Source organism: Rhodanobacter denitrificans (assembly GCF_003335105.1).
In the GTDB taxonomy this organism is placed as follows: domain Bacteria; phylum Pseudomonadota; class Gammaproteobacteria; order Xanthomonadales; family Rhodanobacteraceae; genus Rhodanobacter; species Rhodanobacter denitrificans_A.
In genome coordinates this window covers 1-57,671 of the sequence record NZ_QFWQ01000003.1, presented here as the reverse complement: position 1 = coordinate 57,671, position 57,671 = coordinate 1, and the positions used below count along the sequence as shown (strand labels likewise).

At 63.8% G+C, this 57,671-nt stretch carries 52 protein-coding genes and 1 pseudogene (1 of these 53 running past the window's edge); 28 read left to right on the top strand and 25 right to left on the bottom strand.

All coding sequences use genetic code 11. From position 1 onward, the window contains the following. From DEO45_RS02525 to DEO45_RS02500, 6 genes are all read left to right on the top strand, one after another. On the top strand, positions 1-129 hold the final stretch of the coding sequence (locus DEO45_RS02525) for an FAD-dependent oxidoreductase (protein WP_114340751.1). Its footprint begins 2,013 nt before the window's first position; only the last 129 of its 2,142 coding nucleotides appear in the window; its start codon lies off the left edge, out of view; the stop codon is at positions 127-129. Between the two features lie 174 nt (positions 130-303). Continuing rightward, positions 304-1,284, top strand: coding sequence for an arsenosugar biosynthesis radical SAM (seleno)protein ArsS (gene arsS / locus DEO45_RS02520; protein ID WP_114340750.1), 981 nt, complete (start codon positions 304-306; stop codon positions 1,282-1,284). After that, a complete protein-coding gene (locus DEO45_RS02515; RefSeq protein ID WP_114340749.1) occupies positions 1,281-2,348 on the top strand; it encodes a methyltransferase domain-containing protein in 1,068 nt (355 codons plus the stop codon). The genes arsS and DEO45_RS02515 overlap by 4 nt, the downstream gene beginning before the upstream one ends. 1 nt (position 2,349) lies before the next feature. After that, positions 2,350-3,042, top strand: a complete 693-nt coding sequence (locus tag DEO45_RS02510) for a TIGR04283 family arsenosugar biosynthesis glycosyltransferase (protein ID WP_114340748.1) — start codon at positions 2,350-2,352, stop codon at positions 3,040-3,042. Further along, positions 3,039-3,719 (top strand): TIGR04282 family arsenosugar biosynthesis glycosyltransferase, encoded by a 681-nt coding sequence (locus tag DEO45_RS02505; RefSeq protein WP_223250759.1) that lies wholly within the window; start codon positions 3,039-3,041, stop codon positions 3,717-3,719. The genes DEO45_RS02510 and DEO45_RS02505 overlap by 4 nt, the downstream gene beginning before the upstream one ends. A gap of 85 nt (positions 3,720-3,804) precedes the next feature. Next, positions 3,805-4,896, top strand: coding sequence for an inorganic phosphate transporter (locus DEO45_RS02500; protein ID WP_114340747.1), 1,092 nt, complete (start codon positions 3,805-3,807; stop codon positions 4,894-4,896). A gap of 147 nt (positions 4,897-5,043) precedes the next feature. On the opposite strand, the gene DEO45_RS02495 is transcribed toward DEO45_RS02500, so the two are convergent. Genes DEO45_RS02495 through DEO45_RS02475 form a run of 5 tightly spaced genes read right to left on the bottom strand, consistent with a single transcriptional unit; the run spans position 5,044 to position 12,578 of the window. Further along, entirely contained in the window at positions 5,044-5,907 is an 864-nt protein-coding gene (locus DEO45_RS02495; RefSeq protein WP_114340746.1) for a MurR/RpiR family transcriptional regulator, read from the bottom strand. 13 nt (positions 5,908-5,920) lie between these two features. Continuing rightward, a complete protein-coding gene (locus tag DEO45_RS02490; protein WP_114340745.1) occupies positions 5,921-7,240 on the bottom strand; it encodes a peptide MFS transporter in 1,320 nt (439 codons plus the stop codon). Between the two features lie 22 nt (positions 7,241-7,262). After that, positions 7,263-8,285 carry a dipeptide epimerase gene (locus DEO45_RS02485; protein WP_114340744.1) on the bottom strand — a complete coding sequence of 341 codons (1,023 nt, stop codon included), beginning with the start codon at positions 8,283-8,285 and terminating at the stop codon, positions 7,263-7,265. A 12-nt stretch (positions 8,286-8,297) separates the two neighbouring features. Next, entirely contained in the window at positions 8,298-10,298 is a 2,001-nt protein-coding gene (locus DEO45_RS02480; protein WP_114340743.1) for a serine hydrolase domain-containing protein, read from the bottom strand. A gap of 36 nt (positions 10,299-10,334) precedes the next feature. Then, complete coding sequence (locus tag DEO45_RS02475; protein WP_223250758.1) at positions 10,335-12,578, bottom strand: TonB-dependent receptor; 2,244 nt, start codon at positions 12,576-12,578, stop codon at positions 10,335-10,337. Positions 12,579-13,195: 617 nt separating this feature from the next. Between DEO45_RS02475 and lexA the strand changes: the two genes are divergently transcribed. Genes lexA through DEO45_RS02455 form a run of 4 tightly spaced genes read left to right on the top strand, consistent with a single transcriptional unit; the run spans position 13,196 to position 18,946 of the window. Further along, on the top strand, positions 13,196-13,816 hold the full coding sequence (gene lexA / locus DEO45_RS02470) for a transcriptional repressor LexA (protein ID WP_114341287.1): 621 nt from the start codon (positions 13,196-13,198) through the stop codon (positions 13,814-13,816). Further along, on the top strand, positions 13,816-14,439 hold the full coding sequence (gene imuA / locus DEO45_RS02465) for a translesion DNA synthesis-associated protein ImuA (protein WP_114340741.1): 624 nt from the start codon (positions 13,816-13,818) through the stop codon (positions 14,437-14,439). Before lexA ends, imuA begins: the two co-directional genes overlap by 1 nt. 12 nt (positions 14,440-14,451) lie before the next feature. Then, positions 14,452-15,855, top strand: a complete 1,404-nt coding sequence (locus tag DEO45_RS02460; protein ID WP_114340740.1) for a Y-family DNA polymerase — start codon at positions 14,452-14,454, stop codon at positions 15,853-15,855. Beyond that, on the top strand, positions 15,737-18,946 hold the full coding sequence (locus DEO45_RS02455; RefSeq protein ID WP_428992418.1) for an error-prone DNA polymerase: 3,210 nt from the start codon (positions 15,737-15,739) through the stop codon (positions 18,944-18,946). Before DEO45_RS02460 ends, DEO45_RS02455 begins: the two co-directional genes overlap by 119 nt. A gap of 324 nt (positions 18,947-19,270) precedes the next feature. Here DEO45_RS02455 and DEO45_RS02450 read toward each other — a convergent pair whose 3' ends face one another. Continuing rightward, positions 19,271-20,395 (bottom strand): serine hydrolase domain-containing protein, encoded by a 1,125-nt coding sequence (locus tag DEO45_RS02450; protein WP_189339663.1) that lies wholly within the window; start codon positions 20,393-20,395, stop codon positions 19,271-19,273. Positions 20,396-20,668: 273 nt separating this feature from the next. On the opposite strand from DEO45_RS02450, the gene DEO45_RS02445 reads away from it, so the two are divergent. The 4 genes from DEO45_RS02445 to DEO45_RS02430 all read left to right on the top strand — a co-directional run bounded on the left by DEO45_RS02445 (position 20,669) and on the right by DEO45_RS02430 (position 25,003). Beyond that, positions 20,669-21,046, top strand: coding sequence for a BlaI/MecI/CopY family transcriptional regulator (locus tag DEO45_RS02445; protein WP_114340737.1), 378 nt, complete (start codon positions 20,669-20,671; stop codon positions 21,044-21,046). Further along, positions 21,043-22,602 (top strand): M56 family metallopeptidase, encoded by a 1,560-nt coding sequence (locus tag DEO45_RS02440; protein ID WP_114340736.1) that lies wholly within the window; start codon positions 21,043-21,045, stop codon positions 22,600-22,602. The genes DEO45_RS02445 and DEO45_RS02440 overlap by 4 nt, the downstream gene beginning before the upstream one ends. 148 nt (positions 22,603-22,750) lie before the next feature. Continuing rightward, a complete protein-coding gene (locus DEO45_RS02435) occupies positions 22,751-23,230 on the top strand; it encodes a nuclear transport factor 2 family protein (RefSeq protein WP_114340735.1) in 480 nt (159 codons plus the stop codon). Positions 23,231-23,551: 321 nt separating this feature from the next. Further along, positions 23,552-25,003: a hypothetical protein gene (locus DEO45_RS02430; RefSeq protein WP_147269674.1), complete on the top strand. Its 1,452-nt coding sequence runs from the start codon at positions 23,552-23,554 to the stop codon at positions 25,001-25,003. A gap of 142 nt (positions 25,004-25,145) precedes the next feature. On the opposite strand, the gene DEO45_RS02425 is transcribed toward DEO45_RS02430, so the two are convergent. Continuing rightward, the gene (locus DEO45_RS02425) at positions 25,146-25,853 is read right to left on the bottom strand and encodes an alpha/beta fold hydrolase (RefSeq protein ID WP_262982182.1); all 708 of its coding nucleotides are present in this window, start codon (positions 25,851-25,853) and stop codon (positions 25,146-25,148) included. A 1,037-nt stretch (positions 25,854-26,890) separates the two neighbouring features. On the opposite strand from DEO45_RS02425, the gene DEO45_RS02420 reads away from it, so the two are divergent. From DEO45_RS02420 to DEO45_RS02395, 6 genes and pseudogenes are all read left to right on the top strand, one after another. Next, positions 26,891-28,357: a DUF4331 domain-containing protein gene (locus tag DEO45_RS02420; RefSeq protein WP_223250756.1), complete on the top strand. Its 1,467-nt coding sequence runs from the start codon at positions 26,891-26,893 to the stop codon at positions 28,355-28,357. Between the two features lie 33 nt (positions 28,358-28,390). Continuing rightward, positions 28,391-29,674, top strand: a complete 1,284-nt coding sequence (locus DEO45_RS02415; RefSeq protein WP_114340733.1) for a tetratricopeptide repeat protein — start codon at positions 28,391-28,393, stop codon at positions 29,672-29,674. Further along, on the top strand, positions 29,671-30,930 hold the full coding sequence (locus tag DEO45_RS02410) for a HupE/UreJ family protein (RefSeq protein ID WP_223250755.1): 1,260 nt from the start codon (positions 29,671-29,673) through the stop codon (positions 30,928-30,930). The genes DEO45_RS02415 and DEO45_RS02410 overlap by 4 nt, the downstream gene beginning before the upstream one ends. 12 nt (positions 30,931-30,942) lie before the next feature. Continuing rightward, on the top strand, positions 30,943-33,210 hold the full coding sequence (locus DEO45_RS02405; RefSeq protein ID WP_114340732.1) for a TonB-dependent receptor: 2,268 nt from the start codon (positions 30,943-30,945) through the stop codon (positions 33,208-33,210). 2 nt (positions 33,211-33,212) lie between these two features. Continuing rightward, positions 33,213-33,356, top strand: a pseudogene (locus DEO45_RS02400) (transposase); the annotation flags it as partial. Beyond that, the gene (locus DEO45_RS02395) at positions 33,316-33,684 is read left to right on the top strand and encodes an aldehyde dehydrogenase family protein (RefSeq protein ID WP_114340731.1); all 369 of its coding nucleotides are present in this window, start codon (positions 33,316-33,318) and stop codon (positions 33,682-33,684) included. The pseudogene DEO45_RS02400 and the gene DEO45_RS02395, both read left to right, overlap by 41 nt. Before the next feature lie 313 nt (positions 33,685-33,997). Here DEO45_RS02395 and DEO45_RS02390 read toward each other — a convergent pair whose 3' ends face one another. The 3 genes from DEO45_RS02390 to DEO45_RS02380 all read right to left on the bottom strand — a co-directional run bounded on the left by DEO45_RS02390 (position 33,998) and on the right by DEO45_RS02380 (position 36,378). Then, entirely contained in the window at positions 33,998-35,020 is a 1,023-nt protein-coding gene (locus DEO45_RS02390) for an RNA polymerase subunit sigma-70 (protein ID WP_114340730.1), read from the bottom strand. A 36-nt stretch (positions 35,021-35,056) separates the two neighbouring features. Next, positions 35,057-35,818, bottom strand: a complete 762-nt coding sequence (locus DEO45_RS02385; protein ID WP_114340729.1) for an SDR family NAD(P)-dependent oxidoreductase — start codon at positions 35,816-35,818, stop codon at positions 35,057-35,059. 119 nt (positions 35,819-35,937) lie between these two features. Beyond that, on the bottom strand, positions 35,938-36,378 hold the full coding sequence (locus DEO45_RS02380) for a DUF3237 family protein (protein WP_147269673.1): 441 nt from the start codon (positions 36,376-36,378) through the stop codon (positions 35,938-35,940). Between the two features lie 329 nt (positions 36,379-36,707). Here DEO45_RS02380 and DEO45_RS16445 point away from each other — a divergent pair, with 329 nt between their 5' ends. Beyond that, entirely contained in the window at positions 36,708-37,292 is a 585-nt protein-coding gene (locus DEO45_RS16445) for a hypothetical protein (protein WP_147269672.1), read from the top strand. A gap of 109 nt (positions 37,293-37,401) precedes the next feature. Here DEO45_RS16445 and DEO45_RS02375 read toward each other — a convergent pair whose 3' ends face one another. The 3 genes from DEO45_RS02375 to DEO45_RS02365 are packed head-to-tail and all read right to left on the bottom strand — an operon-like array spanning position 37,402 to position 39,304. Then, positions 37,402-38,322, bottom strand: a complete 921-nt coding sequence (locus DEO45_RS02375; protein WP_114340727.1) for an alpha/beta hydrolase — start codon at positions 38,320-38,322, stop codon at positions 37,402-37,404. Between the two features lie 37 nt (positions 38,323-38,359). Then, positions 38,360-38,986, bottom strand: coding sequence for an SDR family oxidoreductase (locus tag DEO45_RS02370; protein WP_262982181.1), 627 nt, complete (start codon positions 38,984-38,986; stop codon positions 38,360-38,362). Between the two features lie 36 nt (positions 38,987-39,022). Next, positions 39,023-39,304, bottom strand: a complete 282-nt coding sequence (locus DEO45_RS02365) for an alpha/beta hydrolase (RefSeq protein WP_223250753.1) — start codon at positions 39,302-39,304, stop codon at positions 39,023-39,025. A gap of 176 nt (positions 39,305-39,480) precedes the next feature. Here DEO45_RS02365 and DEO45_RS02360 point away from each other — a divergent pair, with 176 nt between their 5' ends. Next, the gene (locus DEO45_RS02360) at positions 39,481-42,501 is read left to right on the top strand and encodes a Tn3 family transposase (RefSeq protein ID WP_063107840.1); all 3,021 of its coding nucleotides are present in this window, start codon (positions 39,481-39,483) and stop codon (positions 42,499-42,501) included. Further along, positions 42,482-42,850 carry a Tn3 family transposase post-transcriptional regulator TnpC gene (gene tnpC / locus DEO45_RS02355; protein WP_068205447.1) on the top strand — a complete coding sequence of 123 codons (369 nt, stop codon included), beginning with the start codon at positions 42,482-42,484 and terminating at the stop codon, positions 42,848-42,850. Before DEO45_RS02360 ends, tnpC begins: the two co-directional genes overlap by 20 nt. A gap of 18 nt (positions 42,851-42,868) precedes the next feature. On the opposite strand, the gene DEO45_RS02350 is transcribed toward tnpC, so the two are convergent. Beyond that, on the bottom strand, positions 42,869-43,255 hold the full coding sequence (locus tag DEO45_RS02350) for a MerR family transcriptional regulator (RefSeq protein WP_027485211.1): 387 nt from the start codon (positions 43,253-43,255) through the stop codon (positions 42,869-42,871). Between the two features lie 65 nt (positions 43,256-43,320). Between DEO45_RS02350 and DEO45_RS02345 the strand changes: the two genes are divergently transcribed. From DEO45_RS02345 to DEO45_RS02330, 4 genes are all read left to right on the top strand, one after another. After that, complete coding sequence (locus DEO45_RS02345; RefSeq protein WP_027485210.1) at positions 43,321-43,950, top strand: cation transporter; 630 nt, start codon at positions 43,321-43,323, stop codon at positions 43,948-43,950. Positions 43,951-44,020: 70 nt separating this feature from the next. Continuing rightward, positions 44,021-45,979: a cytochrome c/FTR1 family iron permease gene (locus tag DEO45_RS02340; RefSeq protein WP_343123777.1), complete on the top strand. Its 1,959-nt coding sequence runs from the start codon at positions 44,021-44,023 to the stop codon at positions 45,977-45,979. Positions 45,980-45,991: 12 nt separating this feature from the next. Then, positions 45,992-46,615 carry a cation transporter gene (locus tag DEO45_RS02335; protein WP_027485208.1) on the top strand — a complete coding sequence of 208 codons (624 nt, stop codon included), beginning with the start codon at positions 45,992-45,994 and terminating at the stop codon, positions 46,613-46,615. Next, a complete protein-coding gene (locus DEO45_RS02330; protein ID WP_027485207.1) occupies positions 46,612-47,181 on the top strand; it encodes a phosphatase PAP2 family protein in 570 nt (189 codons plus the stop codon). The genes DEO45_RS02335 and DEO45_RS02330 overlap by 4 nt, the downstream gene beginning before the upstream one ends. A gap of 211 nt (positions 47,182-47,392) precedes the next feature. Here DEO45_RS02330 and DEO45_RS02325 read toward each other — a convergent pair whose 3' ends face one another. The 10 genes from DEO45_RS02325 to DEO45_RS02280 form a co-directional block, all read right to left on the bottom strand. Next, positions 47,393-48,298: a cation diffusion facilitator family transporter gene (locus DEO45_RS02325; protein ID WP_043795557.1), complete on the bottom strand. Its 906-nt coding sequence runs from the start codon at positions 48,296-48,298 to the stop codon at positions 47,393-47,395. Then, positions 48,298-48,918, bottom strand: a complete 621-nt coding sequence (locus DEO45_RS02320; RefSeq protein WP_027485206.1) for a cation transporter — start codon at positions 48,916-48,918, stop codon at positions 48,298-48,300. Before DEO45_RS02320 ends, DEO45_RS02325 begins: the two co-directional genes overlap by 1 nt. Positions 48,919-49,051: 133 nt before the next feature. Then, entirely contained in the window at positions 49,052-49,381 is a 330-nt protein-coding gene (locus DEO45_RS02315; protein WP_027485205.1) for a P-II family nitrogen regulator, read from the bottom strand. Next, positions 49,378-52,512, bottom strand: coding sequence for an efflux RND transporter permease subunit (locus DEO45_RS02310; RefSeq protein ID WP_063107839.1), 3,135 nt, complete (start codon positions 52,510-52,512; stop codon positions 49,378-49,380). Before DEO45_RS02310 ends, DEO45_RS02315 begins: the two co-directional genes overlap by 4 nt. After that, positions 52,512-53,609 (bottom strand): efflux RND transporter periplasmic adaptor subunit, encoded by a 1,098-nt coding sequence (locus DEO45_RS02305; RefSeq protein ID WP_027485203.1) that lies wholly within the window; start codon positions 53,607-53,609, stop codon positions 52,512-52,514. The genes DEO45_RS02310 and DEO45_RS02305 overlap by 1 nt, the downstream gene beginning before the upstream one ends. Further along, on the bottom strand, positions 53,606-54,784 hold the full coding sequence (locus DEO45_RS02300) for a TolC family protein (protein ID WP_043795569.1): 1,179 nt from the start codon (positions 54,782-54,784) through the stop codon (positions 53,606-53,608). The genes DEO45_RS02305 and DEO45_RS02300 overlap by 4 nt, the downstream gene beginning before the upstream one ends. Before the next feature lie 212 nt (positions 54,785-54,996). Further along, the gene (locus DEO45_RS02295; RefSeq protein WP_223250752.1) at positions 54,997-55,320 is read right to left on the bottom strand and encodes a hypothetical protein; all 324 of its coding nucleotides are present in this window, start codon (positions 55,318-55,320) and stop codon (positions 54,997-54,999) included. Positions 55,321-55,496: 176 nt separating this feature from the next. Continuing rightward, on the bottom strand, positions 55,497-55,712 hold the full coding sequence (locus DEO45_RS02290) for a GDCCVxC domain-containing (seleno)protein (RefSeq protein ID WP_027485201.1): 216 nt from the start codon (positions 55,710-55,712) through the stop codon (positions 55,497-55,499). Beyond that, positions 55,702-55,989, bottom strand: coding sequence for a heavy-metal-associated domain-containing protein (locus DEO45_RS02285; RefSeq protein ID WP_027485200.1), 288 nt, complete (start codon positions 55,987-55,989; stop codon positions 55,702-55,704). The genes DEO45_RS02290 and DEO45_RS02285 overlap by 11 nt, the downstream gene beginning before the upstream one ends. A 10-nt stretch (positions 55,990-55,999) precedes the next feature. After that, positions 56,000-56,356 (bottom strand): mercuric transporter MerT family protein, encoded by a 357-nt coding sequence (locus DEO45_RS02280; protein WP_027485199.1) that lies wholly within the window; start codon positions 56,354-56,356, stop codon positions 56,000-56,002. Positions 56,357-56,396: 40 nt separating this feature from the next. Here DEO45_RS02280 and DEO45_RS02275 point away from each other — a divergent pair, with 40 nt between their 5' ends. Further along, positions 56,397-56,795 (top strand): MerR family DNA-binding protein, encoded by a 399-nt coding sequence (locus DEO45_RS02275; RefSeq protein WP_027485198.1) that lies wholly within the window; start codon positions 56,397-56,399, stop codon positions 56,793-56,795. Between the two features lie 265 nt (positions 56,796-57,060). Here DEO45_RS02275 and DEO45_RS02270 read toward each other — a convergent pair. Continuing rightward, positions 57,061-57,671 (bottom strand): MFS transporter (locus tag DEO45_RS02270; RefSeq protein WP_147269671.1); only part of this gene is annotated, 611 nt, incomplete at its 5' end.

The following is a 57,671-nucleotide window of genomic DNA, read 5'->3' as shown; positions in this document are numbered from 1 at the left end:
GGCACCATCCACGCGTATCCGACCTGGGCCGAAGCCAACAAGTACGCGGCGGGAAACTGGAAGAAGGCCCATGCGCCCGAACGAGTGCTGCACTGGCTGGCCCGCTATCACGCATGGCGGCGGAAGTGAGGGCGGCATGAGGAATCACGATTTCATGCCAGGACAGAGGGCCGGGTGCTGCATGCCTGCCGTGCGATCGGCGTGCGAAGGATCACGGCGTACTGTGGAGGCCCTGCTGCCGGGGCGCCCGGACCGGTCCGCACAGGTGCGCCAGCGCCGCCAACATCGCCAGGACATGCTGCCATGAACGCCGTTCCATCTTTCGCCGCACCATCGTTCGCCCGCTCCCTGCGCGAGCATGGGCTCGCCTTGCCGCGCATGCCGACGGAGATCCTGCAGGTCAACGTCGGCAAGCTGTGCGACCTGGCCTGCCAGCATTGCCACGTGGAAGCCGGGCCCGGGCGCACCGAGATCATGCAGGCGGCCACGGTGGAACGCATCCTGGAACTGCTGGCGAAGGCCCCGGGCGTGCATACGGTGGACCTGACCGGCGGCGCGCCGGAACTCAACCCACATTTCCGCACCCTGGTGCAGGGATCGCGTGCGTTGGGCAAGACCGTCATCGACCGCTGCAACCTGACCGTGCTGTTCCGTCCCGGACAGGAGGACACCGCGGAGTTCCTGGCCGAACAGGGCGTCAAGGTGGTCGCCTCGCTGCCTTGCTACAGCAAGGCCAACGTGGAGAAGCAGCGCGGGCGGCACGTTTTCGATCCCAGCCTGCGCGCCCTTCATCGGCTCAATGCGCTCGGCTACGGGCGCGCCGGCTCCGGGCTGGAACTGGATCTGGTCTACAACCCGCTGGGCGCCACGCTGCCGCCCGCCCAGGCGACGCTGGAGGCGACCTACCGGCACGAGCTGGCCGAACACTTCGGCATCGTGTTCAACCACCTGTTCACCATCACCAACATGCCGATCAAGCGCTTCCTGCACCTGCTCGAGCGCGAGGGTCGCTACGAGCGCTACATGCAGACCCTGCTCGATGCATTCAATCCGCGCGCGGCGCTGGGCGTGATGTGCCGCAACCTGCTGTCGGTGAGCTGGGATGGCGAACTCTTCGACTGCGATTTCAACCAGGCGCTGGGGCTGCCGCTGGGCGGCCGCCGACGAACCTTGTGGGAAATCGACGCGCTGGCGGACGTCGGGCACGGCCCGATTGCGTTCGCCAATCATTGCTATGGCTGTACCGCCGGGGCGGGCAGCTCCTGTGGAGGATCGTTGACATGAGCATGAACCTGGAACAAGACGTCGTCGCCGGTGCGGAAGAGCAGCAATCCGCCGTGCGCAGCTACTACGGCGAAACCCTGCAGTCGAGCCGCGACCTGCGCACCACGGCATGCTGCAGCCTGGAAGCGATGCCGGAAAACCTGCGTTCGATCCTTGTCCAGTTGCACCCGGAGGTGCGCGAGCGCTTCTACGGCTGCGGCTCGCCGCTGCCGCCGGCGGTGGACGGCGCCATCGTGCTCGACCTCGGCTGCGGCAGCGGACGGGACGTCTATCTGCTGTCGAAGCTGGTGGGCGAGCAGGGGCGGGTGATCGGCGTCGACATGACCGAGCGGCAGCTGGCGGTGGCCGAGCGCCATCGCGAATGGCATGCGCAGGCCTTCGGCCATGCGCGCAGCAATGTCACCCTGCAGCTGGGCGATCTCGCGGACCTGGCGGCGCTGGGCATCGCCGATGGCTCCGTCGACGTCGTGGTGTCCAACTGCGTGCTCAACCTGGTGCCGGACAAGCGCCGCGCGTTCGCCGAAATATGCCGCGTGCTCAAGCCCGGTGGCGAGCTGTACTTCTCCGACGTGTTCAGCGACCGTCGGTTGCCGCGCGAGCTGTTGGCCGACCCGGTGCTGCTGGGCGAGTGCCTGGCCGGCGCGTTGTACGTGGAGGATTTCCGGCGGTTGCTCGGTGAGCTTGGCGTGGCCGATGCGCGCGTGTGCGCACGCAGCCCGATCGCGCTGACCGATGCGGCGATCGAGCAACGTATCGGTTTTGCGAACTTCGAATCGATTACCTGGCGCGCATTCAAGCTGCCGCTGGAGGATCGCTGCGAGGACTACGGCCAGGTCGCGACCTACCTGGGCAGCCTGCCCGGGCACCCGCACCGCTTCGCGCTGGACGACCATCACCTGTTCGAGAGCGGCCGCCCGGTGCGGGTCTGCGGCAACACCGCCGACATGCTGGCGGGCAGCCGCTATGTCGCGCATTTCCGCATCGACGGCGACAAGCGGAAGCATTTCGGCCTGTTCGATTGCGCGCCCGCCGCGCCGGCCAGCGTCGCGGCCAGCTGTTGCTGACATGTCGACGAGCTCGTTGTCGGTGATCGTGCCGCTGGCGCCCGGCGAAACCGAATGGCCCGAGCTGCTGCGGCAACTGTCCGCCCTGCCGGACGGCAGCGAAGTCATCATGGCGTGTGCGGACGATGAGCCGCGGCCATCGCCGGCGACGTGGCCCACATATCTGCGCTATCGGCAGTGCCGCAGCGAGGCCGGCCGTGCCTGCCAGCAGAATCTCGGCGCCGGCCTGGCCACGGGCGAGTGGTTGTGGTTCCTGCATGCCGACTCGCGCTTGCGTCCCGGCACCCTGCAGGAACTGCAGCGCTTCATCGGGCAGGGCGGCGAGGCGCTGGGATGGTTCACGCTCGCCTTTCGTGGCGACGGCCCGCGCTGGACGGCGTTGAACGCGGCCGGCGCCAACTGGCGCGCGCGCTGGCTGGGGTTGCCGTTCGGCGATCAGGGACTGCTGTTGCCGAGGCATTGCTTCGAGGCGCTGCACGGCTTCGACGAGCAGGCGCGTTACGGCGAGGACCACCTGCTGGTATGGGCCGCGAGACAGGCCGGCCTGCCGCTGCGGCGCATTCCCGCCGTGCTGGAGACCAGCGCGCGCAAATATGCGCGACACGGCTGGTTGAGTACCACGCTCAGGCACTGGCGACTGACCGCGGCCCAGGCGTGGCCGGCATGGCGCGCCACGCGGCGGACGAGGACATGACGACCGCGCTGGCCATTTTCGTCAAGACCCCGGGCCATTCGCCGTTGAAGACACGGCTGGCAACCGTTATTGGCGAAGACGCCGCGCTCACCTTCCACCGGCTGGCCAGCGCTGCCGTGGCGGGGGTGGCCAGGGCGGCCCAGCCGCTCATCACGCCTTACTGGGCGGTGGCCGAGGCCGACGACGCTGCGCATGCAGCGTGGCCGGACTTTCCCACGATCTGGCAGGGGGAGGGCGGCCTGGGCACGCGCATGCATCATGTCCTCGAGACCCTGCTGAGCCGGCACGGCAGCGTGCTGCTGGTGGGCGCGGACGTGCCGCAGCTCACGTCAGGGCAACTGACCCGGGCCGCGCAGGCACTGGCCGAGCCCCCGGTTGCGTTCGTGTTCGGTCCCTCCACCGATGGCGGCTTCTGGCTGTTCGGCAGCAACACGCCTGTGCAACTGGCGATCTGGCAGTCGGTGCGCTATTCGCAGGGCGACACCTGCCTGGCGCTGCGCAGGGCATTGCCAGGGACGGGACGCATCCTCGAGCTGCCCGTGCTCACCGATGTCGACAACGCCGACGATCTGCCGCGGGTGCTGGGCGCGCTTGGCCGGCTGCCGGAGGCGTTGCCGGCGCAGTGTGCGCTGGCGGAATGGATGAAGCTGCAACTTGCAGGATCTCCGACGGCCTGAATCGTTTTGCCACCCGGATGACTCCATGACATGTGGCCATGTGCCTCGCCGCTTCGTCTTCGCGTGACGCTACCCGGGATACCCGATGGAAACCCTGCTTGTACTGACCGTGCTATTCCTCGCCGCCACCAACGGCGCCAACGACAATTTCAAGGGCGTGGCCGCCCTGTACGGCAGTCGCCGCGCCGGTTACTGGACCAGCCTGGGCTGGGCGAGCATTACCACCCTGGCCGGGTCGTTGTCCTCGGTGTTCCTCGCACGTGCGCTGCTGAAGGCGTTCACGGGCGCCGGCCTGGTGCCAGCCGATGTCGCGGCAAAGCTTCCGTTTGCGCTGGCGGTCGCTGGTGGCGCCGGCATCACCGTCGCGCTGGCCGCCTGGCGCGGGCGGCCGATCTCGACCACCCACGCGCTGGTCGGTGCGATGAGCGGTGTCGGCCTGGTGGCCGTCGGCTCGGCGGTGAAGTTCGGCACGCTGGGACAGAGCTTCCTGCTGCCGCTGCTGGCGACCCCCGTCATTGCGGTCCTGCCGGCCTGGCTGCTGGCACCGTGGCTGCGCAGGCTGAGCACGCGTGCGGACCATGAATCGGAGTGCGAGTGCACGGTGAATGCGGTACAGGTCTCCGCGGAAGGCCTGCTGTTGCGTACGGGCATGCCGATGGCCCTCGCCGGTACCGTGGCCGAGTGCGAAAGCCTAGGGGCCCGGCGCGCGTGGCAGCTCGATGCCCGTGGCCTGGTGGATGGCCTGCTGTATCTCTCCGGCGGGGCGGTCAGCTTCGCGAGGGGCTTGAACGACACGCCCAAGATCGCGGCGCTGCTGCTGCCGGTCGCTGCGCTGGACGGTAACGCCTCGGCGCTGGCGGTCGGCCTGGCGATGTTCGTGGGCGGCCTGTTGGGGGCAGCGCGTGTCGCCCGGACCATGAGCGACAGGATCACGCGGCTCGATCCTGGCGGAGCGCTGGCCGCCGGCCTGACCACCAGTCTGCTGGTCGGCACGGCATCATTCAGCGGACTGCCGGTGTCCACGACCCATGTGTCGGTCGGTGCGCTCGCCGGCAGCGGCATCCGTAGCGGTGCAGGCGTGGATCGCTCCGTGATGACCGCCATCGTCCTTTCGTGGGTGATCACCGTGCCCGTCGGCGCGATGTTCGGCGCGTTGCTGTATCTGTGGCTGGGTTGACCGCTGCTCAAAACCGGGGGCGTCATTCCTGCGGAAGCGCTTCGTGCAGACGCCCAAGTTCTGCCTATGCTCAGCCGTGTCCCGCCATGCTTGTGCTATACGGGGAGACCATCGAGCGGGCCGGCCGGCGGGGTTCCGCACTGCCCATTAGCGGCCTGGCTTTCTCTGCGCCTTGCCGCGCGGCGGATCGATGTAGCAGCCCTGTTCCTGGCGAAGCTCGTTGATCTCGCTGAGCCGCTCCATCACGCCGTCGCTGTTCTCGATCACCGCGGCCACGATCAGGCTGAACAGGCTCGACATTGCGCAGTAGCTGTGCCAAACCTCGCTGGCCGGTATCAGCAGCGCATGCGGGGTGAGCTCGCGCGCCCAGTAGCATTCGATGTCGGCGATCAGCACCAGCGGGATGCCTCGTCCTGCCACGTGTTCGGCGACTTCGCGGAATTGCCTGAAGTAGCGGCGCTGGTCGATCAACACCACGCAGCTGTTTTTGTTCGAGTCCAGCAGCATGTCGACGCAGGCGCTGTCGGCGCCGTCGTTGAAGGCGACGCGCGGGCGCACCTGCTGCAGCAGGTTGGCGAGGCCGAGGCCGAGGAAGGTGCTGTGCTGGAAGCTGGCTACCGAGACGCGGTCGGCCGAAACCAGCTGACGGATCGCCGACTTCCATTCCCTGGTGCGGACGACCTCATGCACGCCGGCCAGTGCGCGAGTCTCCGCCAGCAGGTGCATGGCGATCGCGTCGCCGTCCTGGGGCGGTTCCGGCGGCTTGTAGAGATGTCGCCAGGTGCCGTCGCCGCGGAATTCCTCCTTCATCTCGCCTAGGCCTTCGTAGCCCAAGGTGCGCAGGAAGCGTCCCACCGTCATCGGGCTTACGCCCACGCGCTTGCCCAGCGACGCCGCCGTCTCGAACGGCAGATCGCGGATGTTGTGCATCAGGTAATTGGCAATCTTTCGCTCGGAGGCCGTGAAGCCTTCCCAGTGGTCCTTGAGCTTCTGCTTCAGGTCCTTGGTCATCAGGAGGGCCTCGTCATGAGATCGTGGCGGTCAGGCCCGGATTATCCCGTTTTTCCGTGCGACCGACGCGCAGGCCCAAGGCGAGCAGCAGGACCGCCGAGGCGCCGGCGACGACGCCGATCAGCAGGAAGAAGCCGCCGTGCGGCAGCCGGCTCCAGAGCATACCCAGTGCGCCGGCGAGCAGGTTGCCGAAGAAACCGGCAAAGAACCACAGCGCGATGCAGGTGGCGCCGAAACCTTCCGGCGCCAGATGGCCGAACAGGCCCAGGCCCACTGGCAGGATGTACAACTCGCCCAGCGTCATCAGCACGAACCAGCCTGCCAGCCAGAGCCAGTTTGCACGGATGCCGCGTGCCTCGCTCCACGCGGCCACCGCGGCCAGCAATACATACGACAGTCCGACCACGGCCGCGCCGAAGGCCATCCTGTGCAGCGATGGCGTGTCGATACCGCGCTTTGCCAGACGTGCCCAGCGCGCCACCAGCAGGGGCGTGGCGATGAACACCATCAGCGGATCCAGCGCCTGGAACCAGGCCATCGGAATGCTCCAGCCGGCAGTCACCTGGCGGTCCACGCCCATCTCCGCCCACAGCGCGATGGTGTTGCCGACCTGTTCGTAGGCGCCGCGGAACAGCACCACGATCGCGGCGATCCCACCGAGGAAGGCGAGACGGCTCAGCACGGCGCGGTCCAGCGGCTTGCGTGGGGTCGGCAATGCTGCGATGCGTGCGGCTTCCGGCGGCAAATGGCGGCTGCCGGCCACGTAGATCAGCAGCGAGGCGAGCATGCCCACGCCGGCCGCCGTGAAGCCCCAGTGCCAGCCGTAGGCCTCGCCCAGGAAGCCGCACACCAGCGGCGCCAGGAAGGCGCCCAGGTTCACGCCCACGTAGTAGATGCTGTAGGCGCTCTTGCGCCGCGGATCGCCCTCGCGGTACAGGCCCTCGATCTGGCTGGCCAGACTGGGTAGGAACAGGCCGTTGCCCAGCGCGATGGTGGCCAGGGCCGGATAGAACAGCGCTGGCGAGGCCATCATGAAATGGCCCAGCGCCATGGTGCTGGCGCCGATCAGCACGGACCGGCGCTTGCCCAGCCAGCGATCCGCGACCATGCCGCCGAACACCGGCGTGAAGTAGACGAAGGCGGCATAGGTGCCGTAGACCAGCGACGCGTATTCCTGGCCGAAGTCCAGCCGCATGGTCATGTAATAGACCAGCAGCGCGCGCATGCCGAAGAAGGAGAACATCTCCCACATCTCGGTCAGGAACAGCACGCTGAGGCCAAACGGGTGGCCGAGGAAGCGGCGTTCGCGCGCGGGAGGCTGGGCCGCGGTCATGGGCGTCGATTCTCCGGAAGGCTCATGCGGGCAAGGTGCACGGTGCGCCCCAGATCCCGTCGGGGCACCAGATGCGCCCGTCGCGGTAGCTTACCCCGGGCTCGCGGTCGGCCTTGATGAACATCGGGCCGTCCAGGTCCACCACCGAGCACAGCGAGCCGAGTACGAAGGCTGGTCCCATCGACAGCGACGAGCCGCCCATGTTGCCCACCATCAGGCGGAAGCCGCGTTCGCTGGCCTCGCGCGCGAGCGCCAGTCCAGCGGTGAGGCCGCCGCACTTGTCCAGCTTGATGTTGATCACCTGCACGCGGCCTTCGAGGCCGGGCAGGTCGGCGCGGTCCTGCACGCTCTCGTCGGCGGCCAGCGGGACCGGATAGTGCAGCCCGTCGAACCACGCTTCACGGCCGACCGGGAAAGGTTGCTCGACCACGGCCACGCCGGTCTCCACCAGGGTCGGCAGCATCTGCGCCAGCGATTCGCGGGTAAGCCCCTGGTTGGCGTCCACCATCAGCCAGACGCCGGGGCAAGCCGCGCGCACCGCGCGCACGCGCTCGGCGTTGAGGTGGTCGTCCTTGAGCTTGAGCTTGAGTGCGCGTGCACCCGCGTAGTTGCGCGCCGCCTCGCCCACCTCGTCCGGATCGTCGGCGCTCAGCGTGTAGGTGGTCAGCAGCGACTCGGGCCGCGACAGGCCGGTGAGCTGCCAGACGGACGTGTTGCCGCGCTTCGCCTCCAGGTCCCACAGCGCGCAATCCACCGCGTTGCGCGCACCGCCGGCAGGCAGCAGTTCCAGCAGCTGTTCGCGGGTGATGCCGTGTTCGATGCGCTCGCGCAGGCGTTCGACCTGCTGCAGCATCGAGGCGGGCGTGTCGTTGCGGTAATAGACGCCAAGCCCTTCGCCCTGGCCGGTGAACTCGCCGTCGTGCAGGCTCACCACCAGTGCGTCGCAGGCAGTGAAGGTGTAGCCGGTGATGTGGAAGGGCTGCTTGAGCGGGAGCTTCTCGATGTGCGCGCTCAACTTGAGCGTTGGGTGGAGGCGGCTGGTCATCGTTGCTCCCGGTCAGAAATGCGTGTTGAAGCTGACCAGCCCGAACGCCAGGATGAACCAGCCGAGATAGAGTGCGGCGAGTGCAAGCACGGTCTCGCCGAGTCGCACGCGCAGGCTGCGCGCGGCCAGCCTCCAGCCGTTCACGGCATGCAGCACGATCGCCAGCACGCCGAGCAGCGCGACCACGCCGATCACGTAGAGCAGGGTCATCCACGGCGCGGCGCCGCCCTGCAGCAGCAGGGACAGATGCGTGCCGACGGAACCCAGCAGCACGAACCAGCCGATCAGGTCGAGGAACAGCACCAGCGCCCCCAGTCGTGAATACAGGCGCGTGCGGTGCAGGCCGGGTGGCAGTTTCAGCGTGGCGTGGTAATGGCGACGCAGCCAGCGGCCCAGCCCCCAGCTGGCCAGCGCCAGCAGCACGACCAGCATCGACAGGCCGGCGAGCGGCAGCACGGTGCCCTTGCCGCGCGCGGCGGGCATGCGCTGGAACAGCATCACGGCGGGAATGTAGGTCGTGGTCCAGTAGCGGATCCGGCCGTCCGCGCCGGCGACGAAGCGCAGCTGGTCACGGCCGTTCACTTCGCGGTACTGCAGCGGAGCGACCTCACGCCAGCGCAGGGGCTGGCCCGCGGTGTCGACCAGCATCGGCGACACGGTCAGCGTGCCATCCGGCGCCGCGGCAACCTGGAACTGCGAGAGCAAGTTGAACAGCTTCATCGCGCTGTCGTTGCGGCGGGTGCTCTGGTACCAGCCGGCCACCCTGGCGGCGTCGGTCTTTGCACTCGCCGGTGCCGGCGTCCGTGCGGGCAGTGGAGATGGGAAGTAGCGGTCGAGAAAAGCGTGGAAGATCGAACGGCGCAGCGTCAGCGTGCCGCCAGCATCGGGGTTGCCCGCACTGTTGAAGGACAGGAACAGGCCCACGTTCTTGTCCAGCAGCAGGTGCAGGTCGCTGTGGAACACCACGGTGTCACCGGCATGGCCGATGATGCGCAGGCCGTTGCGGTCCTCTTGGTAGAAGCCCAGGTCGAAGCCGGGCATGTCCGGCGCCGGCGCGTACTGCGGGCTGTGCATCAGCCGCGTGGTGGCCGGCTGGAGGATCCCGGTGTCGCCGTAGCGGCCATCCTGCAGCTGGGCAATCATGAACTTCGCCATGTCCGCCGCCGTGGTGCTCATCGCGCCGGCGGGCGCGGGATCGACCAGCTCGAACGGTTGCGGCTTGCCATCCGATGCGCGCAGGTAGCCCTTCGACATCAGCGGTGCGAGCGCCGGCGACAGCGGCTGCGTGAAGGTGGAATGGTCCATCCCCAGCGGCTTGAGGATGTGCTGTTCGACGTACTGCTCGTACGGTTCGCCGGCGATGCGCTGCACGATGTAGCCGGCCACGCCGCAACCGTAGTTGGAATAGGCCACCAGTTCGCCCGGCGGGAAGATGCGTGCAGGCAGCCGCTCCTTCAGGTAGCGCTCCAGGTTCACCTGGTCGGGCGTGGCCGGCATCAGGCCGCGGGTCACGTCCTCGAAACCTGGAGTGTGCGTCATCAGTTCGCGCAGGGTGATCGGCTTGCCGTGCCAGGCCGGAATGCGAAAGTCGAGGTAGTCGTTGACATCGCGGTCCAGGTCCAGCTTGCCCTGTTCGACCAGCTGCATCACCGCGATCCAGGTGAACAGCTTGGAGGTGGAGCCGGGCCGGAACAGCGTGCTGTCGGCCGAAACCGGAATGCGCCTGGCAAGGTCGGCATAGCCGTAGCCGCGGGCGAACAGTACCCGGCCGTCCTTGACCACCGCCACCACGCCGCCGGCGATGTCGTTGCGGTGCAGCGCGTAGGGCATCAGGCCATCAAAGAGCGAGCCGAGATCCTGCGCCGTCAGGGCCGGCGTGGAGTCCGCCGGCTGCATCATGTCTGCAACCGGCGTCGCGCTGGCCGCGGCCGCTGGCGTGGCCTGCTGCGCCAGCGCCGTACCCAGAGCGACGGTGGTGACAAAGGCGACCAGCCCTTTCAATGCTCGGTTCATGCCGGATTCCCGTGGTGTGTCGAAGGAAGGACTGGCTCAGAAATCGACGCTGGCCGACACGCCGACCGTGCGCGGCGTCTGTACCGAGGCGTTGTACGGGCTGCCCACCGGATTCAGCGTCTCCGGCCACACCGAGGTGATGCCGTGCCTGTTGGCCAGGTTCTTGGCGTAGAGCTTGAACATCCAGTCGCCGAAATTCACGCCCGCATACAAGTCGATGTTGTTGTACGAGGGCAGGTGGACGCGTGGTGCGGGAACCTGGTTGAACTCCGCGGCGCGCCGCCCGACGTGGCTGAAGTTGCCGCCCACGAAACCGGACCAGCTGCCGATCGGGAAGTTGTAGTCGGCGCCCAGGTTGGCGTTCCACTTCGGCACGTAGGGCAGGGGATTGCCCTTGAGGCCGTAGACGCTGCCGGCCGGGTTGTCCTGGGCGAGCTTGGCGTCGGTGTAGGAGCTGTTCGCCCACAGCGTGAGGCCGCTGGTCGGGTGATAGCGCAGGCTCGCCTCGAAGCCCTTGCTGACTGCCTTGCCGCCATTGCCGAGGAAGCTGATGCCGCCCACGGTCGAAGTCAGTTGCACCTTGGACCAGTCGATGTAGAAGGCGTCCATGTCCAGGCTCATGCGCCCGTCGAGCATCATCGTCTTCAGGCCCAGTTCGTAGTTCACCAGCTTGTCCGGGTCAAAGGTCAGCGGTGCGCCAAGCCCCGGCGACACGCCGACGTTGGCACCGCCCGGGCGGAAGCCGGTGGCCACGCGCAGATAGCCCATCGTGTCTTTGCTGAACTTGTAGCTGGGATTGAACAGGTAGGTGATCGGCTGGTCGCTGCTGCGCAAGGTGAAACCGGAATCGCCGATCAGCAGGCCGGTGCCGGTCTGCGTGTAGGTGGTGCGGTCGTCGCTGTAGCGCGCGCCGACCAGCAGGCTGAAACGATCGGTGGCATGCCAGGTAAGGTCGCCATAGCCGGCCCATTCGGTGAACAGCGCCGGACCCACCGAAACGTGCACGAGGGTGGGCAACGCTATGGGCTGTCCCGTGCCAGCGTCGAAGGTGGCCATGTCCTGCTGGTCCACGGTACGTTCGTGGGTGAAGAACAGGCCGGTGCGCCACTCCCAGGTCTGGTCTTGCGGCGACTGCAGTCGCAGTTCCTGCGTGACCTTGTTCAGCGAGATCGGTTGCACTTCCGCATAGCCGCCGTTGGACAGGCCGAACAACGGATTGAGCAGGGGGCCGAACAGGGCGGTGTTGTCGACGTTCTCGTTGAGCCGCAGCGTGCTGTAGCTGGTGGTGGAGACCAGCTTGGCCCAGCCCATGTCGGCGCTGGCGGTGAGGTCGTAGAGCCGGTACTTCACCTTGAACAGGCCGGTGCCGGCGGCACGCGCCTGCTTGTTCCAGCCATAGACCGGTTGCGCGGTGGACGGGTCGACGTCGATGCCGCCGTTGGCCGAGCCGTTGCTGCTCAGGTTTTGTGCCAGCGCCGAGAAGCGTACCGAGACCTTGTCGCTGGGCGTCCACAGCAATTGCGCGCGGCCGCCGCGAACCTTGGCCTCGTTCACCTCGGTCTGGCCAGTGGAGATGTTGTCGATGTAGCCGGGATCGGTGCGGGCATAGGCATTGACGCGCAGGCCCAGCGTGTCTTTCATCAAGGGGATGTTCACCGTCGCGTGCGAGCCGAAGCCGCTGCCACCGCCGGCTACGCTGCTCGCTTCAACGCCGACGTGGGCGCTGGCCGCGGTGGTGTCGGGCGGGGTGGTGACGAACTTGATCAGGCCACCCAGTGTGTTCGATCCGTACAGCGTGCCCTGCGGCCCGCGCAGCACCTCGATGTGGTCCAGGTCGCTGGGATCGATATCGGGCGTGAGCATGCTGCCTGCCGCGTAGACGGTGCTTGAGCCGTACGGCGAGTCGTCGATGTAGGTGCCCACTGTGGCGTTGGGCTGGTGGCTGCCCGAAGTGATACCGCGCAGCACCAGCTGGGTCCAGCCCTGGCCCGAGGAGATCGCGTTGAGGCCGGGTACCTGGCCGATGTAGTCGCCGAAGCTGGTGGCGCCCTGGCGGTCGAGCTGGGTCTGCGTCAGCACCGACACCGCCATCGGCACGCTCTGCAGCGGCTCGCTGCGCTTGTCGGCGGTCACGATGATCGTGGGCAGGCGCGTGGCTTTTCCGTCTGCGTCCTGCGTGCCGGTGACGCGGCGGTGGGCCTTGCTGGCAACAGGTGCTGCTCCGGCCTGCTCGGCGTTGTGGTCCTGCGCCCGCAGGAGCGCGGGACCGGTCAATGCCATGGCGACGGCCACGCAGATGCAGCGGTGAGCATACGGTGAGCGATACATGTCCACGTCAAATCCCCCAGGAGAAACGGATGGCCCGTGGATGCACTGATATCAAGATAACAAAATTATGTCAATGCATTTTAAATATCATTGCGTGGTTGGGGACGTCACGAGCAGGCAAGCGGAAACGATCCCATGCCGGGGCATTGGACTGTTGGCGATTGGCCATCTGGATGGCCGGTTGGCCATGGCTATCGCGCGGTCGGCCTGGAGGCCGTGTCACGCCATGGATTCAGCATCGATCGCGCTCGACAGCTGAGCCCTTCACGAAGCAGGCGTTCGAAAGCTTCGAGATCAAACCGCCGTTTTTGAACAGCGGGAAAGCGTGCGGATGAACGCAACCAGGTGCGCAAGGTCGTCGGGTAGCTAGTTCGGGGAACAGAAAGTATGGCGATCCCGGAGGGCTCGCCGATATCTCATTCCGCGAGATGGCGGCGCGTGATGCTGGGGGCAGCGTATCTTCGAAATTGGATGCGATCACTGTGTCAAATCATTGATTCAAATAAGTGTGTCGATACAATTTTCTTCCGTTTTTAATTTTCACCTATTTAGGTGAAACTATGTGGACCATGACCCTTCAGATCACCCAGCGCCAGTCGAACGTCCTCGCCTTCATCCGCGCGCGGATCGAGCGCGATGGGCAGTCGCCCACGCTGGAGGAAATCGGCAAGGCACTGGGCATCGACAGCGTCAGCGCGGTGCTCAAGCACGTGCGTTCGCTCGAAGCAAAAGGCCGGCTGACCATCGAACCCAACCGCGCCCGCAGCATCCGGTTGGTGCGCGAGTCCGATCCGATGGATGCGGACACGATGGAATTGCCGCTGATCGGTCGCATCGCGGCCGGTGAGCCCTTGTTTTCGGAGTCGCGGGTCGATCGCAGTCTGCGTGTCTCCCGTTCGCTGTTCCGGCTGCGGCCGGACTACCTGGTGAGGGTGGTCGGCGATTCGATGCGCGGGGAGGGCATTCTCGATGGCGACCTGGTGGCGGTGCACGCCACGCCGGTGGCCCGTCACGGCCAAGTGGTGGCCGCCCGCGTGGGCAGTGATCGTTTCACGATCAAGCGGCTGTACTGGAAAGGCGAGGTGGTTCGCCTGTTGCCCAACAGCCCGGGTTTCCGCCCCATCGACGTGGACCCTGCCGAAGACTTCGCGATCGAAGGCCTGTTTGCAGGCCTGCTACGAGGCAGTTGATGAACGCCGTGGCTCCACTTTCCGCGTTGCTCGATGCACGCCGGGTCTGGCGTGGCCGTGCTCCCGAAGTGCCGGCCGGCGACCAGCCCACCGGCTGGCGCGCACTCGATGCCGTGCTGCCGGCGGGCGGCTGGCCCGACGCCTCGTTGTCCGAGATCCTGCTGCCCGTCGATGGCGTGGGCGAACTCCGCCTGGTGCTGCCTACGCTGGCGCGATTGACCCAAAGCCGGCGCCACGTCGTGATCGTGTCGCCGCCGTATGCGCCGTGTGTCGCCGGCTGGCGCCAGCAGGGTGTCGACATGCGCCGGGTGGACATCGTCGAGGCCGCTGAAAAAGACGTGCTCTGGGCCACCGAACAATGCCTGCGCTCGGGAAGCTGCGCCGCCGTGCTGGCGTGGCCACGACAGGCCGACGATCGCGCCTTGCGCCGCCTGCAGGTGGCGGCGGTCACCGGCCAGGCGCTCGCCTTCGTGTTCCGCGATCGCTCCCATCTTTCCAACGCCTCGCCGGCAGCGCTGCGGCTGGAACTGGAAGCCTCGCCGCAGCCGCGGATATGGGTGCGCAAATGCCGCGGCGGGGCCGTGCCGCCCCGGCCCGTTCCGCTGACGCAGCTTGCCCGTTGATGGTGGCCGCACATGCTCTGGACCTGCATCAACCTGCCGCATCTGGCCATGGATGGGATTCTTCGGCGCCGCCCCGCGCCGGGGCCGCTGGTGCTCGCCGACGGCCCGGTCAACGCGCGCACGATCGTTTCGGCCAATGATTCCGCACAAGCGGCCGGCCTGCACGTCGGGCAGCGGCTGAGCGCCGCGCAGGCGCTGCTGTCGAAATTCGAGGCGGTTCCGTATGACCGCGGCTCGGTCGATCGATGGCACCGGTTTCTGGCCGCCGTGGCTTATCGCTACAGCTCCGAGGTCAGCCTGCTGCCGCATGCGATCGTGCTGGAGGTCAGCCGGAGCATGGGCCTGTTCGGGCCGTGGCCGCGGCTTGCGTCGATGCTGCGCGCGGATTTCACCGAACTTGGATTTCGTCATCGGCTGGCCACGGCACCTACGGCTCACGCCGCGCATGTGCTGGCCACGGTTTCCGATGGGCAGGCGGTGCTGTCTGCCGATGCGCTGCGCCATGCCTTGCAGCGGGTGCCGATCGCGAAGAGCTCTCTGCCGGCGAACGCCATCGCCGCGCTGCCGGGCATGGGCATCCGCAGCCTGGGTCAGGTGCTGGCGCTGCCGCGGGATGGCTTGCGCCGGCGCTTCGGCGCGGAACTGCTGGATGCGCTGGACCGCCTCACCGGTGACCGTCCCTCCGGCTTGGATTTGTATCGTCCGCCGGACATCTTCGACCTGCGCATCGAATTGCTCCACGAGGTGGAAAATCGATCGGCGCTGGTCTTCCCGGTGCGGCGCATGGCCGATGATCTTTCCGCCTATCTCGCCGGTCGCGATGGCGGCGTGCAACGTTTCCTGTTGCGCCTGGAACATCGCGAAGGCCGTTATACCGATGTGCCCGTAGGGCTGCTGGCGTCGGAGCGCAATGGCGCAATGCTGTTCGAGTTCGCACGAGGCCGGCTGGAGCACGTCGCACTCCCCGAGCCGGTGCCGGCGCTGCGCCTGATCGCGCGCGACCTGCCGGCGTTCGTACCCGCCGGGCGCGATCTGTTCGACGAGCGGCCGGCGAATGCATTGCCGATCGGACAGCTGCGCGAACGCCTGCGCGCGCGCCTTGGCGATCGGGCGGTCTATCGGCTGGGAAGCACCACCGATCCACGCCCCGAACGTGCCCAGGCAGTGGCCGAATGCGGTGGCGTCCACGACGAGCCATCGCCACGGCCGACTTGGCTATTGGCGCATCCGGTTCCACTGCGCGGCCCGTCGCCGCGCATCCTGATCGGCCCCGAGCGGCTGGAAACCGGCTGGTGGGATGGCGGCGAAGCGTGCCGCGACTACTACGTGGTCGAGACTTCGCTCGGCCAGCGGGCGTGGGCCTTCTGTCCGCCCGGCGAGCAGGGCGGCTGGATGCTGCAGGGCTGGTTTGCATGAGCCGGCTCGCATGAGCGATTACGCCGAACTGCATTGCCTGTCCGATTTCTCCTTCGGTCGCGGCGCCTCGAACGCGGCTGAGTTGTTCGAGCGTGCCAGGGCATGCGGTTACCGTGCGCTGGCGATCACCGACGAATGTTCGCTCGCGGGCGTCGTGCGCGCGTACCAGGCATCGAACGAAACCGCCCTGAAACTGATCGTGGGCGCCGAGTTCCAGCTCGAGGATGGCCCGAAGCTGGTGCTGCTGTGCGAGAGCCGGCAGGGCTATGCCGAACTCTGCCGCTTGATCACGCACGGGCGCCGCGCTTCGGGAAAAGGCACGTACCGGCTCACCTGCGCGGACATGGAAAGCGGCATGCCGGGCACGCTGGCCTTGTGGATGCCCGGGCTGCAACCGGATACCGCCCACGGCCGCTGGACACGCGCGACGTTCGGCGACCGCGCATGGCTGGCGGTTGAACTGCATCGCGGGCCCGATGACGCCGCGCGCCTGCGCGAACTGCATGCGCTCGGGCATGCCCTGGATCTTCCGCTGGTGGCCAGCGGCGACGTGCACATGCACGTGCGCCGTCGGCTGGCCTTGCAGCACACGCTCACCGCGATCCGCCATCGCGTGCCGATCGCCGCGGCGGGCGCGCTGATCTTCCGCAATGGCGAACGGCATTTGCGCCGACGCGACGTGCTGGCCGGCATCTACCCCGAAGCCCTGATGCAGGAAAGCGTGCGCATCGCCGAACGCTGCACGTTCCGGATGGGCGAACTCAAGTACGACTACCCGACGGAACTGGTGCCGGATGGCCATACGCCCACCAGCTGGCTGCGCCATCTGGCGGAGGAGGGCATCCGCTGGCGCTGGCCGCAGGGTGTCAGCGACAAGGTACGCAAGCTGATCGACGACGAACTGGCGCTGATCGCGTCGAAGAAGTACGAACCCTTTTTTCTCACCGTGCATGACATCGTCCGGTTCGCACGTGGCGAAGGCATTCTCTGCCAGGGCCGCGGTTCGGCCGCCAATTCCGCCGTGTGTTTTGCGCTGGGCGTGACCGAGGTGGATCCGGAGGTGAACAACCTGCTGGTGGCGCGCTTCATCAGCGAGGATCGCGACGAACCGCCCGACATCGATGTCGATTTCGAGCACGAGCGGCGCGAGGAGGTCATCCAGTACATCTACGGGAAATACGGGCGCGAGCGCGCGGCGCTGGCTGCCACCGTGATCTGCTACCGCGGTCGCAGTGCGGTGCGCGACGTGGCCAAGGCATTCGGCCTGCCGCTGGACCAGGTCGACCGGCTCAGCGATGTCTTTGCGCGTGGCTGGGGCGACAGTGCGGCCGAGGAGCGGTTGCGCGAACAGGGTTTCGATCCGGACAGCCCGATCATCCGCCGCGTGTTGAAGCTCACATGCGAGCTGCTCGGCATGCCGAGGCATCTGTCGCAACACGTCGGCGGTTTCGTGATCTCCGATGCCTCGTTGAGCGAAATGGTGCCGGTGGAAAACGCGGCGATGCCCGACCGCACGGTCATCCAGTGGGAAAAGGACGACCTGGATTACATGCGCATGCTGAAGGTCGATTGCCTGGCGCTGGGCATGCTGACCTGTCTGCGCAAATGCTTCGCTCTGCTGGAAAGCAGGCATGGCGTGACGAAGACCATCGCGACGATCGAGCCGGGTGACCGCGCAACCTACGAGATGATCCGGCGCGCCGATACCGTCGGCGTCTTCCAGATCGAAAGCCGCGCGCAGATGGCGATGTTGCCACGGCATCGACCGGCGAATTTCTACGACCTGGTGATCCAGGTGGCGATCGTGCGGCCCGGTCCGATCCAGGGCGACATGGTGCATCCGTACCTGCGGCGCCGGAACGGCGAGGAGCCGGTCGACTATCCGTCGCCGGCTTTCAGGAACGTACTGGAGCGCACGCTCGGCGTCCCGTTGTTCCAGGAACAGGTGATGAAGCTGGCCATCGTGGCGGCCGACTTCACCGATGGCGAGGCCGACAAGCTGCGCCGCTCGATGGCTGCATGGAAACGCCATGGCGGACTGGAGCCGCATCGCGACAAGCTGATGCAGGGCATGCTGAAAAACGGTTACACGGCGGAATTCGCCGCACGCATCTTCGAACAGATCAAGGGCTTTGGTTCCTACGGTTTTCCCGAGTCGCACGCAGCAAGTTTCGCCAATCTGGTCTACGTCTCGAGCTGGCTGAAGTGCCATTACCCGGCGGCGTTCGCCTGCGCGCTGCTCAATGCGCAGCCGATGGGTTTCTACGGGCCGAGCCAGATCGTGCAGGACGTGCGGCGTCATCGCGTCGCGGTGCGCCCGGTGGACGTGCGCTTCAGCGACTGGGATTGCACGCTGGAACCCGACCAGCGCGGCCATGCCGATGCGCGCGCGATCCGGCTGGGCCTGCGCATGGTGCGGGGATGCTCCGAAGCGACCGCGCTTCGCTTGATGGCGGCGCGCAGGCAGCGGCCGTTCGCCGACGTCACCGACCTGTGCTCGCGGGCCGGCCTCGATCGCCGTCATCAGGAGCTGCTGGCCGATGCGGCGGCCTTGCGCGGGCTGGCCGGCCATCGCCATCGCGCGCGCTGGGCGGTGGCCGGGGTCGAGGCACAGCTGCCGCTGTTCGGTATCGAAAGCCCCGCCGAGCAGGCCGTGAGCTTGCCCTTGCCCACGCAGGCCGAGGACACCCTGGCGGATTACGCGCGTGTCGGCCTCAGCCTGGGAACGCATCCGCTGCGGCAGATCCGCGCCCGGTTGAACGCGGCACATTGCATGGACGGAAAAACCCTGCGCCAGCAGCCGCACAACAGTCGCGTGCGCGTGGCCGGACTGGTGACGTCGCGACAGCAACCGCAAACCGCCAGCGGCATCATCTTCGTGACGCTGGAGGACGAGCATGGCCTGATCAATGTCATCGTATGGCAGCGGGTGGCCGAGGCACAGCGTCGGGCGCTGCTGCAGGCACGGTTACTCGCCGTGGAAGGGCAGTGGGAAAACGTGGATGGCGTCAGCCATCTGATCGCACACCGGCTGAAGGACCTCACCCCGCTGCTGGGTGCGCTGGATGCGCGCTCGCGGGACTTCCACTGAATTCGCCGCGGCGGATCCGCCGTTGGTCTGGCTTGCACATCACCGCCGCGAATGGCCGAAAACCTGTCCCTGAAAACGTCCTGGACCCACGCCGGACGAAGTGAGCGTTGTCGAGGGCAGGGAAGGGTGGCTTCCGCGACCGCCACGGATCAGTAAGTACGGCTTCAAGTACTTCGACAATCGCGATATTCCTGTCGCGCCAGCACCGGGCACGATTAGGGTACGTTATCGGGGGTTAGGGCAACTTCATCCTTGAGCGCCTGCTCCGGCCTTGCGACGTACTACCTTGTTTCGTCGGACCCGTGGTCAGCGGCTGCGATGGCTTCAGCCCTCCCCACGTGCTTCCATCTGCCCTCCGCTACGGGGAGATGACATCGCTCCGGTGAAGTGGTGCCCCCGCTCGTCGTATTGCTGGTGCAGGAAGTTGGCGACCGGATAGCAATCGGGCGGACTGCGGTTGCTGAGCACTATGATCGTCTCGTCGGTGGCTGGGTAGGTGCGCACGTCGGTGCAAATACCCGCTGCACTGCCACCATGGCCCCAGCGGAAATCCCGGCCGGGCCTGTCCAATCCGTAACCAGTCGCAAAGAAGCCCAACCCCATGAACTCGCGATAGGTACGCGTCGCCTCGGCAAACAGCGCGCGCGGCAACAGCATACCCGTCTGCAGTGCACGCACGAACCGGAACATGTCGCGCCCCGTCGATACTTCGCCGCCGGCAGGGAAGCCCCGGGCGGGCAGCACCTCACAGTTGGACACGCGCTTGCCGTTCACCGTGGCGTAGCCGACCGCGAGATCCGGCGCGCTTGACATGCAGTCGACGAAACCGGTGTGCGTCATGCCGGCCGGCTCGAAGATGTGCCGGCGGACGTAGGTCTCGTAATCCTCGCCCGAAAGCACTTCGACCATGCGGCCGAGCACGACGTTGCCGAAATTGCCGTAGACCAGCTTCGTGCCGGGCGTGAAATCGGGTGGCCGATCGTCGCCGAGGGCCAGCATCTCGGCGACCGTGTGCACGCGAGCCCGGTTGGCGGCATTCTCGACGCCGAACAACGGAATGTCGCCCGCTCCACCCGTGTGGGTCAACAGCTCGCGCACGGTGACGCTATCGGCGAAACGTCGGTTTGGGTAATCCTTCAGCACCTCGCCGACATGCGTATCGAGGGACAGCCGCCCGGCCGCAATCTGCTGAAAGACGGCCACACTGGTGAACATCTTGCCGGCCGAGGCGAGATTGAAGCGGGTATTGACGGTTGCCGGGTCGTTACGCTCGGCATCGCGCTTGCCGTAGGCCTTTTCGAACATCACGTGCCCATCGCGCGCCACCAGGACGACGCCGGAAAACCGGTCCGCCTGGGTCAAGCCGAGCGCATAGCCATCCAGCTGCGCGAGATCCGCCGTGTAGCCCGCGGGCAAAGGCGCAGCCGAGGCCGCTGCCTTAGGAGGCATGGCAGGAGCGTCCGTTCGCGCCGGCGATGCGGTACACGCCAAGGCAAGCACGCAGAGAGCCAGACCGAGGGCGGAGCGGCTCGATAGGGAAGGGAGACGCATGGCATGGCTCCTTGGCAGGGAGGTCCCGGATGAAGCGCGCGGCTGAAGATGGCAGGTGTGACTGGCGGCTTCTTAGCGTGGAATGAGATTATCTACTACAAATATAGTTGACAACGCCTGTGGTCCGTCTAGTATCTACTACACCATTAGTAGATTAGGCGGGTGGACGGCATGAAGATCTCTCTCACCGACCGTGAAGCCGATGTGATGCAGGCGCTTTGGGAGCTGGGCGCATCCACGGTGGCCGAAGTGCGCGAACACGTCGCTGACCCGCTGGCCTACACCACCGTGCTGACCGTGCTACGCACGCTGGAGACCAAGGGCTACGTGGGCCACGAGGAAGCTGGTCGCGGGCACCGCTTCTTTGCCACCATCAAGCAGCAGGCGGCGCGCAAGAACGCCGTGCAGCACCTCACCGAGAAGCTGTTCAAAGGGTCCACCGAGCTGCTGTTCTCGCACCTTGTCTCCGAGCAGAAGCTCAGCGCCGACCAGCTCGCACGCATCCGCCAGTTGCTGGCCAAACACGCGGACAAGGAGAAGCCAGAATGATCGCCTGGATGATCTACGCCACGCTGGTGGCGCTCGCGCTGGGCGCAGCCGCCTTCACCGCCGAACGCGCGGCGCGGGTACGCCGTGGGGCAACTCGCTGGGTCTGGCTCATCGCGATGGTCGGCTCGCTGGCGCTGCCGGCGCTGATCTCCTCAGTGACGCTGCGCCTTCCGGGCATGCTGCAGTCCGGCTCGATGCCGCCACCGATCGTACTGCGCGACGCCACCTCCATTCCGATGCCGGCGCTGCTGATGCCGCTGGACGGCTCGCAGCCCTATGGCGCTCCAGATCCCGTGGCGATGTGGATACGAACCGCCTGGCTTGCCCTATCGCTGTTGACGCTATGTGCGCTGGCCGCTAGCGCCGTGCTGTTGCATCGGCGCCAGCGCAATTGGACCGAGGCCACGATTTGCGGCGAGCACGTGCTGGTGGCGTCGGATGCGGGCCCCGCCGTGGCTGGCCTGCTGCGGCCGCGGATCGTAGTACCGGCATGGTTGCTGCAGGCGCCGGAGCAGCAGCGCGACGTGCTGGCGCACGAGCGCTCGCATCTGGAAGCAGGCGACCCGCGCTTGATCGCGCTGGCCGTGACGCTGCTGGCGTTGATGCCATGGAATCCGCTGCTGTGGTGGCAATTCCATCGTCTGCGCGGCGCCATCGAGGTGGACTGCGATGCCCGTGTGCTCCGCGGCGGCCACGACCTCGTGACGTACTGCGCAACCCTGCTGCACGTGGGGGAGTGCCAGGCTTCCCGGATCGGCCTGGTACCAGCGATGTCCGAATCCGGTTCCTTTCTGGAACAGAGGATCAAGCTCATGCTGACGAAACGGAACAAATGGGCTGGCGTGTCGGCGCTGGTGCTGGTGTGTGCCTCGCTGGGCATGACCGTGTTCGCGGCGCAGGTCACGCCGCCGAGTGGCGCGGCACCTGAGGTGAAGGGTGCAGTCACGCTGCCGCCAGCCGTTCTGGATCGCTATGTGGGCTTCTTCGGAGTTAGCGCGATCTCGAAGGTTGCAGTCACCCGCGCCGGGAACGGCCTCATCCTCGCGATCAGCGCGCAGATGGCGGCGCCGAAGCCATTCTATGCAGTGCCGCTGGGCACCGACCGGTTCGCCGTCCAAGGGCAACCTGCAGTCGCGCACTTCGTCATGGACGCAAGCGGGCACGCCCAGCGCATGGCCATCGAAATGAACGGCCATACCGTGCTGGACACGCAGCGCATCGATGCCGCCGAGGCCGGGCGGATCGACGCCGCGCTGGCTGAGCGTATCCGTGCCGAGCAGCCGTACCCAGGCAGCCTGAAGGCGTTGAAGCTCCTGCTGCGCGATCCTGACGACGGCGCCGGCATGAGCAAAGACCTCGTGGAGGTCCGCAAGAAGCAGCGCGCCTCACGCGAGCAGTACCTCGCCGAACTCGGTCCGGTGCGGTCGTACACCTTCACCGGCGTCAATCAGTATGGCGATGACGTCTATTCGGTGAAGCGCGCCCACGGCACGGAGACCATCAGTCTCGTGGTCGACCCCGACGGCACGCTGGCGAGGGCGTTCCGCCACCGCTGATCCACCCGTTTCACCGGTCGCGAGCCGGGCGCTCCCCACGCCCGACATCAACCAACCTCCGCCGGGTTTCCACACATCCTCGGCCGTCTTCGGACGGCCGCCACGGTAGCGCTTTGCTCGGTCACTCCCCCACAGAAGGAGCCACGCCATGAAAATCCGCACCGTTCTGCGTCATGCCATTGCCGCCACGGCGATCAGCATGGTTGCCACCACCGCCTTCGCCTCGCCGGCCCCGCCCGGCCACCGCACCGACGACGCCTGGCTACGCCAGGCCCTCATTGCACGCGAAGGCGCACTGACCCACGCCTACAACACCTGCAACCTGCATGCACTGCGCGCCAGCTTGTTTGCCGGCACCGCCCTCAGGGCGCCCGATGGGCGGCACATCGACCCGGTGATCGATGCGCGCGACAGGGTCTGCGGTCGTCTGCATCGGCAAGTGATGCCCGGCAGTCTGTCGGTGCGTGGGATGGGGGACGACAGTGCGCTAGTCAATGGGACGCAGTGCTTCTGCGCGATCAACAGCGTCTCTTGTTCCACACGGGGCGAGAGATTTGTCCATCTATGGACGCTGGATCACGGGCTGTGGCGAATGAGCTTGATGCTTCACTTGGACGCTACGCGTTGACAGTCGTGACGCTGAATACGCCCCCGCACTAGGCAACAGCACACGTTGAGCATAGGCGCCTTAACGTGAGGAGCTGCGGGGGCTGACTTTGACTGACAGCAGGCGCATTGGTAAAGCGATTAGGGAGAGTTATCGGGGCTATCAGGTCGCCCATGGGTCAGCTTAGTTCTATGTCCACAACCCAAAGCGCACATCTCAAGCGTCGAGGTCCACGTGACTTGCGGCACTACTGGCTTATTCGGCTGCCGATGCAAGCTATCGGTGCTGCCGAGCGTCTTGGGCTGGACAAACGGGTGACCAGTGCGCGCAATCCTCCGACGAGTGGGTCTTGTTCTCGCAAGTGCGGCTTTGGCGCTCGTGGTGATCGTGGGTGGATTGGCCCTTGCGCTCCACTTCAATTTCCATCGCGCTGCGCCAGACGCCAGTTATCCGACGCCGGCATCGGCACTCGAGGCGCAACAGCAAGATGTCGACTATTTCGCCAAGGTCATGGCGCGTGATCGTGCTTTTTTGCCCGCTGAACGCGAAACGGCGGAAGCACGCATCGCCGCTCTCCGAGCCCTGCCGAATGCGCTGCCATCACCCATGTTGCATGTGGCGCTAATGCAGGTAATGGCACTGGCCGACAATGGTCATTCCCGCATGGATGCCACGGCCGACCAAGGCACGCTGATCGTTCCGCTGAGGGTGACGCGCTTCGCGGAGGGCTTCTACGTAACCCGGGCGGCGACTGCCTATCGCGAGATGCTCGGCGGTCGCGTGGTAAGCATCGACGGGCATCCGATCGATCAGATATTGCTTCAACTGGATACGCTTCGCGGCGGCGTGGAGGATTTTCGCCGGGAGAACGACGCGACATACATCATCGTGCAGGACTTGCTGTACGGTCTGGGTATCGCTACCGACCCCAAGACTTCGGCCTGGACTGTCGTGCTGCCCGATGGTCGAACCGTGACGCGTCGGCTGGATGCTTATTCGATGCACAAGGGCGACGGCATGCCTCCGGAAGGAAGTTGGTTGTCGCCCGAACCGAGCAAGGGTGTCGAGCAAGACTGGAGCGCTTACCATCCTCAATCCGCCGAGCTGCCGGAAACATGGCGGGATTTCGATAATCCTTTCCGGATATTCCCTGCTGCGGACAGCTGCGCCCAGGTTGTGCGACTGCAGAGTATCGGGGACGTAGGTAGCGACCGGATTGCACCGTTTCTCGCTGCGGCGGAAACAACGCTTCGCGCAAACCCGCCTTGCGCCGTGATACTCGACCTGCGTGGCGATGGTGGTGGTGATTACACCAACACCTGGCACTTCACACATGTGCTGCCGAACTTGCTCGCGCCAGGCGGTCGCATCTTCGTACTCACCGACGCGCAGACTTTTTCCGCCGCCATCACGACTGCCGCATTCGTCAAAGACGCCGGCGGCGACCGGGTCACGATCATTGGCGAGCCGGTCGGCGATCGTTTGTCCTTTTTCTCCGAGGGCAACAAAGCCTGCTTGCCCAACCTGAAGGTATGCGCCTACCCGCAGACGGCGAAGCACGACTACCAACACCCCTGCGACAACTGGCACGAATGCTTTTGGCTCAACTGGCTCTATCCAGTCAGGGTGAAGAGTCTGCAGCCGGATATCGTCGTACCACTCAGGTTTGAAGATTGGAACACGGGCCACGACGCGGTCTACGAGGCTGCGCGCCGGCTGGTTATGCACCCGACCAGCAAAATGCAAGTTCGCGGGCAGAACCTTCGTGCGGGAGCGCCAGGGCAGGGCGATTAGCCTGTGTCATCGAGGCGGGTTTGCTACGCCTCCCATGCCCACGAAGCCGGGGGCGCCACCGTCGAAAACCGCAAGTAGACGGGCAGCAAGGGCAGCAAGTTCGTCGGGATGGTACAAAGCCTCGCCGGCGGGGCAGAACCCGTTACTGCGCCAGAAAATGGAGAAGGTCCTTGGTCAACCTGTCGTTGGCCGTGACATTCAGTCCATGCGGCTGGCCGTCATATTCAAGCAGAGTGCTGTTGGCGATGCCCTTGGCGGCTGCGCGGCCGGCGGCGTCGATGGGGACGGTCTTATCAGCGGTGCCATGAATGATCAGGGTCGGCACGTTGAACGAGGCCAGATCGCCGCGGAAGTCGGTATGCGAAAATGCTTTGGCACAGGCCAGCATGGGCTTGAGGCCCGCCTGCAATGCGGTTTCCGTGCACATGGCCAGCAACTCGTCACTGACCGGATGGGATATCGGGCCGACTCCGAAAAATTGCGGAAAGAAGGTTTGCCGGAAGGAATGCGCGCGATCGGACTTGATGCCGTCCCCAATTTCGTCGAATGTCTTCTGTGGCGTGCCATGCAGGTTATCGTCGGTCTTAAGCATGTACGGTACGACCGACGAGACGAGCACGGCCCTGGTCACACCCGCACCCCGGTGACGATTCATGTAGCGGGCGACTTCGCCGCCGCCCATCGAGAAACCTACCAGCGCGACATCGGACACGGCGCCGGTTCCCTTCATCACTGCCGCCAGGTCATCGGCCAGCATGTCGTAGTCGTAGCCGTCCCAAGGCTGATCCGAGCGGCCGAAGCCGCGGCGGTCATGGGCGATGGCGCGGAAACCGGCATCCGCCAGCGCCATCGACTGCGCATCCCAACTGTCGGCCGACAGCGGCCAGCCGTGATGAGTACCACCGGCCGGCCTGTACCCCAGCTCTTGTAATAGAGCGCGCTTCCATCGTATGCGGCATGGCAACCTCCGCTCGCGGTCAAGGAACGAGGCTGTATGAGCCTGCCTCACGATGATGCGAGTCGTTGCCGCCTAGGCTGTGTGAAGCTTCTGTCTGAGTAGCCTCACATTGCAGTTGAGCAGGTGATCCGTTGGAACGGGGGGCAAGCAAACCCTCCCGCAAATGGAGCATCCGTATGAAGAGCATGCTTCGCTTGGTAAGAACGACGAAGAAAAAGGATCGAAAAAATTCTGATTTTCGCCCCCGATCGAAGCGTCGACAGAGCGTAAACGATGCCGGATCAGTTGACCTGGCCATCGGTTCATCATGGACGCGAGATCCGTCGCAAGACGCCCTTTCGGGAAACCCAGGCGCCGAAAAGGCAAAAAGGTGCAGCGAGAATTTCTCCGGGCTGGTGGTCCGGAATCGGTTCGGTCACGGGCCGAAGCAATGACGCCACGTTACGCGGCGGTGCGATCGATCGGACGAAAAGACGTTCATCAAATTGTCGCTGGCGATCTTTGCGGTGCCGCAAGGAACGTTACGGGAAATCCCAGTCGCGAATCCGTTTCGCGTAACTGCGAGTTGCCGCCCCCATCGGACATGGTAGGCGGAGCGTGCGCATTTTCATGCCCGAACCGAACATGCGATCAGATCCGATCGATCCTGCAAATCAGGCCGCTGCATTGAAGATGAATCTAACATAAACGATTCTCAAAAGATGCATCCAGGTCACAGACAGCGGCGTACTTCCTATGTCTTCCAAGGAAGCGAAGTATGCGAGGGGACCAGTCGTGGACTGCATCTGAGCTCATTGCAGCACGCACTGTACGACGCAGAGCCATTCAAAGAAGTTGTACCCGATAACCGGGAACCGCCTGGAATCGCTTCAGCCACAAGCTCTAGCGGTCCGCGGATGGCTGTGAATCGACTGTGATGAGGCATCATCATGAAACTGAAAATGAAACCGTTGTTTTTTTGTTTGAGCCTGCTGCCGGCAGTGGCCCTGGCGTCAAGTCATCGGGAGGCGCCGTTCATCAGCACCCTGCCGCAGATGGACGCCAGCGACTTCTACATGTTCATGAGCTATGAGCCCGGACGCCAAGGCTATGTAACGCTTCTGGCCAACTACAACCCTCTGCAGGATCCTACCGGCGGCCCGAATTTTTTCCCGCTGAATGACAAGGGCTACTACGACTTCAATATCGACACGGACGGTTCCGGCCATGCGGATCTCACTTTCCGCTTCAAGTTCACCAACACCTACAAGAACCTGACGGTTCCGGCCGGTGGTCAGGCGATTGCCGTACCGTTGCTCAATATAGGTCCGGTTTCCGCCACCAATCAGGCGAACCTCAATCGCATTGAAACCTATACGCTTCAGGTGCGCCGCGGTGATGCGGATGATCCCGTGACGTGGCAGCCGGTGGTCACCGCCGCTGGCAGTGCCGGCACGTTTACCAAGCCGGTAGACGACATCGGCCAAAAGTCGATCGCACAGTATGCGAACTACGCTGACAGCTATGTCTATGACGTGGTCGTGCCCGGATGCCCAAGGCCGGGGCGTGTCTTCGTCGGCCAACGCAAGGACGGTTTTGTCGTCAACGTGGGTGAAATATTCGACCTGGTGAATCTCAATCCCCTCGGCCCGCGCGACGGCGGCCGCAACGCATTGACCCACAAGGATGTGACCACTCTGGCTCTGGAACTACCGGCCAGCTGCCTGACCGGCGCCAGCAACCCCATCATCGGCGGCTGGACCACCTCCAGCATGGCCTTGGGCGGCGGCAATTACGTACAGGTGTCGCGTCTGGGTCAGCCACTGGTCAACGAATTGGTGATCGGGCTGAAGGACAAGGACAAATTCAACGGCAGCATGCCCAGCAACGATGCACAGTTCCTCAAATACGTCACCAATCCTTCGGTGCCGGTGTTGCTGCATGCATTGTTCGGCACTCAGGTACCGCAGATGCCGCGTAATGATCTGGTCAGCGTCTACCTGACAGGCGTGAAAGGGCTCAACCAGCCTATGCATGTCACGCCGGCGGAAGAACTGCGGCTGAATACATCGATCAAGCCCACACCACCGCAACTGCAAAATGATCTTGGCGTGCTGGGCCACGATCTGGCGGGCTTCCCGAACGGCAGGCGGCCGTACGATGACGTTGTCGACGTCACCCTGCGCGTTGCGGAAGGCGCCTTGTGCGGTGCTGTTGGCAGTTGCGGCAATCAGACCAGCGATCCGAACCATGGTGCGCCATTCACCGATGGCGCGCGTTCGCCGGGGCCGACCGCTGCAACCGAGCATGTAACCGGCAATGAGAACCCCGCCGACACCTATCTGGGTTACTTCCCGTACCTGATGCCGCCGCTTCCTGGTGCGCCCAACGGCGTCAATGGTCTGCCTGCCAATTGATCGTCCATTCCTGACCGCCTTCGAGCAACCGCCGTGAGTTACGAACATGAAGGCGAGTTCGACGCAGTGCATGGCAACGGCACTACGCGTTGCCGTGTACTGCGTTTTCTGGTTCCGCTGGCGTTGTTGTTTACGGTCGGCAACGTGCAGGCCGAACACCGCGCGCCGTACACCCCGACCAATGCGGCCGTCGTTCTGCAAAGAGTGCCGCCGACGACCGATCCGCGCGTTCGCCATTTCGAGCAGTTGCGACGCGATCTGCAGCAGCATCCCGAGGATGTGAACAGGGCGGTGGCGCTGGCCATCGCATATATCGACTACGGACGTTCGACGGGCGATGCGCGTTTTCTCGGGCGGGCAATGGCGGTAATCGCGCCTGCGATGGCGCAGACCTCTCCACCGATTCCAGTGCTGCTGGTGCACGCGACGATCCAGCAAAGCCGCCACGAATTTCAGGCCTCACGCGAGGAACTGCAACACATTCTCGAGCGCGACCCGGACAACGCCCAGGCTTGGTTGACGCTGGCCACGGTCGCGATGGTGCAGGGCGACGATGAGCTGGCCAATCGTGCCTGCATTCACCTGTCCGATGTCAGCTTCAATCTCATGGGCATGGTCTGCACCGCCTCACTGCGCTCGCTTACCGGGCATGCCGATCAAGCCTACGTGCTGCTTTCCCTGGTCGAGGATCCGGGGCCCAAGGCGCCTGCGGCCATCAAAGCCTGGATCGAGGGCCTCATGGCCGAGACCGCCGCACGCATGGGCAAGCCGGAGGTGGCCGACGACCACTTCAGGAAGGCCCTGCAGCTTGTACCAGGCGACAATTTTCTACTCGCCGACTACGGCGAATTCCTGGTCGATCAAGGGCGCGCTCGGGAAGCCATCGACCTGGTCAGCGGCGACACTCAGTCCGATACGTCGTTTCTGGTCCTGATATCCGCAGAGAATGCGCTGGGTCTGGCGCGAACCAGGGCTGATATCGCCGAGATGGACGACCGCTTCCAGTCCATGGAGCAACGCGGCGACCATGTCTTCATGCGTGAACAATCCAGTTTCATGCTGCATGTCCGGCATGACTCCGGCGCCGCTCTCGACCTTGCGAAGCGGGACTGGAAGGTGCAGCGAGCGCCCAAGGATGTGCGTGCCTACCTCGAGGCAGCACTTGCCGCCCATGACCCGGCAGCCGCCCAGCCTGTGCTCGATTTCATTGCCCGCACGCACCTCAGTGACGTGACGATTGATCCGCTGGTGGCACAGGTGAAGACGCAACAGGTAGCGATAGCCGCAACAGCTGTATCGACAAGAAATGGCCCATGAACGCGCGCAGGCTATTCACCATGCTGTTCATTCTCGCGGCTGCCCTCCTGCCGCTGAGCGCCGTGGCCCACAAGGAAAGCGATGCCTACCTCAATCTGCACACCGATGCACACAACAAGCATGTGCTGCATGGCCAATGGGACATCGCCCTGCGCGATCTCGATTTCGCAATCGGTATCGACGGCAACCACGACGGGGCCATCACCTGGGGCGAAGTGCAGGCGCGGCGCAGGGCGATCGAGGATTATGCACTGCCACAACTTGCCATAAAGGGTGATGGTCTGACGTGCGCCACGCAGGCAACCGGACAGGAAATCGACGATCACACCGACGGTGCCTACGACGTCATTTTCTTCGATGCAATTTGCGACAAGAACATTCCGAGCGCGCTTACCGTTGTCTATCACCTGATGCACAACCTCGATCCCTATCATCGCGGTATCGTTACCATCCACGCGGGCGACAAGATCGCCGGCGCCGTACTGGGGCCGAGCAATCCGGTTGCCCGTCTGAACTTGCATGAGCCGGATCGTTGGGGCGAGTTCAAGAGTTTCGTCGTCGACGGCATCTGGCATATCTGGACGGGCATCGATCACATCCTGTTCCTGCTCTCACTGTTGCTGCCAGCCGTGCTCATCAGGAACCGCCTGGATCCACCAGGGGGTGGGTGGCGCAAGACGGCGGTGCTGGCGGAGAGCAGCGGCGCCATGATGCTTTTTGCAGGGCAGCCACGCCGTTATCGCTGGGAGGCGGCGCCAAGATTCTGGCCGACATTTCTGGAAGTCATCAAGGTCGTATCCGCTTTCAGTCTCTCGCACTCGGTAACACTGTCACTTGCGGTGCTGGGCATCGTGGACTTGCCCAGCCGGCTGGTGGAATCCGGGATCGCCCTGTCGGTCATGGTTGCCGCGTTGAACAACATCTTCCCGGTAGTGAACAAGAGGGTATGGCTGATTGCCTTCGCTTTCGGCTTCATCCACGGATTGGGCTTCGCGAGCGCGCTGCAAGGGCTGCAGTTGCCAGCCGGAGCCATGGCGGCATCGCTTGGAGGCTTCAGCGTAGGCGTGGAAATTGGCCAGGAAAGTATCGTGATAGCGTTCCTGCCGCTGGCCTACCTGCTGCGAAAAACGTGGTTCTATCGCATGGCTGTACTGCGCTGGGGGTCGCTGTTGATCGTTGCCATCGCGTCGGGCTGGTTCGTGCAGCGCGCCTTCGCCATCGCGATTCCGGGTTTCAGCGCGATTATTCCGAATTGATCAGGATGGAATATGGCCCATGGGACCATTGGGCTGGCCTTGGGGACTCTCGCCATTTCTTGTATCGGCAATCTCCATGCGCTGCCCTCGGCGGTATCCATGCCCCAGCTGCCGGGGGCTCAATCCACCGCGCAAGACGCATCGAATTCGCCCTATCAAAACGTGCCCGGTGTGCATTCGGGCAGGCACTCTTTGCCTGCCGCCAAGCCCGGAACTTCTATCCATCCCGGCACGACCGTATTGAAACCGGTGACTGTGTTGGGGCATTACGACAATGGTGTGGGTACGTCTGATGCGTCGTCGCAGGGCATCATCCTGGGACAGTTGCTGCAGGACATCCCGCTGCTGCGCCCAGGCGAAATTCTGGAGGCGATTCCAGGCATGGTGGTTACGCAGCATTCGGGCGACGGCAAGGCCAACCAGTATTTTCTGCGTGGCTACAACCTCGATCATGGCACCGACTTTGCCACCAGCCTCGACGGCGTACCGGTCAACATGCCTACCAGCGCGCACGGTCAGGGCTATTCGGACCTGAATTTCCTGATCCCTGAACTGGTGCAGCAGATCGATTATCGCAAGGGCACCTATTTCCCCGACAACGGTGATTTCTCTGCGGCAGGTTCGGCCGACATCTTCTATCGAAACAGCGTGGCCAGTCCGTTCGCCGCTTTGACCTTGGGCAGCCACGACTATCACCGTGTGCTTCTGGTGGGTTCCTTTCCGTTTTTTCCCTCCACCCACGCGAACGCCGGGGATGCCGCACGGAATGCCGGCGGCAACAAGGGTCCGACCCTGCTGGTTGCGGTGGAAGGGGGCGAGGAAAATGGCCCCTGGAAATCCCCCGAACGCATGCGCAAGCTCAACGGTTTCTTGCGTCTGAGCAATGGCGATGCCACTCGCGGATGGTCGATCGATGGTCTAGCGTACGAGGCGCATTGGAATTCCACCGACCAAGTGCCACTGGCGTTGATCCAATCGGGTCAGCTGTGCCGGTTCTGTGCAGTGGATCCGTTCGACGGAGGGGATACCGCTCGCGACATCCTTTCCGGCGAATGGCATACCCATGACGCCGACGGCAATACCAAGGTCATGGCGTGGCTGGAGCATTACCGCCTGCAGCTGTTTTCCGATTTCACCTTCTTCGAGCTGCGGCCGAATACCGGCGATCAGTTCGAACAGAAGGAATCACGCAACGTGCTTGGCACCAAGATCGCCCGTGGTTGGCTGCACAGCCTGTTCGGCAATGACTCGACTACCGAAGTTGGCATGCAGCTCCGGCGCGACTATATCCATGTCGGTCTGTTCGATACCGAGTCCCGCATGCCTTTCGCGACTGTCAACGACAATCTCGTCGGCGAGACCGAGGCCGCCGTCTATCTAGAGAACACCACGGTATGGAACGGTTGGTTCCGCAGCCTGGAAGGTGTGCGCGCAGATCATCTTCAGTTGGACCTGACTTCCCTGTCGTTGTCGCAGAACAGCGGGAGCGCCTCCGCGTACCGGACTTCACCCAAGCTGTCGCTGATTTTCGGCCCGTGGGATAAGACCGAGTTTTTCGTGAATGTTGGCGGCGGCTTTCACAGCAACGACGCGCGCGGCGTCGTTTACAGGATCGATCCGACCACCGGCGGACCGGCCTCGCCAGTGCCGCCATTGGTGGGCGCCTTTGGTCAGGAGATCGGCCTGCGCACCGAGATCGTTCCTGGGTTGCAGAGCTCGCTGGCGTTGTGGCGATTGAACAGCGAATCGGAACTCGTCTACAACGCAGATTCGGGTATCGGAAGCACGTCGCCGAATGGTGCCAGCAAGCGTCATGGCATCGAATGGAACAACCATTTGGCCGTGAACAACTGGCTGTTGTTCGACGTCGATCTGGCCTATACACACGCCCGTTATGCGCATCCGGGCGAAAACGGCCAGCCCGGCGACTTCATTCCCAATGCGGTGTCGAAAGTCGCCTCGGTGGGCTTGAGTGTGCATGATCTCGACGACTGGTCGGGCGATCTGAAGCTGCGCTACATCGGCAGGTATCCATTGTCGCAGGACGGCAGCCTGGCCGGCCCTGCCTCCGTGGTCCTCGACCTGCGCGTGCAACATCCGCTGGTTCCACGTATATCGCTGGCGCTGGACGTATTGAACCTGTTCGATCGCAAGTACTACGACATTGCCTACGAACAGGACTATCGGGTCTCGCTGAGCAGCGGCGTTATCCCGGATGGTATTACGGTCCATCCCGGTGAGCCGCGTGAGTTCCGGTTGATCCTGAAGATCAGGATGTAATCCTGAACTCGTCGAGTGAGTTTGCGAAGAAGCGTTTTTCGGAAGAACAGATCATCGGCTTCCTGCGGGAAGCCGAATCAGGGTTGGCGGTGAAGGAGCTATGTCATTGGCACGGTTTCTCGGAGGCCAGCTGCTACCTGTGGCGTCGGTCCGGCGCTCACCGTGATTCCGTACTCCACCGTCGACGAGGCAGTGCGCATCGCCAACGACTCGCCCTACGGCCTATCAGGGGCGGTGTGGGCCAATGACGTGGACGAGGGATTGGCGGTGGCTCGGAAAATCCGGACGGACACGTTCTCGATCAATGGGGCCTATGCCGACTTGAGCGCCCCGTTTGGCAGGTTCACGCAAAGCGGAATTGGGCGCGAGTTCGGTTCAGAAGGCCTGGACCACTACGTCGAACTGAAGGCCGTGTACGTCCGACCCGGATCTCCATTGGACATGTTCCGATCACTCAAGCTGCCAGTCGGCTAACGGCTAACGGCTAACGGCTAACGGCTAACGGCTAACGGCTAACGGCTAACGGCTAACGGCTGGCGGCCCAGCAAGTCCGAATTGGACTTGGACTACGGTGGATGATGTCCCTTCCGAAGGCGGACGTAGGGCAGGGCGATTAGGGTAAATTATCGCGGGTGGAGGACGCCCTTTGAGCCGCGCACTTAGTAGACAGGGCGACCGGGGCGGGATTTATCGGACTCCGGCGGATTTTCTTGGAGCGTTGGGAGGCTCGCTTGCAACGGCGGATAGGGCTGAGGCGTCAGCGCCGCCTGCCAGTCTCGCCGCTTCGTCAGGCCTCCAGGATCGTCGGCAGTCGGAACGCCGCGAAGAGCTTCTGGGCGAGTGGCTGCATGAACATCGTTATGGTGCCAATCCCAGCTTCGTCCAACGCCAACAGCTGGATGGAGTGTGCGTTCCAGCGGCCATCTGCGCCCAGGGAATAGAGGGCGAACGCCGGTTGCAGGTTCGCGCCGACCGGCACGAGACGGAAGCCACGATAGGCCGGCCAAACGGCCCCGAAGAAATCCGTGATGGAGCGGCGGCCCTGATACCACTCTCGCCAAGGCGGCATCGAATAGATCGCGTCCTCTTTCAGGAGCGCGACGAAGCGTTCGAGGTCGGCGCTCTCCCAGGCCCGCACATAGCGCTCCAGCAGGTTTCGCTGATGCTCATTGGCCATTGGAACCGGTCGAGCATCGTGATCAAGTGTTGCCAGCTTGCTTCGCGCCCGCTGCAGGGCGCTGTTCACCGATGCGACCGAAGCGTCGAACACAGCGGCGACCTCGATCGCGGACCAGCCAAGGACATCGGCCAGCAGCAGAACGGCACGCTGGCGCGGCGGCAGTTGTTGGATCGCAGCGATGAACGCGAGGCGGACGGACTCGCTCAGTTCGCAGCGCGCATCCGGCGCGGCGGCTGGATCCGGCAAGTTCTCCAGTTCGGCGTCGGGGTAGGGCTCCACCCACAAAACTTCTGCGTCCGGCCGACCCCGCGGCCGCTCGGTAGACGGGCTGCCCAGTTGGTCAGGCATCAACCGACCGCGTCTCGAACGGCTCGCCACCATGTTGAGCGCCACGTTCGTAGCAATCCGGTAGAGCCAATTCTTGATTGAAGCGCGCGCCTCGAAGTCGTCGAAGCCCCTCCAGGCGCGCAGCATGGTTTCCTGTACCGCATCCTCGGCCTGATGCAGCGAGCCGAGCATGCGGTAGCAGTGCAGCTTGAGGGCGCTGCGGTGCGCTTCGGCCACCCGCGTGAAGTCGGCCCGGCTGGGCGGCGCCGCTGTTGCGGAACTGGCGAGCGTCTCGTCTCTCATGGCAACCCTCTTGAACCGCGCTGTCCAGGTCTTTCCTCAGCTTGCAGCAGCGATGCCGTCGGCCGAGATGATGAAGATTGAGCCCGCTTCCGACGGCGGATTCACCGCCACTTCGAGTACCGCCCGAGCTACGTCGGAAGGCGACTGCCGCGGCCCCATGTTCTCAAGGAACTTCTCCGGCGGGACGCCGAGGTATCGGGCGTAGCCGTTCACCGCGGCCTGGCCAAGATCCGTCTCAGGCATGATGCGGGAGGGAGCCAGCGCCACGAAGTGGATGCCGAGCTCGCGTCGATCGGATTCGGCCTGGCAGTACTTGGCGATGAACATCTGCATGCGCTTGGCGCCGGCGTAGCCTCCGGAGATCGGCGATCCTCCCAGGCCGGCTCCGCTGGCGATGATCACCACGACCGAGCCTGGTGCCAGCGGCGTGCGCAGCGCCTCGCGGCAGAAGAGGAAGGCCATCTTGGCATCGACCTCCCAGTTGACCGTGAACTCGGCCCAGTTGAGTTCCGGTATCGGCCGGACTGGGGGCGTGGCGCCGCCGCAGATCACCAGGAGGTCGGGTTTCGCTTGGTGGAACACATTCTCCGGCGCGGCTTCCGCGGCGGCGTCCAGTGCCAGTGTGTCGATCCCTGGCATCGCTTTCGCGAGTTGAGCCAGCCCGCTCTCCTGCCTCGCCACCGCCAAGACCCGCGCACCCACAGCCGACGCACGTTCGACGATCTCCCGACCGACGCCGCGGCTGGCGCCGAGGACGATCACACGCTTGCCTTGCAGCGCTCCATTCTTCGACGACATATTCAGATCTCCTCAGGTATCGTTGTCGTTATGGAGACCGCCGGCAGCGTAAAACTCATCGATCTGACGACGACTTTTTTGGTTTTGGTCCGCCTGGCCGAATCCACGGGCAGCCGCGCCTAGTGCAGATAGACTTCGACGTGGATTTTATTCGTGGTCAAGTCCGCATACCCCGAACCATATGCGGGTTTCGCATTGACCCACGAATAGGCAGCCGCGGCCGTCAACAGGTCGATCCTGACAGTCAGGTCGACGATCGGCTCGCCGTCGCGAGGGGACCCGACGCCCTCGGCCGAGAATGCGATCCGGCTCCCGTCCTCCGTTTCGATGCTGCCCCGCAGCTCGAGTTCGCGGCGGCCGTCGGGACGCACCCGCAAATAGTCGATGCCTCGCATCGCACCCGTCACGCGCCCTTTGACGGGACCCGCGAGCGCGACATCGAACTGAGCGCCCTGCAGCGGCACGCGTTCCTGCCCGGCAAACAGCGCCTCCATGTTTGCGCCATAGTCGGTCACGCCTGTGATATCGAGGTCGTATTCGAAGATCTTTTCGTAACTCATGACGTCGTGCTCCTGGATCTCGGCGAAACCAGTATCGCCGTGGATGACGTGTAGACAGGGGACCGCGACGAATTCATCGGTCGATCGCAATCGGGGAGAAATCACTACGTGCAACAACGGGAGGCTCGAACACCTGCGTTTGGTCACGAACCCAAAAGCCTGACTCCAGCCTCTCGGATGCGTCGGCGGAGTTTTGACATAATATACATTATGCGAAATCAAGAATGGCCAAGCGAAGCCGTCCAAGCGCCGTGCCAGCGCTCTGAAGCGTTGAACCGAAGATTTGGAAGTGTTGATCCGAAAAACGGCTGTGGACACGCAAATGGGCAATGTTCGGATCAATGCTCCCTGGAATCGGTGGGCTCGATCTAGAGCCGGAATTGTCCAGTGCCATTGGGCCACTTAGCGAAAACATCGAAACCCTCGCGAAGATCGATCTTGCCTTAGGACAGCGTCATCAGGTTCGTGCCGTTAACGAGCATACGTATTGCGATGAACAGGGAGTCATCCAGTTCTTGCGCAACAGCCTACTGAGTGGAGCTCACAAATTTTCCCCACAAAGCACGCAGATTGCCCCACCGGAATTCCTCTCGCTCTTCGGTGGATGCCTCAACTATGCGCATGAACTGATCTGCATCGGGTACGGTTTCGGAGACAGGCATATCGACGAACAGATAGTCGAATGGCTTTCGTTCGCCAGCGATCGCCGGATCACGATCATCAATCCCGGCATCCAGGGTTGTCCGAGTCGGTTTGCTCACTTGGATGAACAGGTGTCTGTGTGTTCGGAGAGTGCTTCCGACTATTTCTCGAGGTTGCGACAGACTCCGGAAGGCATCCAGGCCAAAGCGTTCCGAGCATTGCGCGCCCGTAATCGTGAACGCCTACGAAAAAGCCTTCTTGAGTCGAGTTGATGTTTTGGAGATGCGCGGGCGGTAGTCGGGACGAAGCTAGGCGAATGTGTCGCTGCCCTACCCTTGATGACACAGGCTAATCGCCCTACCCTAGCGACGGCCTCTGGCGTCACATCTTGCTCCTGAAGAACGGCGCGAGTTGCCCGATCGCCTCGTTGATGTAGCCCTCGCCGTCGTACATCGACATGTGGTTGGCTCCATCCACGACATACTGGCGCTTGTCCTTTGTGCCGGCACGCTGCATCAGGTCGTCACTCATCCACTTGCTTCCCGCTTGGCTTCCCACCACGGTCAGCAACGGCTGGGTAAGGAAGGCCTCGGCCTTGTTGTAGGCATCGTAGGTGATGATCTGGTCCAGGCTGCGTGTGGTCATGTAGCCAGGCGCAGTGGGGTATTGCGCACGTGGGGTGTGGTAGTACTCCCATGCTTCTCGCAACTCGGCGTTGGGCGCGTCTTCCTCGCGCATCGGCGCCAGCGGAAAGATGCCGTCCTTGCTGCCGTCGGCGGCTGCGCGGCGCGCATCGGCGCCCATGTCCCGCACTGGAATGGCATCGGCATCCTTGATGTTATTGCCCCAGCCATTGCGGAACATCTGGCCGATATTGACCATGCTGACCGTGCCTACCGCTTTGATCCGGTGGTCGTTGATCGCGGCGTTGGCGGTGTAGCCGGCGCCAGCGCAGATGCCCATCGCACCGATCTTGTTCCTGTCCACGTACGGTTGCGTGTCCAGATAATCAATCACGGCACTGACGTCTTCCGTGCGCACGTAAGGGTTCTCAAGTTGGCGCGGTTCGCCTGTGCTTTCGCCTTGATAAGACGCGTCATAGGCGATGGTGACGAAGCCCTGTTCCGCCAGCTTCCTGGCATAGGTGCCGGCAGTCTGTTCCTTGACGCCGCCACCCGGGTGCGAAACCACCACCACCGGATAGCACTTTCCCGCGTCGAAGCCGTCCGGGTAGTTGATGATGGCCGACAGTGTGATGCCGTTGCCGTTGCGATTGGGGATGCCGATCTTCTTGGATTCCATGGTGTGTCTCCTGTAGATGTGGGATCAGTGCGGACAATCAGTAGAACGAGGGTTTGTCGCCGTCGGTGCCGGGCTTGTTGACGCCGAGATTTGCCCTCGAGTGCAACGAGGGCGTGGCGATGATTTTTGCGATGAGATCCGCCACGCTGCGGCGCGAGACCTCGGTGCCCTTGAAGGTCTCGCCCTTGGCGGTGGTCTCGTAGTCCACTTTGTTCTCGTCGGTCAGCCAAGCCGGGCGCAGGATCGTGTAGTCCAGACCCGAGGCCTCGATGGCGTCGGCGGCGCGGCGGAACGGCTTGAGTTCCTTGCCAATCATTGTTTTGTTCCACTTCTGGAATTTGCCCGGCAGTTCGTCGTAGATGCCGAGCGAGGTGACAAAGACAAGGCGACTCACGCCGGCGGCCTGCATCGCCGCGATGACGGCTCTGGCCTGTTCATCGATGTCATCGCCGGTGAGGTTGGCGTAGACGAGGTCTTGCCCGACCATCGCATCGGCAAGCGCGGCCTTGTCCAGCACGTCGCCTTCCAACACCCTTGCATTGGCCGGCGCCTTGCCATGCAGCTTGCGCGTGTGGCGCAGGAACAGTGTCTGCCGGATCGCGGCATCATTCGCCAGTTCGCGGATCACCCAACGGGCGATCTGCCCGCTGGCACCCAGGATCAATACTTGCGCGGACATCGGTCTGCTCCGTTCGCCGTTTCAAGCAGCGAGGTGCTGCTTCAGGAACGGCACCATGCGCTCCAGCGCCATGGCGACCGGTTCGGGCTTGTCGTAGATGTCGTAATGCGACCAGTCGTCGAGCAGGACTAACTGACGATCCTTCGAGGCGGTCGAACGGCCATAGGCCTCCATGCCGTCGCGATAGGCTCCGAAGGCGCCGGGCTTTCCGCCGATCACCACCATCATCGGCTGGGTCATCAGCACCTCAGTAAAGGCCAGCGCATCCCAGGCCAACGTGTTCTGGGCGTGCGAGAACAACATCCGGGTCCAGCCGCCTGGTTGCTGGCCGCGTGGGGTGGGGTCGTGCCCGGATACGGGTAAAATTGGGTCATAGCGTGCTGCAACTGTGTGACACTGCAACAAAATCGTGTTCGCGGTTGGTCTTGGTCACCATCGTTCGTTAAGCTCAAAGCCACCCTCTCTCTCGGATGGTGGCCATGGCGAATCTTGAGCGCACCGCGTACCCGCGGTTTCCTCGTGTGATCACGACACGCGACCTGCTCCGGTATTACACCCCCGATGCGGACGAAGTGGAATGGGCTTCGGGCTTTGCTCGTAGCGATGCGGGCCGCTTGGGCTTGATCGTGCTGCTCAAGACGTTTCAGCAGTTGCATTACTTTCTTGCCTTGGAGAGCGTGCCGGCTGAGATCATCGGCCACATTCGGACGGTGTTGAACCTGAAGCCAGCCACGGCGGCTGACTATCGGGGCTCCAAGACCCTCTATCGGCATTTCGCGGCCGTCCGTACCTATCTCGACATCCAACGCTACTACGGCAAGGAAGCACAACGCATTGCCGTGCGTGCAGCGTATGAAGCGTCCGAAGTCATGGACCAGCGTGTTGACGTCATCAATGCAACGATCGAAGAGCTGATCTATCGCCGGTACGAGCTGCCGGCGTTCTCCACGCTGGACAGGATCGCCGAAGCCGCGGCCGTGACTGCGCAAGAGCGCCTGTATGACAGCGTCAGCGCGGGTCTGACGACCGAACGTCGGGATTTTTTGGACAGTCTGTTGGCCACCGACTTCGCCCAGCGGCAGTCGGCTTTCCAGGCGATCAAGGCCATCCCCAAGCGGGCGACCAAAAAGCACCTCGAAGCCGTTCTCGATCAGTTGGCGTGGCTGAAGACACTGGGCGACGTGGATGATTCACTCCGCGATGCCCCCGTGAACAAGATCCGGCACCTCGCCCACCAAGCCGCTTTGCTCGATGCGGATGACCTCAAACGCACAGTACCTAGCCGGCGATACGCCCTGATGCTCGCACTGATTCACCGCATGCGGGTTCGCGCACGCGACGATCTCGCGGAAATGTTCATTCGCCGCGTGAGTACGCTGCACAAACGCGCCAAGGAAGAACTCACCGCGATTCAGATGCACCAACGTGCGATGGCCGAACAGCTCGTCGCGAAACTGGACGATGTCCTGGCGATCCTCGCGGAGGAAAAGGAAGACCCTGCTGCCGGACGTCGCATCCGCGCACTGCTGACGCCGGACGGCAATTTGGAGGGGTTACGCGAAGACTGTGCGGCGATTCGTCTATCGGGCGGTAGCAATCACCTGCCATTGCTCTGGCGTTTCTTCAGCAGTCATCGTGCAGTGTTGATGCGGCTTGCGCGCACGCTTGATTTCGTCTCGTCGACGCAGAACCAATCGCTCATGGAAGCGTTGGCCATCGTGCTGGCCAACGAAGGTCGCAAAGCCGAATGGGTTTCCGACGCGGTGAATCTGCAATTTTGCTCGGAACGGTGGCGCAAGCTCATCATGCGCTCTGACGATGGCCCGTCCGTCAATCGTCGCTACCTCGAAATGTGTGTTTTCTCGCACCTGGCCAGCGAGCTCAAATCCGGTGATACCTGTGTGGTGGGATCGGAGGCCTTCGCCGACGTCCGAGAGCACTTGCTGCCATGGGCGGAGTGCGAAGCGCGCCTCGCCGATTTTTGCGCCAAGGTCGATATTCCACCCTCAGCGGCGGCATGCGTCAGCGAGCTGAAACAACGGTTGACCGACACGGCGGCACGCATCGACGCCGCGTTTCCCGAACTCAAGGGAGATGTGGCGATCGGTGCCGATGGCGAGCCGGTGCTGCGTCGCGTCCAGGCGCGGGATATCCCGGCGTCGGTGATTGCCCTGCAGAGTGCACTCGGCCGTGAACTCCCCACGCGGAACCTCCTGGATATTCTGGCCAACATCGAGCACTGGACGCACTTCACGCGGCATTTTGGCCCGATATCGGGGCACGAGCCGAAGATCAAACAGGCCACCGAGCGTTATCTGCAAACGGTCTTCGCTATGGGGTGCAACCTGGGGCCCAACCAAGCCGCGCGCCATTTCGTCGGCGAGGTCAGCCCGCATATGATTTCGCGGGTCAACCGCCGGCACGTCACCGTCGAAAAGCTCGAAGCCGCCACTCGCGAACTGGCTGAGCTCTATCTGCGCCTCGATCTTCCGCGGCTCTGGGGTGACGGCAAGAGCGTCGCGGCCGATGGCACGCAATATGACTTCTACGATCAGAACTTGTTGGCGGGCTATCACTTTCGGTACCGCAAGATGGGTGCGGTGGCCTATCGTCATGTCGCGAATAACTACATCGCGACCTTTCGGCACTTTATCCCGCCGGGTATCTGGGAGGCCGTCTACGTCATCGAAGGCCTGATGCAAGCCAAGCTGTCGGTCGAACCCGACACCGTGTACTCGGACACGCAGGGCCAGTCGGCCACCGTGTTTGCGTTCACGTACCTGCTCGGTATCAATCTGTTGCCGCGGATACGCAACTGGAAGGATCTCGATTTCTTCCGTGCCGACAAGCAGACCCACTACAAGCACATCGACTCGCTCTTTCATGGCGCAATCGACTGGACGTTGATCGAGACCCACTGGAAGGATCTCCTGCAGATTGCTATCTCGATCCAGGCGGGCAGGATCGCCTCCCCGATGCTTCTGCGCCGGCTCGGTGCGAGCAGCCAACGCAACCGCCTTTTTCTGGCGGCGCAGGAGCTCGGGCGCGCCCACCGCACCGTCTTTTTGTTGAACTGGATCGGTAGTTTGCCCTTGCGCCAAGAGGTCACGGCCGAGACCAATAAGATCGAGTCGTACAACGGCTTCGCGAAGTTCTTTTCGTTCGGCGGCGACGTGATCGCCGAGAACGATCCAGACGAGCAACAGAAGCGTCTTCGGTATAACGATCTGATCGCCTCGGCCGTGATCTTGCAGAACACCGTGGACATGATGCGCGCCCTTCAAAAGCTTGCTGATGAAGGTCTCGCGGTGTCGGGACACGACGTGGCCTTTTTCTCACCCTATCTGACCGGCGGCGTCAAACGGTTTGGTGACTATCGCCTTGACTTGAAGCGACCGCCCGAACCGTGGATTCGTGACCGCCTGTTCAAGGATGCCGCCAAAGCCGCGCGGGCGACGACCCTAGCAACGGAGCAAGCGAATGACCCAGCGATCGAATAGCACGGGGCGGATCGACGCCGCGTCGCCCCGCGGGGGTGTCGACGTCATAGGACTTCAAAAATTGCGCGCGACCTTTGATACGACTCACCTGTTGCGTGCGGTCGATGATCTCGACACCGTTCGCGCGGTCCTGGTCGATCCGGACGAATTACGCGCCGATCTTCTCCGGTTGCATGGGATGGCGCACACCCTGATCAACGGGGGAGCCTTATCCGCGACGAGCGTCGATGAAACCATCACCGAGTTGGCGGCAGACATTGAGGCCGAGCTGGAGAGCATGAGCGCCTTGCTCCTGACCATCCGACAACGGATACGGCCACTTCTGACGCTGACCCCTGACGATGGCTAATGGAGGAATGCAGACCATCTACCCTGCCAGCGATTGCAAGATGGTGCAGGTTGCTCGCGTGTCGTGATGGCACGTTTCGATCATGCCCCGCAGCTCGGCGGCCAGCGCCGCCAATTCGCGCTGCTTGGCTTCCACCTGTGCCAGATGCGTTCGTGCCACGCCATCGACCTGCTTGCACGACAGTTCCGTGCGTGAGGCAAGCGTGAGTAGGCTACGGATTTCTTCGAGGCTAAAACCCAGCGCGCGGCTGCGCACAATGAACTGCAAACGCTCGACGTCGCTATCGCGATAGTTGCGGTATCCCGCAGTCGACCGCTCCGGCGGCGGCAGCAACCCGATGCGCTCGTAGTAGCGTACGGTTTCCAGATGACAGCCGGTGGCTTTCGCCAGATCGCTAATGCGCACGGTGGTTGACTCCGTAGTAGCTACGGACTTTAGTCTACGCCGCACACCGCATAAGAGTTCAAGTGATGGCATGTTGCGACTGTGAATCAACCGGTCAAGCGTTGGCTCGCTCTGCGGCCCAGCGTCGCGTGTTATGGACGGTCTTATTCATCAACGTGGCGATCTTCGTGGGCGAATTCGGCGCGGGGCTTTGGGCTGATTCGACCGCGCTGCAGGGAGACTCCCTGGACAGTCTCGGCGATGCGTTGGTGTATGCGCTCAGTCTCTGGGCCGTGGGACAGGCCCTGCGGTGGCGGGCGGGGTCCGCTCTGGTGAAAGGCGGCATCCAGCTGCTGTTCGCGGGGATCGTGATCGCCGAAGTCGGCCGCAAGCTGGTGACGGGTGCCGAGCCCTTGACGGGTGTGATGGCGATCGCCGCCGGTGTCGCGCTCATCGCCAATCTCACCTGCCTCGCGTTGCTGACCCGATTTCGTTCGCACGACATCAACATGCGCTCGGTCTGGCTGTGCTCGCGCAATGACGTCATCGGCAATGCCGGCGTTTTGCTGACCACGGCACTCATGGCCTGGAGCGGCTGGACATGGCTCGATCTGGCTTTTGGCGCCTTGCTGGCGTTGCTTTTCGCGCGAACCGGTGTCGAGGTCCTGAGATCCGCGTGGCCGCAGTTTCGTTTGCACCCCTCGCACGTCCAGTGAACGCCATGCTGCCACCGAATCCCTCTCTGGCTATACTTCAACAATGATAACGACACGCATTCGCAATATCTTGCACCACGTCGCCGTGGCCGCCCTTCTGGTGTGGGGCATAGGCGCGCTGCCGGCACAGGCCGAGGACATCCCTTCCGCCGTCCCGCAGACCTGGCAGATGCTCGACTACCTGGCGACCGATTACGCGGGCGCGGTGAAGGATGGCGCTGTGATCAGCACGTCCGAGTACGCCGAGATGCGGGAGTTCACGGCGACAGCGCGATCGCGTATCGCCGCGTTGCCACCGACCGTCGCCACACCGGCACTATTGCAACAAGCCGATACGTTGGTGGCCTCGGTCGAGGCCAAGGCGACACCCGCGCAGGTGGCGACGCAGGCGCATGCACTGGCCGATGCGTTGCTGCAGGCGTACCCGGTGCCGACCGCACCGGAACGCGCTCCCGATCTGGCGCGCGGGGCAACGCTCTATCAAAACCAGTGCGCCGCTTGTCATGGCGCCACCGGACACGGTGACGGGCCCGCTGGCCTGCTGCTATCGCCCCGACCGGTGAACTTCACCGATCAGACGCGGGCCGATCAACGCAGCGCGCTGTCGTTGTATGAGGTGATCAGCCAGGGCGTGGCAGGCACGCCGATGGCGAGCTACGCGCAGCAACTCTCTTCCGATGACCGCTGGGCGCTGGCGTACTACGTGGGTTCGCTGGCTTACGCCAAGGAAGCGGTCGCCGGTGCCGATACCTGGCAACACGACACTGCCGCGCGAGCGCAGATCGCGGATCTGAAGGAGCTGTCGCGTGCGCGTGTTGCGCAGCTGACACCTACTCTTGGTGCAGAGCGTGCTCGGACGATCGTGGGTTACTTGCGAGCTCACCCTGACGTCATCCAGCAGCAGGCCTTGGCCGGCATCCCCCTGGCACGGGCGCGACTGGCGGCGAGCCTGACGGCTTACCGTGCTGGTGCGAAGACGCAAGCCACCCAGCTGGCGCTATCCGCCTACCTCGATGGCGTGGAACCGGTCGAACCGCAACTCAATGCACGTGACAGCGCGCTGCGCGCCCAGCTCGAAACGTCGATGGGTGCCTATCGCAGCGCATTGTCGGGTAACACTCCCGTGGAGTCGGTGGTGAAACAGGCCGATGCCATTGATGGTCTGTTGGTACGCGCACAGGAAGTCACCGCCGATGCGGCGAGCGATGCGGCCGCCATCTTCTTGGGTGCCTTCACCATCCTGGTTCGCGAGGGTCTGGAAGCCCTGCTGGTCGTGGTCGCACTGCTCGCTTTTCTACGCAAGGCCGCGCGACCCGAAGCGCTGCGCTACGTGCATGCGGGCTGGATCCTTGCGCTCGTGGCCGGTGGCATCACCTGGGCGATCGCCAGCTATGCGATCTCCATCAGCGGTGCCGGTCGTGAATTGACCGAGGGACTGTCGTCGCTGTTTGCGGCGTTCGTGTTGCTCGGGGTCGGTCTGTGGATGCACCAGAAGAGCATCGGTGGTCGCTGGCAGGCGTATCTAAAGGAAAAGATGGCGGCCGCGCTCAACCGACGTTCGGCGTGGTTCCTGTTCGGACTGGCCTTCATCTCGGTGTACCGCGAGGTGTTCGAGAGCATCCTGTTCTACGCTGCGTTGTGGAACGACGGCCAGGAAGTGTGGCTGCTCAGCGGCATCGCCGCCGGTGCCGCGGTGCTGGGGCTAATCGCCTGGGTGCTGCTGCGCACCAGCCGGCGGCTGCCGATCGGCACATTCTTCTCCGCCAGTTCGGCGCTGATCGCCGTGCTCGCCATCGCGCTGACTGGCAAAGGTATCGCCGCCCTGCAGGAGGCCGGCTGGGTCGCGGTGAGCGTGGCGCCAGTGCCGCATATCGAATTGCTGGGCATCTATCCGACCTGGCAATCCTTGTTGGCCCAGTTGGCGATTTTGGTGCTGCTGGCTGTCGGATTCGTGTTCAATATCCGTCGTGGCCGTCAACGACTCCCGTCACCTCCAACGACTCGGGAAGTGCTCCCCGATGCAGACTGAAGGCGACAAGACATGAGCGACTGCGGCTGCCACGTGCAAGCGACCAATGAAGCGGAACGCCGAATTCTGCGCGTCGCCTTGGGGCTCAATGCCACGATGTTCGTGGTCGGCATCGTCGCGGGGCTGATCGCCCAGTCGATGGGATTGATCGCCGACTCGCTGGATATGCTGGCCGATGCGAGTGCCTACGGCATCGCCCTGCTGGCGTGGGCGCGCAGCGCGAGCTTCAAGGCCTCGGCGGCACAACTGAGCGGAACACTGCTTTTGGTGCTGGGGCTAGGCGTCTTGCTCGGTGTCGTGTGGCGCCTTGTGATGGGAAGCCACCCCGAGGGCTTATGGATGACGGGCATCGCCTTGGTGGCTCTCGTCGTCAACACCACGGTGCTGCGCTTGCTGGAACGCTTTCGTCATGGTGAGGTGCATTTGCGAGCGACTTGGCTATTTACCCGGGTCGATGTCCTCGCGAACTTGGCGGTCATCGTCTCCGGTGTGCTGGTGCTTCTATGGCACAGCGCGGTGCCTGATCTGGTGATCGGTACGGCCATCGCCTGCTATGTACTGAAGGAGGCGCTGGGCATTCTGCGCGAAGCGAAGGAAGCGCGGGTTGCCGCCAGCGAATCGATCGTCAAACCATGACCGCTCCGGCATTGGGGCTTGGCCCGGTGGTGTATGCCGTTGACCTTCGACTGTTCCACGCCATCCATCCGTCTACACCGCCGTCGCCCGCGATGCTGCATCTGGCGCGCGGTCTGGCCGATGGGCCGTTGATCCTGACCGCTGCTCTCCTTGGGACGATGCTGATGTTTCCTCGGTGGTCGATGCGCTCGATCGCCCTGAAAGCGGTGGGTGTCGCTGCCGTGGCACTACTCCTGAATCTGGTCATCGGCGCTGTCTGGGATCGAGCGCGCCCCTTCGTGGCCGGTGTCGGCCAAGCATGGGTCTCCCATGCGGCGACCGGCAGCTTTCCCAGCGACCACCTGACCGTGCAGTGGGTCGTCGCCGGCATACTGTTGCTGAATCAACGCAGCCGAGTTTGGGGCATCGGGATCGCACTGCTTGGTCTGCTCATGGCATGGGCACGCATCTACCTGGGCGTGCATTATCCCGGCGATATGCTGGGAGCCCTCGCGATAGGTGGGCTGGCCATGCTGAGTGGCTGGGCTGGGGTTGCGAGCCAGCCCCACGCCGTCCAACGGCGGTGACCACGTAGCCGCGCATACTGTCGGCCTTCCACCGTGGCCAGCGTCGCCAGCGGCGCACGCGATCGCCCAGGTTCATCGGCATCGCACGCACAATGACGTGCGCAGGCTTGAGACAGGACGACGGTTCCCGTCGCAGCCACGCCACGCCGACGGGGAGTCATCGCGTGGAAGCGGCACCGGGCTCGCGGTTTGGCAAAGCGACTGTGTGAGGTCAAACCTTTTGCGGCTCCTCGCACCCCAGCCCGCACGACGTTGTTTCGACCTGCAGCGTCACGTGATGGATGTCAAAGCGCGCCTCCAGCATCTGCGCCAGCCGGAGCCGCAGCGCTTCTGCGTCTGATGCGTCGCCATCCATGATCACATGCGCCGCCATCGCCGAACGCGTGCTGCTGAGCGCCCATACGTGCACATCGTGCAGCGCAGCCACGCCCGGAGTGGCCAGCATTTCGGCGCGGACCCGTTCAGTATCGACGCCACGAGGCGTCCCCTCCATCAGGACATTCCCGGCCTCTCGCAGCAATGTCCATGTCCGCGGCAGCACCCACAGACCAATCAACACGGCGATGATTGGATCGGCAATGTAAAAGCCGGTGAACTTGATGATCAACGCGCCGATGATTACGCCGACCGAACCGATCATGTCGGCCCAAACTTCCAGATAGGCGCCTTTCACGTTGAGGTTTTCACCGCTGCCGGCCTTGAGCAATCGCATCGAGATGAGGTTGATCACCAGCCCGAGCACCGCGATCACCAGCATGCCGGTGGAGGCCACCGACGGCGGTTCGCTGAAACGCCGCACCGCCTCCCACAAGATGTAGCCGGCGACGAGGAACAGCAAGCCACCATTGACGAGTGCGCCGATGGCTTCCATGCGCGCGTAACCATAGGTGCGTTTCGCATCGGGGGGACGTCGTGCCAGGCGCACGGCGGTCAGCGAGATCGTCAGCGCGATCACATCGGTCGCCATGTGTGCCGCGTCCGACAACAAGGCCAAGCTGTTGGTAAGCAGACCGCCGATGATCTCGGCGACAAGAAACATACTGGTCAGGCCGAGTGCCCACCACAGCGGCGTCTCGTGCCTGATCTCCGTACCCACATGATCGTGCCCGGCATTCATCAGTTGTCTCCACTCACGTAGCTTCGCCACGCCATGCGGAACACCCGCCATGCCGAGCGCAGAAACATCAACAACAACGCCGACGCAACCAGCAGATCGGGCCAGCCGGCGCCGAAGAAGCCGACGCCGGCGGCCGCTGCCAGCACGGCGACACCTTCGAACACGTCATTGCGCGAGCATTCCCAGGCCGAGGCCATGTTGACGTCGCCTTTGCGGTAAGGCAGCAGCAGGCGCAGGCATGCGGCATTGGCGACCAGGTTCAGCAAGGCGGCGATACCGATCGCCTCGAAGATCGGCACGCCAGGATGCAGGAGACGCCAGCCAATCTGGATGGCGACTGCAAGCGCCGCACCAAGAATCAGTGCGCCCTTGAACAGCGCCACCCGGGCCTTCGCGCGGTCACTGGCACCAACAACCGCAAGGCTCAAGAGGTAGGTGAGCGCATCCCCAAGATTGTCCAACCCGCCGGACAGCAGCGACGACGAACCGCTGTAGATCGCCGCGGCCAGCATCATCGTGAAAGTAGCGAGGTTGATCGCCAGAACGATCATCAACACCCGACGCTGCCGCGCCTGCAACGCGGCAATATCGATGGTGGTGGCACAACACGTATCAGACATGAGCCGGTAACCCGATGGATTGGATGCATGCTTCAGGTATTGGAATCCCTCATGGCGGCGACCACTCTACGCGGCCGCCGCCGTGTTATGAAATGACACCGATGCAGCGACGTGAGTACTCCCGCTGCCCCGATTAGTCGTTATCCACACGCCCGTCGATCGGCCACGCCCGATCCACCGTGCTCTGGTAGACCCAGCCCGCAACACTCTGGCCGGTGCGTCCGTGCAAACGGATCAGCTGCACGGCCCGTTCGGCTTGGTCGTCCTCGCAAAACACTTCGAGCTTGATCTGCTTGGTCACCCGTTCGCCCAGTTCCATCGAATAGATCTGTTCCTGGGCACTGAGCGCGGTCAACAACCCTTTGACGTCGCTCACCGAGAGATAGCGGAACCCACCGTCCTCCAGGGCATGGATGACGTCGACCACGCGGCCGCGATGGATGAATGCCTTTACTTCTTTCATGGGGTGTTCTCCTTGGCGAGGCGCCGGGCGGCGCGTTCTTCGATCCAGTCGTAGAGCACCGGCAGCAGCACCAGCGTCAGCAACGTCGAGGTGATCAGCCCGCCCACCACCACGGTGGCGAGCGGACGCTGGGTTTCGGCACCGACGCCGCTGGACAACAGCATCGGCACCAGGCCCAGGATCGCCACGCTGGCGGTCATCATCACCGGGCGCATGCGTAGCGCGGTGCCGCGGATCACCGCCTCGCGCACGGGCAAGCCTTTCTCACGTTGCTCGTTCAAGAAACTCACCAACACGATGCCGTTCAACATCGCCACGCCGAACACCGCGATGAAGCCGATCGCCGAGGGCACCGACAGGTACTGCCCGGTAATCGCCAGCCCGACGATGCCGCCAATAGTGGCGAACGGCACGTTGGCCAGGATCAGCGTGGCGTGCTTTACCGAGTTGAACGCGGTGTAGAGCAAGACGAAGATGAAGAAAATCGTCGCCGGCACGATCAGCGACAACCGCTTCAACGCCCGCTGCTGGTTCTCGAATGCGCCGCCCCATTCGCTGTAGTAGCCGGTCGGCAGCTTCACCTGCTGCGCGATGGCGGCATTGGCCTCCTTGACGAAGCCGTCGATGTCGCGACCACGCACGTCCATTTGGATCACCGCATAACGCTGCAGCTGTTCCCGACGGATGAACGAATAGCCTTCCGCATCACTGACCTCGGCCACTTGCGACAACTGCACCAGCGCGCCACTGGCCGTGCGGATCGGGATGCGCTGGATCGCCGGCAAGGACGCCTTGTCCGCATCGTCCAGCCGCACCGCGATGTCGAAGCGTTTCACGCCATCGAGCAGGGTCGTCACCGGTTCGCCACCGATGCCGTTCTTCACCACGGTCAACACGTCGTCGGCGTTCAAGCCATAGCGGGCCAGTGCATCGCGATCCACCTTGATGCGGATCTGTGGCTTGCCGATGTTTGCCTCCAGCGCGAGATCGGCCACGCCGGGCACCCCGGCCAGCGCGTTTTTGATGCGGCCGCTCAGGCGATCCAGCTCGCCCAGATCATCGCCGTAGATCTTCAGCGCCAACGTGGCGCGCACACCGGAGATCAGTTCCTCGATACGCATCTGGATCGGCTGGGTGTAACTCACCACCGCGGTGGGCAAGGCCGCCGACAGTTCTTTCTGCATGGCCTCCTCGATGCTCTCCAGCGTCTCGCCCTTGCGCCATTGATCCTTAGGCTTCAGCGGGGTGTACACCTCCATGTAATTCACGTCGGCTGTCTCGCCTTTCTCGGCGCGACCGATCATTGCCAGCGTGGTTTCCACTTCCGGAAACTTCTGTTTGATCAGCGTCGACACCTGTTTGGAGATGGCGATCGACTCGTCGAGCGATGCCGACGGGATCGAGGTGATCCGCCACATGATGGCGCCTTCCTTCAGGTTGGGCATGAACTCCTTGCCGAGGAACGGGAACAGCGCGAGGCTGCCGAGCAAGGCACCGGCGGCGATGCCCAACACCAGTTTGCGACGTGCCAACGCCCAGGCGAGCACCGTGGCGTAATGGCGTTTCAGGAACGCCACCAACCAGGTGTCCTTCTCTTCCTTCGGTTTCAGCACCAGCGCGGCGAGTACCGGGATCAACGTCAAGGCGAGAATCAGCGATCCCGCCATCGCGAAGCTGATGTTGAACGCCATCGGCTTGAACATCTTGCCTTCCAGTCCTTGCAAACTGAACAGCGGCAGGAACACCACGATGATGATCAGGATCGCAAACGCCATCGGATTGGCCACCTCGCGGGCAGCCGCCAGCACCGCGGCGGTGCGATCCACCGGGAGCCCATGCGCCTTGCGCTCGGCCATGATGCGGTAGGCGTTCTCCACCATCACCACCGCGCCGTCCACCATCATGCCGATGCCGATCGCCAGGCCCGCCAGCGACATCAGGTTGGCCGAGAGGCCGACCTGATTCATGCAGATGAAGGCGATCAGCATGGCCAGCGGGAGCGCCACCACCACCACGATGGCGCTGCGGAACTCGCCCAGGAACAGGAACAGGATGATCGCGACCAGGATCGAACCTTCGATCAAGGCACGCACGGCGGTTTCCACGGCCGCATTGACCAACTCGGTGCGTTCGTACACTGGCTTGACCACGACGCCGGGCGGCAGCGCCTGCTTCACCGTGTCGAGCTTGGCTTTCACCGCATCGACCACGCTCTTGGCGTTCTCGCCGATGCGGGCAAGCGCCTGGCCCATCACCACTTCCTTGCCATCGCGGGTCACCGCACCGGTGCGCGGTGCGCCCGCTTCGGTGATCGTGGCCACATCACGCACGTAGACCGGGGTACCGTCCTCGGTCTTGAGCACGATGTTGCCCAGATCCTTCGCGTTCTGGATCAGGCCCAGTCCACGCACCAGGTACTGCTCGCGGCCCACATCGACGAAGTTGCCGCCGACCTGGGCGTTGTTGGCCTGCAGCGCCTCGATCACGTCCTTGAAGCCGAGCTTGTGCGCGATCAGCTTCATCGGGTCGATGCGTACCTGGAACTGCTTTTCCTGGCCGCCCCAGGAGGTGACGTCGTCGACGCCGGGGGCGGTGCGCAGGATCAGGCGGATGGTCCAGTCCTGCAGGGTGCGCAGGTCCATGTCGTTCGGCGCGGTGCTGGCGGTAGCACCCTTGAGCTTGTTGTCGGCTCGCTCGACGGTGTACCAGAACACCTGGCCGAGGCCGGAGGTGTTCGGTCCCATCGCCGGTTTGCCGTAACCCGCCGGCAAGCGATCGCCGACCTGCTGCAGCCGTTCGTTGACCAGCTGACGGGCGAAGTAGATGTCCATGCTGTCGTCGAAGTACACCGACACGTAGGACAAGCCGAACAGGCTGACCGAGCGGATCTGTTCCACCTTGGGCAGGCCGGCCAGTGCCGACTCCACCGGCGTGGTCAGCAGTTGTTCCACGTCCTCTGCCGCAAGTCCCGAGGCTTCGGTGTACACATTGACCTGCACCGGTGTGACGTCCGGGAAGGCATCGATGGGCAGCTGACGCACCGCCTGAAAACCAAGGAAGCCGATCACCACGAAAACGATCAGCACCAGCACCTTGTAGCGCAGGGAGAATTCAACCAGACGTTCCAGCATCATTCTTCTCCCAACTGCGAGCGCAGCAAACGGGCCTTCAAGGCGAAGGCGCCCTTGCGCACGTAGGTGTCGCCGGCCTTGAGGCCCTGGGTGACCATCGTCCAGCCATCACGGGTGTCGCCGACCATCACCGGCGCCGGCTCGAACGTGCCGTTGCCTTTGGCCAGGAACACGGTCGGCTGGTTTTGCAGCAACACGATCGCTTCGGCCGGTACCGCCAGCTTCGGCACCGCCTCACCGACCGCGATGCGCGCTTCGACCAATTCGCCCGGGCGCAGGAGGTTGTTCGGGTTGGCAACTTCGATGCGCACCGGCACGGTGCGGGTGCGTTCGTTCGTCTGCGACGAACTCAGGATGACCTTCCCCGTCAGCGTCTGGTCGTGCGCCAGCACGCGCGCGTCCATGCCGGGTTGCGCGCGGGCCGCATCGCCCGGCGCGAGTTGCGCCTCGACCCAGACCGCGTCGTCGTTGACCAAGGTAAACAGGGTACGGCCGGGCTCGACGCGTTCGCCGATGAGGAACTCGTCACTGGCGATGCGCCCGGCGGTCGGCGCCAGCAATGCATAGCTGCCATCCGCCTTGGCGGAACCCGCGCGCAGCATGCCGCGGATCTGGCCGTCGGATAGCCCGTAGGCACGCAGCTTGGCACGCGCCTGATCGCGCTGCACCTTCGCTTCGTTGTAGCGTCGTGCCGACACCGCCTGCGGTCCCAGCGACGCGATCCGTTGCCAGTCCTGTTCGGCCACGATCAACGCGCCTTGCGTCTCGGCGACCTGCACGCTGGAGAGCACCACCAACGGCGCACCGGTTTTCACCACGTCGCCGAGCTTGGCCTTGCGGGCCAGCACCTGCGATTCGACGCGCGGCGACACCAGCACGGTGGAATACGCATCGGCTTTCACTTCGCCGGGGGCTTTCAGTTCATCGGTCAGGGCGCGCGTGGCGGCCTTGTCGAGCACGATGCCGGCGTCCTTGATCGCCTTGGCATCCAGCGCGAGCGGATTGGCGGGTGCGGGTTCCTGCGCCATGACAGGGCCGGCCAACGCGGCCAGCAGCGCCATGCCCAGCAGGCTGCGTTTCAAAAGAGAGAGATTCATCGGGGGATATCCTGATTAAGGCCGTCCTGAGTAGGACCGTCCTGAGTGCGGCCATCGAGCCAGTCGGTCAGACGGCCCGCAGCGGTGAGGTAGTCGAACCAGGTCTGCCAGGTTTGGCTTTCCAGTTCCTGGCCGGACAGCGCGGTGTCCAGGCTCTGTTTGAGCTGCACGAGGTAATCGGACGTGCTGATTTCGCCGGCACGCCAGAGCTTCTCCAGCAACGCGGTGCGATCCTCGAATGCAGCGGCCCGGCCGCTGCGAAAGGCTTCGGTCGCACTGCGCAAGGCGGCGTAACGGGCTTGCGCTTCCTGCAGTCCGGCGCGCAGCACAAACTGGCGTGAGCGCACACCGGCCGCCGCTGCATCGGCTTCCGCACGGGCGGCATCCACTTCGGCACGTCCGGTGTTGAGCACCGGCAACGGAATGGACACGCTCAGACCGATCACCTGATCGGTGCGCGGCCCGCTGCGTACCTGTCCGCCGGTCAAGCTCAGCGTGGGATCGGGGATACGTGCCCGGCGGGCGACTTGCACCCCGGCCTCGGCACTCGCTTGCTGGGCGCGGGCCTGGCGCAGTTCGGGCAGTTCATCGACGGGCAACGGCGTAACACTGCCCGCCGCCGGTGACATACCGTTGGGCAACGGTGGCAACGCGGTCAGTTGATCGCCACTGATGGCCAGCAACGCCGCACGAGCTGCCGCTTCATTGCCCGCGAGTGTGGCTTGTTGCACCTGCGCCTCACCGAGCGCCAAGCCGGCCAAGTCGCGTTCCGGACTGCTGATGTCGCCCACCTTCAACCGCTGTGCGGCCAAGTCATCGAAGCGCTTCATCAGCGCCAGGCGGCGTTGCCCCAGTTCGCTCTGTCGGGCTGCGAGTGCGGCCGTCGACCAGGCTTTCAGCCAGCGGGTGGCCACATCGCGACGCAGCAGGTTGTAGCCAGCTTCGGCCGCCAGCAGGTCGGCCTCGCCCTGGCTGGCGCGAGCGCGGCGTTTGCCGGACAGATCCAGCGGCAGGCTGATGCCGGCCGTGCGCCGATTGGCGTCGGCATTCTCCGCATCAAGCGACAGCGAGGGGTTGTACAGCGGCTGCGCAGCGGCACGCGCACGGGCCTGGGCAGCATCCAGATCCGCGCGCGCGGCCTGCACCTCGGGACTGGCTTGCCAGATACGGCGCACCGCATCCTGCAAGGGCGACGTCGACAACGATGTCGGCAGGGGAGCTACCGGTGGGGAGAAAGGGGATACGGGCGCGGCACTGAGCATCGCCGCGTACAACAGACACACGGCGCCGATGGGCACCGAACGAAAAACAGACATGAAGCGATCTCCTGAAAACGGTCACGAAGCGACGAACTGCACCGGCGGTGGCGTCGCGTAACGGAGCGGTTTCAGGCGATCGGAGGGCGCAGCAGCGAGCCGGTCGTGGCCGGCGTGAATCCCGAATGGAGGGTGAGCGGTGCGAAGCGTGCTTCCATCATGGCGATGGGAAGCGATGCGCTGACGGGGAACGTCACCGAATGGGCACAGGCACAGTGGCAACTGCGCCCTTCACCCAGAAGACAGGAGTTCGCATCGTCAGCCGATACCGAACTGACGGCGGTGTCCGCCAACAGGGTGGTCGGGGCAGCAGCGGTCGCCGACGCGAATCGCGCTCCCGGTCCATCGGCCACGCAGATCGATCCGCTGACCAGTTTGATCAGCAACACGGCCACGGCCAACACCCACAATCCGCGGTGGCGGCGCAGGCGAGTCAGCAGTGATGGCGCAGACCGATACATCCCATGATCCTATACGACAGCCACGCTGTTAGACAATTTCACTTGGGCGCCGGTCGTGATGAATTCAGACAACCCCCTACCGGCACCGTTTGACCCCTATGAAGGATGGTCTACCCGCAGCACGACTTCTGTTGCTGGATCGGCGGACACGGCACGCTGCCGTACGAGCAGAACACGCAGCAGTCGCCCGCCTTGGGCCGGAGCAATTCGCCGCAGCCCTCACAGTCGTAGAAGAACTGGCAGGCGTCGGTCGGCATGGTCTCGGTGGCCTGATGGTCGCAATGCGGGCACGTCAGCGTGCTCTGCAGGATGGGCTCAACCGCCATGGTTTTGCGCCGTAGCCGGAAAACCCGCCTCGGTAACCGTGCGCGCCAGTGTCGACTCCGTCGTGCGATCGGCATCGAACGTCACAGTGACAGTCTCGGCCTTGAGATCGACCTTCGAGCTCGTGACACCCGCTATGCGGCTCAAGGCTTTCTTGATCGTCACACTGCAGCTCGGGCACGTCATGTTCGCCGCATGCAGCACGGCCGTGGTGGGTGTTGCCGCATGAGCCATGCCCAGCCCCAAGATGGCGACCATTACGAATAGCCACTGACGCATCGTTCGTCTCCTACAAAAACCAGCCAATGAAATAGGGAAACAGCAACAACGGCACGGTCAGCACGGTGGCTGTCCACAGCCAAAACCGCCGCCGCCGCAAGACCGTCGGCTCGACGCAGGTGCCCTCGGTGCGGCAACGCGACCATGGCCCATACAGCGTCCAGAACGCGAGACCAAGGCTAAGCAAAGTGGCCGCGATGAACCATGGACGCCAGGGATCGAGCGCCGTGAGATAGGCGATCCACGCCCCGCTGATGCCCAGCAACACCAGCACCAGCGGTACCACGCAACACACGGATGCCCCGATCGCCGCGAGCAGCGCGACGATCACGGCGGGTAGCGACGATTTGGCTGGTAACGTATTCATGAGCGCATACTAACTTCCGTACCCAACTACGGAGTCAAGCATGACTTCCGCCCTCACCATCGGCCGGCTGGCCCTGGCCGCCGACGTCCACATCGAGACCGTGCGCTACTACCAGCGGGTGGGCCTGCTGCGTGAGCCCGAGCGCCCGTTGGGCGGTGTGCGTCGCTATGAACACCAGGATCTGGCGCGTCTTCAGTTCATTCGACGCGCCAAGACCATGGGTTTCACGCTGGACGAGATTGCCGGACTTCTCCACCTCAAGGGCAAACGAGCCTGCGAGCAGACGCGTCGAATGACCGAACACAAACTCCTCGATGTGCGCCGCAAGCTGGAGGATCTGAAGCGGCTGGAAACGGAACTTATGCAGCTCGCCGACGACTGCGCGCATGCGCCGCGTGGGGAGCATTGCCCGACCTTGAATTTTTTGCATCAGACGTAGCGCTTATCGGCCTGTGACGTCTGCGTACGGCGTGGTGCGAACCTCTGAAATGAAACTTCGGACACGTGCCAGTGGGCCGATGAGGAATAGAAAAGCGAAGAAGAAAGTATCTTGGCACTCTGTTACGAGCCAGATGGCACCGAACCGTGGCTTCCCAATCTCTACTCCCCCGCTGGAGCAGCCGTTTAAGCGACGCGGCCCCGCCAACAGACCAGTGATCAAGGATATGTATTCGATCCATATCCGTGGGTTTTGCGCTGGCGGGCTAGCTGTTGACTCTGTTGACTGGAACCTCCGCGCTGAACCATCCGATGGACAGCGCGGTCGCCAGCGCTTGAACCATGACGAAGATGCCAAGCGCCATCCCGAACCCAAGCCGAAGCGCCTCGCCGAACAGGAGGCTACCCACGCCGAATCCAGCGAATAGTGCGAAGACGTTCAAGCCCATCGCCTGTCCCGGGCGCTTTCCTCCAAGCGCGGTGACGATGCCCCCGAAGAGGGGCTGCGTCATGTCGTAGCCGAGAGAAAGGACGGTCACGGCCACAATCGCGAGTATCAGGGGACCGTTGAAAATCAGGGTAGCTGCACCTAGGGCACCCAACCCAAGCCCGATGGGCAACAACCTGGCGCGCCCCCAGCGGTCGGCGGCCCGGCCGATCAGCGGGCCGAACAAGAAACCAGGAATCCCGTAGCCGAGCAGGGCTACACCAATCCCTACCGGGCCAAGACCGTAACGCTGCTCGAAATAGACACCGAGCCACGTGAAGACGCCAGAGTGAAAAATCGAATTGACGAAAACATAGCCATAAGTGCGCTGCCCCCGCGGAGTGCCGATGAGATCGCGATATCCGAGGAGGGTTCTACCCCGATTCTGCG

Coding starts and splice junctions, on each gene's coding strand:
- arsS (WP_114340750.1), top strand. CDS start 304: ATGAACGCCGTTCCATCTTTCGCCGCACCATCGTTCGCCCGCTCCCTG.
- DEO45_RS02515 (WP_114340749.1), top strand. CDS start 1,281: ATGAGCATGAACCTGGAACAAGACGTCGTCGCCGGTGCGGAAGAGCAG.
- DEO45_RS02510 (WP_114340748.1), top strand. CDS start 2,350: ATGTCGACGAGCTCGTTGTCGGTGATCGTGCCGCTGGCGCCCGGCGAA.
- DEO45_RS02505 (WP_223250759.1), top strand. CDS start 3,039: ATGACGACCGCGCTGGCCATTTTCGTCAAGACCCCGGGCCATTCGCCG.
- DEO45_RS02500 (WP_114340747.1), top strand. CDS start 3,805: ATGGAAACCCTGCTTGTACTGACCGTGCTATTCCTCGCCGCCACCAAC.
- DEO45_RS02495 (WP_114340746.1), bottom strand. CDS start 5,907: ATGACCAAGGACCTGAAGCAGAAGCTCAAGGACCACTGGGAAGGCTTC.
- DEO45_RS02490 (WP_114340745.1), bottom strand. CDS start 7,240: ATGACCGCGGCCCAGCCTCCCGCGCGCGAACGCCGCTTCCTCGGCCAC.
- DEO45_RS02485 (WP_114340744.1), bottom strand. CDS start 8,285: ATGACCAGCCGCCTCCACCCAACGCTCAAGTTGAGCGCGCACATCGAG.
- DEO45_RS02480 (WP_114340743.1), bottom strand. CDS start 10,298: ATGAACCGAGCATTGAAAGGGCTGGTCGCCTTTGTCACCACCGTCGCT.
- DEO45_RS02475 (WP_223250758.1), bottom strand. CDS start 12,578: ATGGCATTGACCGGTCCCGCGCTCCTGCGGGCGCAGGACCACAACGCC.
- lexA (WP_114341287.1), top strand. CDS start 13,196: ATGACCCTTCAGATCACCCAGCGCCAGTCGAACGTCCTCGCCTTCATC.
- imuA (WP_114340741.1), top strand. CDS start 13,816: ATGAACGCCGTGGCTCCACTTTCCGCGTTGCTCGATGCACGCCGGGTC.
- DEO45_RS02460 (WP_114340740.1), top strand. CDS start 14,452: ATGCTCTGGACCTGCATCAACCTGCCGCATCTGGCCATGGATGGGATT.
- DEO45_RS02455 (WP_428992418.1), top strand. CDS start 15,737: ATGGCGGCGAAGCGTGCCGCGACTACTACGTGGTCGAGACTTCGCTCG.
- DEO45_RS02450 (WP_189339663.1), bottom strand. CDS start 20,395: ATGCCTCCTAAGGCAGCGGCCTCGGCTGCGCCTTTGCCCGCGGGCTAC.
- DEO45_RS02445 (WP_114340737.1), top strand. CDS start 20,669: ATGAAGATCTCTCTCACCGACCGTGAAGCCGATGTGATGCAGGCGCTT.
- DEO45_RS02440 (WP_114340736.1), top strand. CDS start 21,043: ATGATCGCCTGGATGATCTACGCCACGCTGGTGGCGCTCGCGCTGGGC.
- DEO45_RS02435 (WP_114340735.1), top strand. CDS start 22,751: ATGAAAATCCGCACCGTTCTGCGTCATGCCATTGCCGCCACGGCGATC.
- DEO45_RS02425 (WP_262982182.1), bottom strand. CDS start 25,853: ATGGCGCTGGCGGATGCCGGTTTCCGCGCCATCGCCCATGACCGCCGC.
- DEO45_RS02420 (WP_223250756.1), top strand. CDS start 26,891: ATGAAACTGAAAATGAAACCGTTGTTTTTTTGTTTGAGCCTGCTGCCG.
- DEO45_RS02410 (WP_223250755.1), top strand. CDS start 29,671: ATGAACGCGCGCAGGCTATTCACCATGCTGTTCATTCTCGCGGCTGCC.
- DEO45_RS02405 (WP_114340732.1), top strand. CDS start 30,943: ATGGCCCATGGGACCATTGGGCTGGCCTTGGGGACTCTCGCCATTTCT.
- DEO45_RS02390 (WP_114340730.1), bottom strand. CDS start 35,020: ATGAGAGACGAGACGCTCGCCAGTTCCGCAACAGCGGCGCCGCCCAGC.
- DEO45_RS02385 (WP_114340729.1), bottom strand. CDS start 35,818: ATGTCGTCGAAGAATGGAGCGCTGCAAGGCAAGCGTGTGATCGTCCTC.
- DEO45_RS02380 (WP_147269673.1), bottom strand. CDS start 36,378: ATGAGTTACGAAAAGATCTTCGAATACGACCTCGATATCACAGGCGTG.
- DEO45_RS16445 (WP_147269672.1), top strand. CDS start 36,708: ATGTTCGGATCAATGCTCCCTGGAATCGGTGGGCTCGATCTAGAGCCG.
- DEO45_RS02375 (WP_114340727.1), bottom strand. CDS start 38,322: ATGGAATCCAAGAAGATCGGCATCCCCAATCGCAACGGCAACGGCATC.
- DEO45_RS02365 (WP_223250753.1), bottom strand. CDS start 39,304: ATGTTGTTCTCGCACGCCCAGAACACGTTGGCCTGGGATGCGCTGGCC.
- DEO45_RS02360 (WP_063107840.1), top strand. CDS start 39,481: ATGGCGAATCTTGAGCGCACCGCGTACCCGCGGTTTCCTCGTGTGATC.
- tnpC (WP_068205447.1), top strand. CDS start 42,482: ATGACCCAGCGATCGAATAGCACGGGGCGGATCGACGCCGCGTCGCCC.
- DEO45_RS02345 (WP_027485210.1), top strand. CDS start 43,321: ATGGCATGTTGCGACTGTGAATCAACCGGTCAAGCGTTGGCTCGCTCT.
- DEO45_RS02335 (WP_027485208.1), top strand. CDS start 45,992: ATGAGCGACTGCGGCTGCCACGTGCAAGCGACCAATGAAGCGGAACGC.
- DEO45_RS02330 (WP_027485207.1), top strand. CDS start 46,612: ATGACCGCTCCGGCATTGGGGCTTGGCCCGGTGGTGTATGCCGTTGAC.
- DEO45_RS02325 (WP_043795557.1), bottom strand. CDS start 48,298: ATGAATGCCGGGCACGATCATGTGGGTACGGAGATCAGGCACGAGACG.
- DEO45_RS02320 (WP_027485206.1), bottom strand. CDS start 48,918: ATGTCTGATACGTGTTGTGCCACCACCATCGATATTGCCGCGTTGCAG.
- DEO45_RS02315 (WP_027485205.1), bottom strand. CDS start 49,381: ATGAAAGAAGTAAAGGCATTCATCCATCGCGGCCGCGTGGTCGACGTC.
- DEO45_RS02310 (WP_063107839.1), bottom strand. CDS start 52,512: ATGCTGGAACGTCTGGTTGAATTCTCCCTGCGCTACAAGGTGCTGGTG.
- DEO45_RS02305 (WP_027485203.1), bottom strand. CDS start 53,609: ATGAATCTCTCTCTTTTGAAACGCAGCCTGCTGGGCATGGCGCTGCTG.
- DEO45_RS02290 (WP_027485201.1), bottom strand. CDS start 55,712: ATGGCGGTTGAGCCCATCCTGCAGAGCACGCTGACGTGCCCGCATTGC.
- DEO45_RS02285 (WP_027485200.1), bottom strand. CDS start 55,989: ATGCGTCAGTGGCTATTCGTAATGGTCGCCATCTTGGGGCTGGGCATG.
- DEO45_RS02280 (WP_027485199.1), bottom strand. CDS start 56,356: ATGAATACGTTACCAGCCAAATCGTCGCTACCCGCCGTGATCGTCGCG.
- DEO45_RS02275 (WP_027485198.1), top strand. CDS start 56,397: ATGACTTCCGCCCTCACCATCGGCCGGCTGGCCCTGGCCGCCGACGTC.